The organism is Salinisphaera sp. T31B1 (assembly GCF_040361275.1).
GTDB lineage: Bacteria > Pseudomonadota > Gammaproteobacteria > Nevskiales > Salinisphaeraceae > Salinisphaera.
Genome location: NZ_APNH01000001.1, coordinates 965,001 through 1,022,113, shown reverse-complemented (window position 1 = coordinate 1,022,113; position 57,113 = coordinate 965,001). Strand labels below are relative to the sequence as shown.

Sequence of the window (57,113 nt, the reverse complement as noted above, 5' to 3'; positions counted from 1 at the left end):
CGGTGACGAATGGCAGCTCGATGCGCGGGTTCTGAAATGGCACGGCTGGGCCAACCTGCTGGGCCTCGACGCCCTGTATCGGCTCGACCGAATCGGCGGCCGCTATCGGGATATCGGCCAGGCCAACCGCGAACCCACCCGAGCGATTGCACTGCATGGGCCGGAGGCCGGCCTGGACATACTGGCCTTGGCCCGGCGGCTGCCGCGTTGGGCGACGTTCGTGGATGCCGAGTACGGCAGCGCCACCTATCTGCCTATGGCCGACGGCGCCGAATACGAGATCGCGCTCGGCCAGGCCGGGCTGATCGCGCGACCGGTCAACCCGGCGGCGCAGAAGGCCGTACGCCGCTGGTAGCCGAGCTCATGCGGGCGTACGCGCCGCTGACATGCGCCACCAGCGTGTCGAAATCGCGGGAGAACAGCTCGACCCGACAGGTCACGCTGCGCCGGCCTGCACGCAGGATATGCGCCCGGGCAAGCACGTCGGCCGGACCGGGGCGACACAGGAAATCGATATGAAAATGGCTGGTCACAGCGAATTCGCCGTCGGGCACATGCGCGATGATCGCCGCGTACATCGCCGCGTCGGCCGCGGTCATCAGCACCGGACCGGAAACGGTATCACCCAGCCGGGTCATGCCCTGGCTGTAGGGCAGCCGGATATCGACGCCGTCGGCGTTCACGGCCAGCACCTCGAAATGCGGCTGGGTCGCTACGCCGACATTGCGTCGGACCACCGACTCGATCTGTTCCGGACTCAACAGGGCCATGCCATCTCCTCATCGTTGATCGGCGCAGGCCGGGCAACGCGCCGGACGAACCGCGCTAACCGGCCAGCAGGCCGCTGGCGCCATCCCAGGCCAGCTTGACCGAGAGTATCAACAGAATCAGGCGGAACAACTGCCGGAACCGGGTCTCGGAAAACAGTCCTACCAGCTGGCGACCGATCACCGCGCCGACGATGGCGGCGATCACCATGGGCACGAGCAGATCCAGTCGCGCCAGCACGCTGTAACCGTTAGCCGAAAACGCGGCGATCTTCAACGCATGCCCACACATCTGGGCCGCGGCCATGGTGGCCACCACCTGCTCCTTGCGCCAGTGATCGCGCAGAAAGAAAGGCGCCACGATGATCCCGGTGGCGCCCACCAGCGGGCCGAGCAAGCCGGCGATGGCCCCGGCGACGAGCATGCCGCCGCGCCCGTGCATGCGTAGCCGCACCGCCCAGCTCGGCCAGATGCCCATCCCTACGAATATGCCCAGCGCCAGACGGATCCAATCGGGGTTGGCGTCGACGACAAACGGCGCGACGACAAACGGGCCGGGCACGGCAGTGATCAGGAACAAGCCGAGATCACGCCAACGGATATGCGGCAGATAGACCAGACTGCGCGAGGCGTTCGAGCCAAGCTGCACTCCGGCATGCAGCGGCAGGGCCATGGCCGGCGCCATGCCGCCGGTCAGCATCAGCGCGATCAGGATGGCGCCGCCACCGAGCCCCGCCATACCGGACAGGACCGCGGTGAGCAGAGCGACGACGGTGAGATAAGCCACGGACACCGACCGATTATGACCGATACCCGCCCGCGGCGTCGTCCTAGCGGATGATCAGCACCGGCAGTTTGGCATGCCGGATCATGTCGGTGGTGGTGCTGCCGACCAGCAGCTGACGGATCCGCGAATGGCCATAGGCCCCCATTACCAGCAGGTCGATGTCGTTGCGTTGCTTGTATTCGCGCAGGGTGGCCTCGACCTCCCCGGCCAGAATTTCCCGATGCACCGACTCGCAACAACGCTCGAGCCGGCCGGCGGCGTGTTCGAGTTCGGCGCGCCGCGGCGCGCTCGGCTCGCCGACATACACCAGATGACATTCGGCACCAGCGAAGAGTGTGCTGGCGACTACGCGCTCGATCATGCGCTGGCCGGTGGCACTGCCGTCGAAGGCGATCAGGATCCGTTCGGGCACGCTAAACGCCTGCGGGGTAATCAGAATCGGACAGGCCAGCGTGCGGATCACGCGTTCCAGGTTGGAGCCGAGATGGCCGTGCGCGGTCTCGCCGCTTTCACCGCGCTTGCCGAGTACCAGCAGGCGGGTGCTGTCCTGCATATCGGCAAGGGTTTCGACCAACTCTCCGTTGCGCTGACGGCTGAGCGGCTCCGCAACGCCGGCTTCACGGGCACGCTCGCAGGCCGCCTCCAGCATCAGCCGACCTTGCTCGCGGGCCACCCGAGCGCGTTTGGCATCCAGGTCCGCCAGTTCGGCCAGCAGGTGCTCGCGTGCGCCGAGTCCGATCTGGCCGGTCGCGTCTGCATCCACGGCATGGCTCGTATGGTCGATCGCATGAACGAAGGTCAGTGGCGCGGCCAGGGTACGTGCAGCCCACGCTGCGGCGTCACACACGGACGTGGCAAAATGCGACCCGTCGATACTGGCAATGATATGGCGCTCGGTCATGGTGTCTCCTCTCGCGACCCCGCACAGCAGGGCCTGATGGTCGGACGGTCGGGTCGTCTTGCCGCTTGGCCAGGCCCTGCGTTGTCGCCCGGAATCGGGCCAGACAACACGCGTGCCGCCGGGCCGAACCGCAACACGCCCCTAATGTCCGCCGATAAGTTTTTCTGCATCGGGTTTGTCGTGTACGGCGATCTTGTCGACCAGTGTCGCGCTTGCCTCGTTGAGACCGACCAGGTCCACCTCGGCGCCCTCGCGACGGAACTTGAGCACCACCTTATCGAGTGCGCCGACCGCGGTGATATCCCAGAAGTGGGCCCGCCGTAGATCGATACGCACGGCGTCGATGGATTCCTTGAAGTCGAAGCCGGCCACGAACTGGTCGGCGGACGTGAAAAATACCTGCCCCACCACCTGGTATTCGCGACAGCCCTCGGCGTCCAGCCGGCTGTCGATGACCAGCAGACGCCCGACCTTGTTGGCAAAGAACAGCGCTGAGAGCAGCACACCGACAAGCACGCCGATCGCCAGGTTGTGAGTCGCGACCACCACAACCACCGTCGCCAGCATGACGATATTCGTGCTCGGTGGATGCTTGCGCATGTCGCGCAGAGACTCCCAGTTGAACGTGCCGATCGAGACCATGATCATGACCGCGACCAGGGCCGCCATCGGAATCTGGGCGACCCAGTCGGACAGGAACACCACCATGATCAGCAGCACGATACCCGCGCTGAGGGTGGACAGGCGCGTACGCCCGCCGGATTTCACGTTGATCACCGTCTGGCCGATCATGCCGCAGCCGGCCATGCCGCCGATCAGACCGGTACCGATGTTGGCCAGGCCCTGGCCCTTGCATTCACGGTTCTTGTCGCTGGGCGTATCGGTCAGATCGTCGACGATCGTCGCCGTCATCATCGACTCCATCAGCCCCACCAGGGTCAGCATGACAGCATAGGGCAGCACGATACGCAGCGTCTCCAGGTTCAACGGCACATCCGGCCAGAGCAACACCGGCAGCGAGTCGGGCAGCTCGCCCATGTCCCCGACCGTATGGATGGTCATACCCGTGGCCATGTAGATGGCCGTCATCACCACGATGCAGATCAGCGGCGACGGCAGCATGCGACCGATCACCGGCACATAGGGAAACAGATAGATGATCGCCAGACCGCCGGCGGTCATCGCATAGACCGGCCAGGTGACATCGGTGAGTTCGGGCAGCTGGGCCATGAAGATCAGGATCGCCAACGCATTGACGAAGCCGGTGACCACCGATCGCGAAACAAAACGCATCAGCGAGCCCAGGCGCAGATAGCCGGCCGCGATCTGCAGCACGCCAGTCAGCAGGGTCGCGGCGAACAGATACTGCAGACCGTGCTCGGCGACCAGGGTGGTCAGCAGCAGCGCCATGGCGCCGGTGGCCGCCGATATCATCGCCGGACGTCCGCCGGCGAAGGCAGTGATCACACAGATCGAGAAGGAGGCATAGAGGCCGACTTTCGGGTCGACGCCGGCAATGATCGAAAAGGCGATCGCTTCCGGGATCAGTGCCAGAGCGACCACGGTACCGGCGAGCACGTCGGCGCGGACGTTGCAGAACCAAGTCTGTCTGATGGTATTGAGCATAGCGTAACGCAGGCCGCCAAGGCCTGATTTCGGTGCGGCGCGCGTCTCGCACGCGTCGGCGTTTCGATCGATTGGGGTTGAGCGATGCCCGGGATCACGGCAATGGATCGGGCATGCGTCATGAACGCGTGGCCGCGGCGGACAGCGAGCCATGAGGCCGGGACGGTGTGTGTCGGTTCGTCGAGAGCCACGACGAACGACCGACGCCGGCTTAGCGCAGCGCGGATGCTATCAGACGAACCGCCTATTTGTCCCGGCGTCCAGCGGGGGCTTGCCCGGCCTGTGGTGGCGTGCGCAGGCGAATGCCTTCGAAGCCCGAGGACCCCTGGACGGGCGCCGCACTCCGACGTGTCGCCCGTACCCGTCGCGATCCCGTCCGAGGCAGCTCCGATCGTGGATCCGACGTTTCGCACAAAGATCGATCGACACGATCCAGCAAACGATCGACTCGCGTGAGCGTATCCACACCCAGACGCGCAGTCAGATCCTGTGCGATGCGCGCCCACGCCTGAGTCGCCAGTTGCAGACGTGTCCGCCCCGCGTCGGTGGCAACCGCGCACCGCACGCGCCGATCGGCATGCGGCACAAGCGATACCCAGCCGTGCTCACACATGCGCTTCAGACTGCGCGTGAGCGTCGAGTTGTCCAGGGCGAGCCGCTCGGCCAGTTCGCTGAGCGTAACCGGGCCGGCCTCGTCGATCGCCTGTAGCAACGCATACTGGCGCGCGCTGATGGCGGCCGTGTCCGATCGACGCTCGAACTGGCGATCGAACGCGCGCACGGTACGCCCGATCGCCTGATCCAGACCGGCCACGATTGGCGCTCGACCGCTCAACGGTCGCGCTCGGCGGCAAGCGTGTGCCGCCATACCCAGTGTTCAAGACACAGACAACGCATACCGGCCCTCGATCGGTCGGCGAACGGCGCCGACCGCATCGCCCGTGGGTGAATGGTCGATCAAGCGTTGCGCAATCCATATCGCAGTGCCACCCACGAATTCCAACCAAATGTGATCAAAACTCACTGCGACGACGATTGGCCGGTTTTGATGGTATTAATAAGTGCGTCACGTATCGCGGCGGCATGCACGGCGACAACGCACGATCCGGCACCCGCGCGCCGGACAAGGGGAAAATGCGCACACGATGCTGGATCTGAAGACCATTCTGCTGCTGGAGGCCTTCATGGCCACGCTGCAGGGCATCGCCTGGATCTTCATCTGGCGTGCATGGCGTCATCTCTATGAACTGACCTATATCGCGGTCGGCTTTATCGCGCTGGCCGCGGCACTGCTGATGATTCTCGCGGGCGGGCGTGAGCCTCCAGGCTGGTACATCGTCGTCGACAACACGCTGATAAAGCTCGCGCTGGTGCTGATGGCCTACGGGTTGGCGCGTTTCCTGGGCCAGCCGCGACACGCCTGGCTGGGCATCTCGATGATGAGCCTCCAGATCGTGTTCTGGACCGTCACCGTAGCCGTCATACCCGAGAACGTGGCCTTGCGTGTGCATGCATCGACCGTGTTCACGATCGTGATCATGGGCTTCATGATCCTCACGCTCGCCCGAGACCGCGTCCAGCCGGCGGCGTTGCGATGGGTGATGATCGGCGTGCTGTTCGAATACATCTGTGCCAGCGTGCTGCGCAGTGCCATCGAAGTCCTGTACGTGCCCGATGCGGCCTCCATGGATTCGATCATGGATCAGCGCAACGCCTGGTACTTCTTCCAGGGCACCCTGTTCCTGATCACCTACTTCGGCTGTCTGTTCTTCATGGTCGGGGCGAGACTCTCGGCCGATCTGCGCAGCAAGAACGATGCGCTCAGCGCGGAGTTGGTCGAACGCCGGCGCCTGGAAAACCGGCTCGCCGCCAGTCTGGACTCGGAGAAGAAGTTCCTAGACGAGCAATATCAGTTCATTCGCCTGATCAGCCACGAGTTCCGTACACCGCTGGCCATAATCCAGCGCTCGGCGGAGATGATTCCCATGCTCGTGGCGGCAACCGACCACGGCGTCCAGAGCCGGGTCGACCAGATTCGCGAGGCGATCGGCCGGCTGACCACCCTGCTCGACCGATTTCTGGCCGCTGACCGGAAGGACGGAGCGGTCATTCAGCCGAAACGGCTGCCTCCCGTCCAGCTGCTCGAGGCCTTGCGTCGTCATCTGGACACGACCGGCCAGAGACGACGCGTGGTCATCGAACAGGCGCCGGAGGCGCCGCCGATCGAGGGTGATCTGGACATGCTGCTCACCGTACTCATCAATCTGGTGGACAACGCCCTGAAGTACTCGCCGGCCGACCGCGATGTCACGATTCGCACGCGCTGTTGCCGCCAGGCTCTCCAGATCCAGGTCATCGACCAGGGCATCGGCGTACCGCCCGGCGAACAGGGCCGTATCGGCCGTCGTTTTTTTCGAGCCTCGAACGCGAGCGCGACCGCCGGTACCGGGCTCGGTCTGTACAACACCAAACGCCTGCTGGCCCTCCACGACGGCCATCTCGACTTCGATGCGCCGCTCGGCGGCCCTACCACCGCCACCATCACGCTCCCGCCGGCCACGGCGACCTCGGCTCACACCGGCCAGGTGGAAACGTCATGACTCGAGTGCTCATCGTCGAGGACGAGCCGGCGCTGCGTCGCGACCTGGTCGATTATCTGGCGTTGCGCGGATTCGACGCCCAGGGGGTAGGCAGCGTGGGCGCATTCGAACAGCGCATCCGTCAGCATTATTCACCCGAGATCGTGATACTGGATATCGGGTTGCCCGACGGTGACGGCCTCGCGCTGGCACGATCCATACGCCAGCGCTTCGCGGCCGGCATCATCATGCTCACCGCACGGGGTGATACCGACGACCGGATCCTGGGTTTCGAGAGCGGTGCCGATATCTATCTGGTCAAGCACAGTACGCTGCGCGAAATCGAGGCGGCGATCGAGAGCCTGGTGCGGCGGCTGCGAGGCCACACCGCGCCAGACCCTGGCCAGTACACCGACTGGGTGCTCGACAGCCAGTCATGGGACCTGGTCGCGCCCAATCATTCGACGATCCGGCTCACCGCTGCCGAGCTGGCATTCCTGCGTCGGCTGATGGAACAACCGGGCGAAACCTGTTCGCGCGACGCGCTCGCCGAGTCGCTCACACGACCGCGAGCCCATTTCACCAACCGTCATCTCGACGCGCTGGTGAATCGCCTGCGCCGCAAGATCGAACGCGTGGTCAAGGACGAGGCCCCTATCCGGGCCGTCTACGGGCTGGGGTATGTCTTCAGCCGTCCGGCGCGTATCGATAACTGACCGGCAAAAAATCCGGCCGACCTGACGGTTTCGATCAATGCGCGGATGCGCCTGTCGTTCGCATAGGCCGACGGCGGCATGCCAACCCGTCGGTCGCGGAGTCCGACCTCACGCATGTCGCCCCATCAGAAAAACGGGCGCTGCGGCAAGCTTTTTTGATTGGTACGCCCGGCGGAAGTACGCGCGGACGACGTCCGCGCGCCCTTCGGGCCAGTGCCGGGGCGGCACTGTTCTCACCTGCTACGCAGGTTCGTCGAACCATCATTTTAGGTCTGTCGCAGGTTCGACCCTGAACAGATGATCCAATCAAAAAAACCGGCGCTACGGCCGGCTTTTTTGATTGGTGCGCCCGGCAGGAGTACGCGCGGACGTCGTCCGCGCGCCCTTCGGGCCAGTGCCGGGGCGGCACTGTTCTCACCTGCTACGGAGGTTCGTCGAACCATCATTTTGGGTCTGTCGCAGGTTCGACCCAAACAGATGATCCAATCAAAAAAACCGGCGCTGCGGCCGGCTTTTTTGATTGGTGCGCCCGGCAGGAGTACGCGCGGACAACGTCCGCGCGCCCTTCGGGCCAGTGCCGGGGCGGCACTGTTCTCACCTGCTACGCAGGTTCGTCGAACCATCATTTTGGGTCTGTCGCAGGTTCGACCCTAAACAGATGATCCAATCAAAAAAACCGGCGCTGCGGCCGGCTTTTTTGATTGGTGCGCCCGGCAGGAGTCGAACCTGCGACCTCTGGCTTCGGAGGCCAGCGCTCTATCCAGCTGAGCTACGGGCGCTTGAACCGGGCAAAGGATACGCACCGATTGCGCCCGCGTCCATCGTCTTGGCGCGTACAACGGTCGTGGGCCAAGTAAAATCCGGTATACTGCGCCCTCCGCCGCGCTCTATTCACGCTCACGCAGACGACAGCTTGCTATGACCGCCAACACCGACCAATCGTTCTTTCGTGCGTTCACGATCGTACTGGCCATTCTGTTCGCGATCACGATCATCGCGATCATCGGCGCGAACATCATCTCCTCGGCGGCCTCGAACGACGAGATGCGGCCCGAGCAGTTGACCCGCGTGAAATCGCGCACCGAACCCGTCTATGCCGTCAATACCGACCCCAACGCCACACAGATGGCTGCAGCGTCCGACACCGGCGGCGGCGAGCCGCTGTCGGGAGAGCAGGTCTTCAACAATGTCTGCACGGCGTGTCATACCGCAGGCGTCGCCGGTGCACCGAAGGTCTCCGATACGGCCGCCTGGAAACAGCGGTTGTCCGAGCAGGGCAAGGACACTCTGTATTCGCGTGCCATCAACGGCTACAAGGGTATGCCCGCCAAGGGCGGCAACCCCGATCTCAGCGAAGAGGAAATGCACAAGGCCGTGGACTACATCCTCGGCGAAGCGGGCGCGACCTGATCGCCCCGGTGCATCGCTGATCGAAAGAGCCGCTCACCGAAGCGGCTTTTTCATGTCTATCGGATAGCCGGCGGGCCCCTTGTGCGTCCCGATCATCAGGCCGAGCCGCTCTCCCCCGAGAGCATGGCCTTCAACGCAGCCACTTGATCACGGCCGTGTTCGGCCTCGGCCTTGGCATCGCGGCGACCGCCGGCCTGCGGCCAGTCGATCTCCTCACGAGGCAATTCCTCGAGAAAACGGCTTGGCGTACTGTCGGTCATCTCGCCGCCCCGCCGCCGCTGGCGCGCATAGCTGAGCGCCAACGTCTTGCGTGCCCGGGTGATACCGACATAGAGCAGCCGACGTTCCTCTTCGATCTTGTCGTCATCCATACAGGCATGGTGCGGAAGCAGGCCCTCTTCCAGCCCGGCCAGATAGACATGGTCGAACTCCAGGCCCTTGGCTGCATGCAGCGTCAACAGGTGGACTTGATTGTCGATATCCTTTTCCGACTGGGACGCAAAATCCATCAGGCTCAGACGACGCACCACCTCGTCGAGCGTACGCGGCGTGCCGTCGCTGTTTTCCTCCACGTGGCCGAGCCAGGACAGGAACTCATCCACGTTTTCAAGCCGCTTGCGCGCCGCCCGCGTATTGGCCGCGGTGTCTCGGAGCCAGTCGCGATAGCCGATATCGCGGATTAAGGTGACCACCAGTTCGCGCACCGGCGTGGATTCGCCCATTGCAGCGAGAGTCGTCGCCCAGTCGACGAACTCTTCCAGACGACGCCCGGCACGGTCGTTGATGCCGCCGGTCAGGCCGATACCGCGAGCGGCATCGAACAGGCTGCGGTGCCGCTGTCCAGCGTAGCGTGCCAGGGTTTCCAGCGTGGCCGGCCCCAGCTCACGCCGTGGCAGATTGATCACGCGCAGAAAGGCGGCGTCGTCATCGGTATTGGTCAGCAGGCGCAGATAGGCCGCCAGGTCGCGGATTTCGCTGCGCTCGAAAAACGACCGCCCGCCCGACACGCGATAGGCGATATTGTGTTCGCGCATCGCTTTTTCGAACGCACGCGACTGAAAGTTGCCGCGATAGAGCACGGCATAATTGCCCAGCTGGTTGCCGGTACGCAGCCGGTGCGCGGACAACTCGCTGACCACGCGCTCGGCCTCGCCTGCTTCATCGGGGCAGGCCAGAATCCGGATCCGGTCGCCCGGGCCCATCGCACTCCACAGCGTCTTCTCGTAGGCACGCTGATTGGCCTGAATCAGCTGGTTGGCGGCCGAAAGCACATGGCCGACGGAGCGATAGTTCTGTTCGAGTTTGATGACCTTGAGATGCGGGAAATCGCGCGACAGATCCGCGATATTGCCGGGTCGCGCGCCGCGCCATGCATAGATCGACTGGTCGTCGTCGCCGACGACAGTGAACGCCGCGCGGCCACCGGCCAGCAGACGCATGAGCTCGTACTGAGCAGCATTGGTGTCCTGATATTCGTCGACGAGCAGATAACGGAAACGGTTCTGCCAGCGCTCGCGCGCGGCCGGGTCACCGCGCAGCAGCGTCACCGGCAGGCTCAGCAGATCGTCGAAGTCCACCGCGTTATAGGCCTTCAGGCGCCGCTGATATTCGGCATAGGCCTTGGCGATGGGTATTTCGCTGCCCTGGGCCATGGTCGCGGCGGCCTCGGGATCGATCAGCGCGGACTTCCAGGCGCTGATCGCAAAACGCGCGGTCTTGCGCGCGTCGCCGTCACGGCCGACCAGATCCGCCAGCAGCTTGTCTGCATCCTCGGCGTCGAATATCGAAAAACGCGCCTTGTAGCCGAGCGCGGCGTGCTCGGCGCGGATCATCTGCAGACCCAGACTGTGGAAGGTGCTGACGGTCAGGCCCCGGGCGTCCTCGCTTCGAATGAGCTTGCCCGCACGCTGTTTCATCTCGCGTGCCGCCTTGTTGGTAAAGGTCACCGCCGCGATACGGTCGCCCGCGTAACCGCGCTTGATCAGATACGCGATCTTGCGCGTGATCACGCCCGTCTTGCCCGAGCCGGCACCGGCCAGCACCAGCAGCGGCCCGTCCAGATAACGGACTGCGGCTTCCTGCTGACGATTGAGTTGAGGAAGTGCGGAGCTGCTCATGCACCAAGGCTGATTCGACGGATGGATGCCGGGCGACCCGGGCCGCGGGCGCCCGAGTCTAACAGGTGCACACCGGCATCGACGGGCGGCTGCACAGACAAAAAAAGCCGGCCCGTGGGCCGGCTTGTGCATGGCTTTGTCTTCGTAGCCGCGATCAGAAGGATTTGCTGATCGTACCCACGAAAGTGGAGTCGCAGATATCGGTGCCGCCGCAGGCCGCACTGTCGAGATCGGTATCCACATAGGCGACCGACCAGTCCAGACCGATGATCGAGGTGCCCAGCGAGATCGACCAGTCGGCGTAGTCCTCGAAATACCGCTCTTCCTTGTCGACCGTCTGGTAGCCGGCATGCGCGCCGAGCGTCAGATAATCGTTGAGGGGGAACTCGAAGTTGGTGTTGTAGTAGAACGCATCACCCGACTCGTTGTAGAAATTGTCGCTGTAGGAGATCGACAGCGAGGCGGTCATATTGTCGTCGCTGTAGGTGATGCCCGGGGTGAACTCCCAGAAATCGATCTCGTTGTTGTCGCCGGCGCTGCTCGCCCCCGGGTAGTAGTAGTACAGCGCGTTGATATCCAGTGCCAGGTGGTCGGTCAGCGCATAACCATACCCGGCATAGAAATCGACCTCGGCCTGGGCGCCGTTGTCACCGGTTACCGGGCTCGGGTTGAAGTTGTCGATGCTCGATGCCCAGGTGCCGATATAAAAGCCGCTGTCCAGGGCATAGTCGAAACCGCCCTGGATGGCGAAATCGCGATCACTCTGCGACACGCCGCGGTAGCGGTAATCAGTAGTGTAGGCCACATTCGCGCTGGCTTCGCCCGGCAGGAACGGCAGCAGGCTGTCGGCCATGGCCTGTCCGCTGATCATCGTGATGGCCGAAGCGGCGGATGCGATCAGAAGATGCTTTTTCATCAAGTAGTGCTCCCTTTACAAAATCTCTTGGCGAGAAACCCCGATCCACTTCTAGGCCTTTGGCCGGGACTTGACCACGGATATGCATCAGCCGTGCCAGGTTGGCCGGAGCACGCGAGCGCTCAAGCCGACAGGCGCCACACCGCCGCATGAAAACCTGCCGCCCGTCATAACGCGGACTGCAAGCCGAGCCGTCAGAAAAAAATATGTGGTCGCGCCGGTCGGACGCGGTTTGTCAGCCGGCCTGCCGATCCAGCTGTCGGAAACCGATCGCTTCGGCCACGTGCGCCCGTTCGATCGAGGCAGCACCAGCCAGATCCGCGATCGTGCGCGCCAGTCGCAGAATGCGGTGATAGGCCCGGGCCGACAGCCCGAGGCGCTGGATCGACTGCTCCAGAATGGTGCGCGCACCGTTTTCGAGCACGCAATGTCGATCGATCTCGGCCGGGGTCAGCCCGGCGTTACTCGCATATCCGCGGGCAACCGCATGTTGGCGAGCCGCGATGACCCGGGCGCGAACCGCTTGGCTGCCGGCCGCCGGCTCCGGCGGCGCTGTCGACATGAGCACTTGCCGTGCAACCGGCGCAACATTCAGGTGCATGTCGATACGGTCGAGCAGCGGCCCCGAGATACGGCCGCGATAGCGCGCGATGCGTTCGGGACTGCAATGGCAGCGCCCCGACGGGTCGCCCAGATAGCCGCAGGGACAGGGGTTCATCGCACCGATGAGCTGGAAAGCGGCCGGAAACTCTGCCTGGCGCGCAGCGCGGGAGATCACGATATGGCCGGACTCAAGCGGCTCGCGCAGCACCTCCAGCACGCGTCGATCGAACTCCGGCAGTTCGTCGAGAAACAGCACGCCCCCGTGCGCCAGCGTGATCTCGCCGGGCCGAGGGGTCGAGCCGCCTCCGACCAGAGCGACGCCCGAGGCGGTGTGATGCGGGGCACGAAACGGGCGCTGCCCCCAGCGGGCCGGATCGAACCCGCCCGCGCTGATCGAGGCGACCGCCGCGACTTCCAGTGCCAGCGCCGTATCCATGGGCGGCAGCAGGTCCGGCAGTCGCGAGGCCAGCATGGTCTTGCCCGCGCCGGGCGGGCCGATGAGCAGCAACGAATGGCCGCCCGCCGCCGCGATCTCCAAGGCCCGCTTGGCCTGCGCCTGGCCGCGTATGTCGGCCAGTTCCGCATGCGCGTTGCTCGGCGCGCCTATGGGGGGTTCGTCGGGCGCCCGCCAGCGGATATCGTCGCCGATCAGGCTGGCGGTGACATCGTTCAGATGGAGCGCCGCTCGCACGCTGTCGGCGCCGGCCAGCGCGGCTTCATGACCGTTTTCCTCGGGCAGCACGAGCGCACGTCCGGCCTGTTGCGCGGCCAACGCCGCCGGCAGTGCACCACGCACCTTTCGCAACGTCCCGGATAGCGACAGCTCGCCGAGAAACTCGTAGCGCTCAAGCGCGGCGGCGGGAATCTGCTCCGAGGCGGCAAGAATCCCGAGTGCGATGGCCAGATCAAACCGCCCCCCCTCCTTGGGTAGATCCGCGGGCGCCAGGTTGACGGTGATCCGGCGAGTGGGGAACTGAAAGCCGCTGTTGACGATCGCCGCGCGGACCCGATCCTTGCTTTCCTTGACCTCGGTTTCCGGCAAACCGACGATCGCCAGGGCGGGCAACCCACCGGCCAGGTCCACTTCGACGGCCACCGCCGGCGCATCGAGCCCTGTCTGCGCCCGACTGTGCACGCAGGACAGGGCCATCGCTCAGCGCTCGGCTTGAGCCTCGAGCATGGCCATGCGCTGTTCCATATCGTCCAGCTTGGCCCGTGTATGAGCCAGCATCGCCCGCGCGGCCTCGAACTCCTCACGTGGGACCAGTTCCAGCCGCGCGAGCTGGCTCTGCAGAATCGCCCGGAAATTGGCGTGCAGTTCATCGCGTAGCGGACCCACTTGGGGTGGCAGCGCCTGCGACAGGCGCGTGGCGATATCTTCGATCGACCGCATGAATACTCCGAGACAAAGCAGGCGCAAACACGCAGTTTGCCTTGGCGATCGGCCCCACGCAAAACCTGCTTGCACTTTTTTGGTGCGCGGAGCCTGCACGCTCAAATCCGCCTGCTCGAGCCGTACAGCAGAATTATTACAACTGCTTGTTTTTTCTGGCTTGGCACGGTGAATGCTTAGACAGCTGCGCACTATCTCGTCTGCACGTGACTTTAAGACCGTGAACGGCGGCAGCAGATGCGCGACACCGGTCCGATCCACCAGGGAGAACGCCATGAAACTGATCGCAGCCGTCATCAAGCCGTTCAAGCTGGACGAAGTCCGCGAGGTGCTCTCCGACATCGGTGTCAGGGGCATCACGGTGACCGAGGTCAAGGGCTTCGGCCGACAGAAAGGCCATACCGAGCTCTATCGCGGCGCGGAGTACGTGGTCGATTTTCTGCCCAAGGTGAAGATCGAGGTGGCGGTGGACGACACCGACCTTGACCCCGTTGTGGAGGCCATCTCCAAGGCCGCCCATACCGGAAAGATCGGTGACGGCAAGATCTTCGTCACCTCGCTCGATCAGGCGATTCGTATTCGGACCGGCGAAACCGGCGCTGAGGCACTCTAATCAAGGAGAGTCCTGCCATGTCGAACTCGAAAACAGGATTGTTTTATCGCTGGGCCATGTGGATGGCCGTACTGGCCGCCGCCCTGCCCGGCAGCGCCCTGGCCCAGGACGCTGCCACGCTCGATTCGGGCGATACCGCCTGGATGATCACGGCCACCGCGCTGGTGCTGATGATGACCATCCCGGGGCTGGCGCTGTTTTATGGCGGCATGGTGCGGGCCAAGAATGCGCTGTCGGTGCTCATGCAGTGTTTTGCCATCTGCTGTCTGGCCACCCTCATCTGGGTGTTGTGGGGCTACAGCCTGGCGTTCACCGAAGGCAGCGCATTGATCGGCGGCCTGGGCAAGATGTTTCTGGCCGGGGTGACCGTGGACAGCCTCAGCGGCACGATTCCCGAGACCGTGTTCATGGTCTTCCAGATGACGTTCGCGATCATCACCCCGGCGCTGATCGTGGGTGCATTCGTCGAGCGCATGAAGTTTTCGGCCATGCTGTGGTTCATCGGCGTCTGGCTGACCGTGGTCTATGCGCCGATCGCCCACTGGGTCTGGGGCGGCGGCTGGCTGGGCGGGCTGGGCGTGCTGGATTTCGCCGGCGGCACCGTCGTCCACATCAACGCGGGAATAGCGGGCTTGGTCTGCGCGGTGATGCTCGGCCGGCGCTCGGGCTTTCCCAAGACCCCGATGAAGCCGCATAACCTGACCTACACCCTGGTGGGCGCGTCGATGCTCTGGGTGGGCTGGTTCGGCTTCAACGCCGGCAGCGAACTCGCCGCGGACGGCACGGCCGGCATGGCCATGGCGGTGACCCAGATCGCCACCGCCGCGGCCGCGCTGACCTGGATGTTCGCCGAGTGGGCCCACCACGGAAAACCCAGCGTGCTCGGCATCTGCTCGGGCGCGGTGGCCGGGCTGGTCGCCATCACGCCCGCCTCCGGCTTCGTCGGCCCGATGGGCGCGATCGCCGTAGGCCTGGGCGGCAGCTTGTTCGCTTTCTACGCCGTGACGCTGCTCAAGACCCGAGTCGGCTACGACGACTCGCTGGACGCCTTCGGCGTGCACGGCGTGGCCGGCATCGTGGGCGCCTTGCTGACCGGCGTGTTCTGCGCGCCGGCGCTGGGCGGGGCCGGATTCTCTGATCAGATCGGCGGCATCGGCGGCCAGCTCCTGGCTCAGTGCATCGGCGTGCTGGCCACGGTGGTCTACGACGCGATCGCCACGGTCGTCATTCTCAAGGTCATCGATGCCGCGATCGGCCTGCGCGTGACGCCCGAAGACGAGGACACGGGGCTCGACCTGGCACTACACGACGAAAAGGCCTACGACCTGTGAGTGCCCTTTGTTGTCGTGCCACCGCCGGGCGCGCGCTAGCGATGATCAATCGAATCCCGATCGAGGGTCGACAGGGAGACCCCTGCACCGTGTCCGGACGATACCCGGCGCCGGTGCGGTTACAAGCAGCCATGACTGAGTCAAAGGAGTTTTGAACATGAAACTTATCGCAGCCGTAATCAAGCCTTTCAAGCTCGATGAGGTCCGTGAAGCGCTATCCGAGGTGGGGGTGCAGGGCATCACCGTGACCGAGGTCAAGGGGTTCGGTCGTCAGAAAGGCCATACCGAGCTCTATCGCGGGGCCGAATACGTGGTCGATTTCCTGCCCAAGGTGAAGATCGAGATCGCGATCGAGGAAACCGAGCTGGACGCCGCCGTTGAGGCGATCTCCAAGGCCGCCCATACCGGCAAGATCGGCGACGGCAAGATCTTCGTCACCGAACTGGAACAGGCCATTCGTATCCGTACCGGCGAGACCGGCCGGGACGCGCTCTAAGCACGCGCATTCAACGCCCGATATTTCGAGGGATCTTTAAATCATGGAAAACAATATCTTCGAATTGCAGTACGCAATCGATACCTTCTATTTTCTTGTCTGTGGGGCACTGGTCATGTGGATGGCCGCGGGCTTCAGCATGCTCGAGGGCGGTCTGGTTCGCTCCAAGAACACGACCGAAATCCTGACCAAGAACATCGCGCTGTATTCGATCTCCTGCATCATGTACATGATCTGCGGCTACATGATCATGTACGACGGCAACCTGTTTCTGAACGGCATCGCCGGCGGCGATACGCTGGTCGCCGATGCGCTGGCCTCGTCGGCGGAATCGGGCTTCGGCGGCGACTCGGTCTATGCAGGCGCGGCCGACTTCTTCTTCCAGGTCGTGTTCGTGGCCACCGCCATGTCGGTGGTCTCCGGTGCGGTCGCCGAGCGCATGAAGCTCTGGGCGTTCCTGGCGTTCGCGGTGGTCATGACCGGCTTCATCTATCCGATGGAAGGCTCCTGGACCTGGAACGGCGCGTCGGTATTCGGCCTGTACACCCTCGGCGATCTGGGCTTCTCCGACTTCGCCGGCTCGGGCATCGTGCATATGGCCGGTGCCTCGGCCGCCCTGGCCGGCGTCCTGCTGCTCGGTCCGCGTAAAGGCAAATTCCGCGCAGACGGCACCGTGGCCGCCATTCCGGGCGCGAATCTGCCGCTGGCAGCACTCGGCACGCTGATCCTGTGGATGGGTTGGTTCGGCTTCAACGGCGGCTCCGTGCTCAAGCTGGGTGATATCAACAGTGCCAACTCGGTGGCCATGGTATTTCTCAACACCAATACCGCTGCGGCCGGCGGTCTGGTTGCCGCGCTGCTGCTGGCGCGGATGATGTTCGGCAAGGGCGATCTGACCATGGCGCTCAACGGTGCGCTGGCCGGCCTGGTGGTGATCACCGCCGAACCGTCCACACCGACTCCGCTGGTCGCGACCCTGTTCGGCGCCGCCGGCGGTCTTCTGGTGGTGTTCTCGATCGTGTTCTTCGACAAGATCAAGATCGATGACCCGGTCGGCGCGATCTCGGTCCATGGCGTCTGCGGTCTGCTGGGCCTGATGGTGGTGCCACTGACCAACAGCGAAGTCAGCTTCACCGGCCAGATTCTGGGCGCGCTCACCATCTTTGTCTGGGTGTTCGTGACCAGCCTCATCGTCTGGGGCATCCTCAAGGCGGTCGTCGGCATCCGCGTCTCCGAAGAGGAGGAAGTCGAGGGTGTCGACCTCGGCGAATGCGGCATGGAAGCCTACCCGGAGTTCACCTCCGGCGGAAGCCGTCGCTCCATGTCCTGATCGGCCGCACGCTGCGGCGTCAACAGAGGCCCCGGAAACGGGGCCTCTTTTTTTGTCTCGGGGCGACACGCCTGGCGCTGGATTCGACAGGCCGGCCACCCGGTTCGTGGCCACGCGCGCCGGCGATTCGATTCGCTATACTCGATTCCCCTGTCCTGCTCTGGAAGACTGCGATGCCCCTGCACCGCATGCCGCTGGCCTGTGTCCTGTCTGTGCTGCTGCTCGGCGCGAGCCCGGCATGGGCCGCCGAGACCATCAACGCTGCCGATACCGCCTGGGTGATGACCACCACTGCGCTGGTACTGTTCATGACTCTGCCGGGCCTGGCGCTGTTCTACGGCGGTCTGGTGCGGGTCCGCAATGTGTTGTCGGTACTCATGCAGTGCTTTGCAGTCTGCGCCCTGGCCTCGTTGCTATGGTTTGCGGTGGGCTACAGCCTGGCGTTTTCGCCGGGCAACGGCTTCATCGGCGGCCTCGACAAGGCGTTTTTTGCCGGTATCGGGCTCGAGGCCACCGCCGGCACCATCCCGGAATCGGTATTCGCCCTGTTCCAGATGACCTTCGCCGTGATCACGCCGGCACTGATCGTCGGCGGCTTTGCCGAGCGTTTCCGTTTCTCGACCCTGCTGGTGTTCACCGCCGCCTGGCTGCTGGTCGTGTATGTGCCGGTTACGCACTGGGTCTGGGGTGGCGGCTGGCTGGGCGAACTCGGCCTGCTCGACTTCGCTGGCGGCACCGTCGTGCATATCACCGCCGGCGTGGCGGCGCTGGTCGCCGCGATCGTCGTCGGCCCACGCAACGGTTTCCAGAAAACCGCCATGGCCCCGCATAATCTCACCATGACCGTTTCCGGCGCCGGCATGCTCTGGGTCGGCTGGTTCGGGTTCAACGGCGGCAGCGCCCTGGCCGCCAACGGCCAGGCGGGCATGGCCATGCTGGTGACCCATCTATCGGCCGCGGCCGGCTGTCTGACGTGGATGGCTGCCGAATGGCTGCGGTTCGGCCGGCCCAGCGTGCTGGGCATCGTCACGGGCATGGTGGCGGGCCTGGGCACGATCACCCCGGCCTCCGGCTTCGTCGGGCCGGCCGGTGCGATCGTGATCGGCGTCGCCGCCGGCGCGATCTGCTTCATGGCGACCCTGTTCGTCGAGCGCACGCTGCGAATCGACGATTCACTGGACGTGTTCCCGGTCCACGGCGTCGGGGGCATCGTAGGCACACTGGCCGCGGGCATATTTGCCTCGACGAGTCTCGGTCCGCTTTCCGGGCACGGCTATGCCGAGGGCATTCAGACCATGGGCCACCAGTTCGGTGTACAGCTGCTGGGGGTGGTCGTCGTGTTCGCCTATACGGCGCTCGTGACCTGGGCGATCCTGCGCGTGCTCGACCCGCTCATGGGCTTGCGGATCGATGCCGACGGCGAGCAGGTAGGGCTGGATATTTCCGAGCATGAAGAGCGTGGTTACGACCTGTAACGGCAGGCCGAACACGGCCACGTGACTGGCGGTCGGACCGCGAGCCGATGTTAGACTCGAAGCATCCAAATAAAGGAGCCGATCCAATGAAAATGGTTACCGCCGTCATCAAGCCCTTCCGTCTCGACGACGTACGCGAAGCACTCGCCGAGGTGGGTGTGCACGGCACGACCATGACCGAGGTCAAGGGCTTCGGCCGTCAGAAAGGCCATACCGAGCTGTATCGTGGCGCCGAATATGCGGTCGATTTCTTGCCGAAGGTCAAGCTCGAGGTCGCAGTGGCCGACGACCGGGTCGATGCAGTCGTCGAAGCGATCATCGAAGCAGCGAAGACCGGACAGATCGGCGATGGCAAGATCTTCGTGCACAGTCTCGAACAGGTCGTGCGTATCCGTACCGGCGAGACCGACCGCGACGCCATCTGACCGGCCTCCGGCCCCGTACACCCCGCGCAACGCCGCCTGAACGCGCTGTGATTCGACGAGCCACGGCGCATTCAGGCGTTTGGGTTCAACGACCGCACTCGCAGTCCATGGTCATGGTGATCGCCAGCCCGGCCCGGTAGGCCGGGCTCTGGCTGGCCACTTCGTGACGGCCCGAAGCACGCAGGCGCCGCGTGCTAGGCCTGCGGGCTGAGCAGCCGACCGATCAGCTCCTTGAACCGCTGCCAGACGCCGCGTTCGCGCCAGTCCTTGGGATTCACGGCCTGGCAGCGATCACGATCATCTGCGAAATCCGAGCTCAGGGCTTCAAACGTCGGCGGGTGAATCAGCGACAACGCGATTTCGTCGTCCTTGCCCATCGACCGATGATTGAAGTTCGCCGAGCCGATCACCGCGACGTCGTCGTCCAGCAGCAGAATCTTGGCGTGCAACATGGTCGGCTGGTAGCGAAAAAGCTTTACCCCGGCGGCCAGAAGCTGGTCGAACGTATCCTCACCGGCGATTCGAGCCACGCGCGAGTCGGTATGCGGGCCAGGAAACAGAATCTCGATATCGACACCGCGCCCGGCGGCCGCGCACAGCAGATCGATGGTCGGCTGATCCGGCACGAAATACCCGGTAGTCACTCGCAGGCGCCGACGGGCGATGCTGGTGACCAGCCGAAACAGCGTCGCGATATCGCTGTAGTTGACGGCCGCCGAGGTGCGTAACACCTGAATCAGCGCATCGCCGTTCGGCTGGCCCGTGGGCAGACTCCAGTCATCCTCGAAGCTGCCCGCTCCCGCCTCTACCCAGTTGGAAACGAATGCGCCCCGAAGCCCATCCACGACCGGACCGGTCAGACGAAAATGCGTTTCGCGCCACTCCTGCGGGTTGCGTGCATCGCCGTCCCATTCGGCGGCGATGCCCACGCCCCCGGTAAAGCCGATGGCGTTGTCGACCAGAAGGATCTTGCGGTGCGTCCGATTGTCGACCTGCCAGAAACGCCATCGCGCCGTGGGCCGGAACCACTGGATTTCGGCACCCGCGTCGCGCAGCTGATCGATCACGTCCTGGGGCATGCTGTGGGCGCCAAAGGCATCGAGCAGCACGCGCACCCGTACGCCCTGTCGAGCACGCTCGGCCAGCGCATGGCCGAAGCGTTCGGCGATCTCGCCCTGCCAGTAGATGAACGTCAGAAAATCGATCGAATCGCGCGCGTTCTCGACGGCTTCGATCATCGCCGGAAAGATGCGGCAGCCGTTGACCAGTCGCTCGACGGTATTGCCGGCGGTGAACGGAATGCCCAACGTGGATTCGAGTGCCCGACGGTAGAAGTTGTCGTCGCCCATATGCGACTTGGCCGAAACGTCGGCACCAGCATCGTTTTTCATCGCGCCACCCTAGCGGTTTCGCGCAGCGCACACCATAGCTGCAACGGCCCGAAGATCACGAAGACCAGCCCCGCCATCACCACGGCCTGCCCAAGTGAATGTGTGATCAAGGGGCGGACAAGCCGGTCGTGCAGCCATGTGAACGCGCCGCGGGACCGCCACCCGGCCGGAAGCGCTGTATCGAGCGCGAAAAACGGCTGCCAACTCTGCTCGAGCGCCACACCGGCGATACGCCAGGCTGCGCGCAGGCTGGCCGCCGGCCCGCATGCCCGCATCAGTGCATACAACAGTCGAAAATAGGCCATCAGCGACAACGCGCGTGTATCGGCCTGACGGGCATAGACACCCGGCGCCCGTACGAAGAACGAATCGACCCTTGCCAGGTGCATGGCCATGATCAGGCCCATCAGAAGATAGCGCGCGCGCGGGCCCTCGGCTTCGAAACGGCGGGCGGATGTGGCCAGACGATGCTCGAACAATCGCCAGCGTCCATGACGATCGATCGCCGCGGCCATGCGCTGATCCTCGAGGAAAGGCTGTCGTTCGTCGAAGCCACCCAGACGCTCGAAAAACGACCGGCTGATCATCAACCCTTGATCGCCGTTGATGGTACGCCGCCGACCGCTGGCGCTCTTGGCTTCCATATACCGATATAGCCAGCGGCCGGCTCGGGTGTCGTCAAAACGCAGCGGAAAATGCCCGGCGCAGTCGACGCCGGTCTCGGCCAGCCGAGCGCAGGCGTGGGCGAGCTGATACGGGTGGGTCAAACGCGAATCGGCATGCAGAAAGCACAGCCACGGTGCGGTGGTGGCGGCCATGCCGTGGTTCATCTGGCGGCCGCGGCCCGGTGCGCTCACCACGACCTGGGCGCCGGCGGCGCGTGCAATGTCGGTGGTGGCATCGCGCGAGCCGCCGTCTGCGATCACGATCTGCAGGTCGCACGACCGTTGCGCTGCGAGGTCGGCGAGCAATGCCGGCAGGGCCTCGGCTTCGTCGAGGCTCGGCACGACCACCGCGAGGGCGGGATGGGCGTTCAGCCGGCCTCCTGCGCTGTGCCCCGGTCGCCATCGAGGGCGAACGCAGGCAGATGGCGTTCCAGAAACGCCGGAATTCGCTGTTCGAGCCAGTACACCGGTTCGCCGAAACGCCCGCCCGCGACGAAACCCACATGTCCGCCATGGTCGGACAGCTCGAAGCGAATTGCCGGTGAAAGATCTTCCGGCGCCGGTATGATCTCGGGTGTCATGAACGGATCATCCCGGGCATGAAGAATCAGCGTCGGCGTACGTACGTGCTTGAGAAACGGGCCGCTGCTGGACTGCGCGTAGTAATCCTCAGCATCGCGGAAGCCGTTGAGCGGCGCCGTGATGGCGTTGTCGAATGCCGGGAAGTCGCGTAACTGGCGAAAGTCCGGCCTCGGATACGGCGCCTCCAGAACACGGAACTTGGCTTCGTATGCGTTGCGCAGACCGTTGATCAGATGCGCCTGATAGATCCGCGACCACCCTTGCTGGATCGCTTCGGCACAACGCTTGAGATCGTAGGGCACCGAGACGGCCGTTGCGCAGGTCAGCCGTGAATGTGTCCCCTGCTCGCCCAGATATTTCAGCAGCACGTTGCCGCCCAGCGAATAACCGACACCGGCCAGCGGTGCTTTGGGAAACCGCCGCGCCACGTGTTCGACAACGGTCGCCAGATCGCCGGTCTCGCCTGAATGATAGCTGCGCGGCAGCCGATTGGGTTCGGCCGCTCCCCGAAAATGCAGCAGAACCGCACGTGCGCCCCGGCTATCGGCGGCCCGCATCAAACCGCGCGCATACTTGGATTCGAGCGACCCGTTCAGCCCGTGCAGGACAATCACGACCGGCGCATCGGCAGCCAGTCCACGCTCGGGCAACCACGATAAATCCAGAAAATCGCCGTCGTCGAGTTCCAGACGCTCGCGTTCGACCTCGATGGGAGGTTGCGGTCGCAGCTTGGACGCGAAGACCGTCTGGGCGTGCGCATTGCGCAACCAGAAGGCCGGCTCGAAGTCGCTAGCGATCAGCATGGAATGAGTCCAACAACGCGGTCTGACGTTACGATCACCCAATGCATTGTACACAATCTACCGGGCGAGCGTGTCCGTCAGATAGCCCGAGCCGAGGTGGCGCATCTGGCGTTCGATCCAAGCGATACGCCCTTGCACGAACGACCCCGGAGAAGCGGCATCGTAGCGTTCGGGCGCAGGCAACACGGCGGCCAGAGCGGCGCACTGGCGGGTGCTCAGCTTGGCGGCCGTGGTTCCGAACAGCCGATCGGCGGCGGCCCCCACGCCGAACACGCGGTCGTCGAACTGCGCGATGTTGAGATAGACCTCGAGAATCCGGCGCTTGGGCCACAACACTTCGATCCAGACCGTCAGATAGGCCTCGATCGCCTTGCGCACATAGCTCTTGGCCGGCCACAGGAACAGATTCTTGGCGGTCTGCTGGCTGATCGTGCTGGCGCCGCGCACGGTGGAGCCGGACGCATTGTCGGCCAGGGCGTCACCGATGGCCGACCAGACGAACCCGTGGTGGGTGGGAAACGTCTGATCCTCGGAGGCGACGGCCGCCAGCGGCATGCAGGCGGCCATCGAATCCAGCCCGACCCATTGCTGATACAGGGTCGGCCCGTCGCTATCGCTGGCCTGTTGAACCTGGAAGTGTACTCGCAGCATGTACGCGGTCACCGGCGGGTTGACCCACCGGAACAGGAGAATGAGCGCCGCGGGCGCGAGCGCGACCGCAGCGCACAGGATCAGCAGATAGCGACAGAACCGATTGCGCAGAAAGATCAATAGCCGCTGCTTCCCCCGCTGCCGTAGCTACCGTCGTTGCTGGGCGCGTTGTTGTTGTATCCGCCATTGCCGCTCGGGGCCTGTTCATAGCCGCCGGCGCCGCCGTTGGCCGCAGCACCATCGTTGTCACGGGCATCGTAATTGCCCTGCTGAACGGTCACGCCGCTGCCACTGTCGTAGGGCTGGGACTGGCCGCGGCCGTAGGCATCGCTGGAGCCCCCGGCGTTGCCCGATCCGTTCTGCTGGGTTGCCGCGGACTCCATGCTCGTGCCGCGCGTGGCCGCATCGCGATCGAAATCGTCCGAGGGCGGCATGTAGCGGTCAAGCGTATAGATGAAACGCTGACCGGACTGCGGCATGTTCGAGTGATCCTTGCTACGCAGAATCGTCAGCGCATCGATACCGGCCTTGTCGTAGAACAGCCAGTTGGCGTCCCGATCGATGCCGATCTTGCCGCCTTCCAACGATACGCCGGCAAACAGGCCGCGCGACCGCGAATAGGAATACACCTCGGCATCGAAACCGAGATTGGTGGCCGCACCGGCACTTCGGCCTACCGGGCCGGCTGCGACGGCCGCGTCGGCGCCCAGGCTGATCTGGCCATCGGCAATCTTGTCGATGCTGCGCTGGGTCTTGAACACCAGGATGATATCCGACGATGAAGCACCCGCCTGCCAACCGATGGAACCCCCGGTGAGCGTGATGAACGTCGGGTTCGACCAGCTGCCGTCGGCGGTGCGCACCGACAGCACGCCCTTGCCGCGACGACCGCCGAGCACGAAGCCGACCTTCAGCACGCTCGGGATCACGGCGATGCCATAGGCCTGGCCGAGCAGCGCCGGCGGAATGGCGTTTTCGGGGATATCGACAAACTGGCGCACGACGGTGGTGGCGTCGTCGAGTTTCTGTTCCTGCTCGGAGGCCGCCATGGCAGCCGTGGCGGTAGTGAGCATCAATACGGCGGCCAACAGCCCCGTCATCCATTGTTTCATCTGTGCTTTCCCCTTGATTGGGACATGAGCCGGCCGTGCCGGCAAAGAACCTGCGCCTTCAGACCGCCGGCGCGACGTCAGGTTCAAACACGCCGCCCGGAGTCAGCTCGTTCCCGGCCCCTCCATCAGGCGTTTCTGCGCCGCCAGCCGGGGTTCGTCATCGGCCGGCGTCGCTCGCTGGTAGGCCCCGTCGGCGCCGAGCAGCCATGCTTGGCTGTTGTCGTGCAGATACAGGTCCAGCTCCTGCCTGACACGATCATATAACGCCGCGCGGGTGACGGGAAAGCAGGTTTCCACGCGACGGAAGAAGTTCCGGTCCATCCAGTCGGCGCTGGCCAGATAAAGCACCGGGTCGTCGCCGTTGGCGAAATGAAACACCCGCGTATGCTCCAGGAAACGGCCCACGATCGACCGCACGCGGATGGTCTCCGACACGCCCGGCACCCCTGGGCGCAGACAGCAGACGCCACGCACGATCAGATCGATCTCGACGCCGGCCTGTGCCGCGGCATACAAAGCCCGGATGACCTGCGGCTCGACCAGCGCATTCATCTTGGCCACGATCGCCGCCGGACGTCCGGCGGCGGCGTGCTCTGCTTCGCGCCCGATCATCTGGATGATCGCCGGATGCAGCCGGAACGGCGCATCGAGAATACGGGCCAGACTCGATACCTTGCCCAGACTGGTGAGCTGCAGAAACATCTCGTGGACGTCGTTGCCCAGGTCCGCATCGCAGGAGAACAGTCCGTAGTCGGTGTAAAGGCGCGCGGTCTTGGGGTGGTAGTTTCCGGTTCCCAGATGCACATAGTTGTGCAGCCCGTCGGTTTCACGGCGCACGATCAGCGTCATCTTGGCGTGGGTCTTGTAGCCGACCACGCCGTAGACGACATGCGCGCCGGCGGCCTGCAGACGGTTGGCCAGTTCGATGTTGTCGGCTTCGTCGAACCGTGCGCGCAACTCCACCACCACGGTGACTTCCTTGCCTGCCCGTGCCGCGTCGACCAGCGCATCGACGACCGCCGATTCGGGGCCGGTACGGTAGAGCGTCTGCTTGATCGCGAGCACCTTGGGATCGGCCGCTGCCCGGCGCACGAAGTCGATCACCGGCAGGAACGAATCGAACGGATGATGCAGCAGCACGTCCGCGGCCCGGATCTCGGCGAACAGATCTCCGCTGGGGCCGAGTTCGGCTGCCAGCCGGGGCGTATAGACCGGGTATTTCAGGTCCGGCCGGTCGATCGTGTCCAGCAGCGCCATGAGCCGATTGACGTTGACCGGCCCATTGACCTGATACAGATCCTCGCGCCCGAGAATGAACCGCGCCAGCAGGTAGTCGCTGAGCGCCTGCGGACAGTTGTGGGCCACCTCCAGACGAACACAGTCGCCATAGCGACGCGAGGGCAACTCGCCTTCGACCGCGCGCAGCAGATCGTCGACCTCTTCCTCATCGACGAACAGATCCGAATTGCGCGTCACCCGAAACTGATAGCAGCCCGAGGTACCCATGCTGGGAAACAGGTCGCCGACGTGTTCGTGGATGATCGATGACAGGAACACGAAATCATGCGGCCCGCTGCCTGTGGCCTCGGGCGGAAGCTGGATCACCCGCGGCAGCGCTCGCGGCGCCTGGACCACGGCGTGCTCGATCTTGCGGCCGAATCCGTCGGTACCGTCGAGCGAGACGATGAAGTTCAGCGATTTATTGAGGATACGAGGGAACGGATGGGCCGGATCCAGCCCCAACGGGCTGATTACCGGCAGCAGCTCCTCCTCGAAATACTCGGCCAGCCAGGCGCGCTGTTCGGGCTTCCATTCCGAGCGGCGCAGAAAGCGTATGCCCTCGTCTTCGAGCGCGGGGATGAGCTCGTCGTTGAGCGTCGCATACTGCTTTTCCACCAATGCATGGGCGCGTGTGCCGATAACGCGCAAGGCGTCGCTGGGCGTGCGATTGTCCGCATCGGTCGGCGCATTGACCAGTTCGGCCTTCTGCTTGAGACCGGCAACCCGGACCTCGAAGAACTCGTCCAGGTTGGTCGAGGAAATACACAGGAACTTCAGCCGTTCGAGCAGCGGCACATCCGTATCGCGGGCCTGCTCGAGCACCCGGTCGTTGAACTCCAGCAGCGACAGCTCGCGATTGAAGAACAGCTCCGGGGCATCGAGCGGCAGGTCGGCGGCAGGTTTGGGGCGTGCAGACATAGTTGGCGTATTCTTGCTGGGGTCACACCGCCGGCCGTGGCCGGATACGGTTGAAGAGCACTCTGGATAACAACCTCATATGACCGATTCATGACAGAACTGTTACGCGCCTACGATTATTACCAGATCGATGCCTTCACCGATCGGGTCTTTGCCGGCAACCCGGCGGCCGTGGTCGTGCTCGACGAGTGGCTCGATGAGGCCACCATGGCCGCGATCGCCGCCGAGCACAATCTTTCCGAGACGGCATTCATCGTGCCGGGTGATTCCGCCCACGAATTGCGCTGGTTCACGCCGACCTGCGAGGTCGAACTATGCGGACACGCCACCCTGGCCAGCGCGCACGTGCTGCTCAACTGTCGGGACGGCTTCGACCCGCCATTGCGTTTTATCACCCGACGTGCCGGTGAGCTGGGCGTCGACGTCGCCGACGGCATGTTGTGGCTGGATTTCCCGGCGCGCCCGGCCCGCCCCTGCCCGGCGTCCACCGACACCGCCGCACTCGATGCGGCCCTGGGCGCGCGGGCCAGCCAATGGCTGGAGACCAACAACTATCTGGCGATTTTCGAGCATGCTGCGGATATCGCGGCACTGAGCCCTGACATGCGCGCGCTGGCACGTTGGTCGGAACGGACCGATCTCGGCTTCATCGTCTGCGCACCGGCAGACGCCGGTGCGGACCACGACTTCGTGTCGCGCTATTTCGCACCCGGTCATGGCGTCGACGAGGACCCGGTCACCGGCTCGGCCCATTGCACGCTCGCCCCTTACTGGGCCGAGCGGCTCGGTCGGAACACACTGGTCGGCCGGCAAATCTCGAAGCGCGGCGGACGGGTGGAATGTCGTGTCGACGGTGACCGCGTTCATCTGGGCGGGACCGCGGTCCGCTATGCCCAGGGGCGGTTGTTCCTGAACGACGGCGGCGGCCGGCCATGAGCCAGTTCGCTCTCGTGGGCGCCTGTCTGTACGGCCTGCTCGGCGTGCTGCTGGGCGCATTCGGTGCCCATGCGCTGGCTGACCGGCTGTCGCCGGAGATGCAGTCGATCTGGCACACGGCCGTGCAGTATCAGTTCTTCCATGTCGCCGCGCTGCTCGCGGTCGGCCTGCTCGCTCGCCAAGCCGGCGCAGGCGGTGCGCTGTTGGTGGCAGGGGTCAGCTTCGCGGCGGGGACGCTGGTGTTCTCCGGCAGCCTGTATGTACTCGCGCTTACCGGCATTCGCTGGCTGGGGGCGATCACGCCGCTGGGCGGCGTCCTGCTGATCGTGGGCTGGATCGCGCTGCTGGCGGCGGTAGTACGCCGCTGAGACCCTCGCCTAGCCGGCGTCGAGATCGGCCAGCACGGACGCCGCCTTGTCCACATGGCGACCGGCGGCCAGCTGCGCCTGATAGCGCAGACGGATGATGCCCTGACCGTCGATCACGAACGTCACCCGATTTGACACCACGCCAAGCGCGCGCCCGACGTCAAAGGCCCGACTCAGTTGGCCCGCGGTATCGGCGATCAACGGAAACCCCAGGCCATGCCGATCTGCGAAGTCTCGATGGCTGGCGGCATCGTCGGCGCTCACGCCGACGACCCGCGCATCCAGGCGCTCCAACTCGGATAGGCGATCCTGAAAGCTGCACGCCTGACGGGTACAGACCGGCGTCCCGTCGCGCGGATAGAAATACACCACCCAGGCGTGGCCGTCGGGCGCGGTGTGTACACGCTGGCCGCGATGGTCCAGGTGATCGATCAACGGCGCCCGATCGCCGACGTCAGGATGTGCACTCATGCGCCGAACATTGCGCGCCAGAGCACGACGGTGACGACAAATGCCCCGGCGAGCCCGAGACCGACGCCCATGACGCCGGGCCATTTCGACGATTTTTCCTCGTTACGGGTGACATCCTCCAGCCAGCGTCGCAGCACCTTTTCGTTCCGGCGGTTGGCTTTCCAGGCCATATCGAACACATCGCCGACAATCGGTACAAGACCCACCACGAAATCGATCCCGACATTCGCCCCCATACGCGCCCATACCCGCTTGGGCGCGCCCAGGCGCAACGCCTCGATCACGAGCAGACTCGACAGACCGGCGCCCACCAGATCGCCGGCGAAAGGCACCAGGCCGGCCACGCCATCGATACCCACACGCTTGTTGATGACCGGTACACGAAAAGCATCGTCCAGCCACCACGCAAGTTTGTCGATCCGGGCCAGGCTGGCCAGACGACGACGCGTCAGATCGGAGGAGACGTCAGCGCTCATTTATGGATAATGCCGGCTGCATAGGGTCTTTGAGTATACGGAATTGCCCGCTCGAGGGGCATATCGTTGCCCCAGCCGGCACGCGTTCGAACCGCCGCCGAGGATTGGATGAAGAAACTGCTGTTCATCGTCGTGATCGCGGTCGTGGGTTTTGCCGCCTACGCCGTTTTTGCACCATCGTCTTTTGCGCCGGTGGCCTGGACGCCGCCCAGCGGTGACCCGCCGAGCGCCGCGGACGGTGCCGACACGCGTTCACTTGCCGCCGCGACCCGACTTGCCCAGGGCGTGGCCCGCGGGCCCGAAGACGTGGCGGTCGACGACCGGGGGCGAATCTACGCCGGCTACGAAGACGGCACGATTCGCCGTTTCGACGCTCAGGGCAACGGCGGCGAAGTGTACGCCACGACCAATGGGCGGCCACTGGGCCTGGCCTGGGCCGCGGCCCCCCTGTTCGACGACGCAGACATGCCGAACAGGCCGGCCGACGAAGCCGAGCTCACGCGCGCGTCCGGTGCCTCACCCGCGCCCACGGCTGGCCAAACCCTGCTGGTCGCAGACGCCGACCAAGGACTGCTGGCGGTCGGCGCCGACGGCGATATCACCGTACTGACCCATGCCGCGGGCGATGCGCCGTTTGCGTTCACCGACGATGTCGACGTGGCCAGCGACGGGGCGATCTATTTCACCGACGCCTCCAGCAAGTACGGCAAGAACAACTACCGGGCCGATCTGCTCGAGCACGGCGGACATGGACGGCTGCTCAAGTACGACCCGGAAAGTCGACAGGCCAGCGTTCTGCTCGACGGCCTGCAGTTCGCCAACGGCGTAGCCGTCGGACCCGACGATGCCTACGTACTGGTCACCGAAACCGGCAGCTATCGCGTGCTGCGCTACTGGCTCAAAGGCGACAAGGCCGGGCAGCACGACGTGTTCATCGACAATCTGCCCGGGTTTCCCGACGGAATATCGTTCAACGGCAGCGATACGTTCTGGCTCGCCCTGTTCGCCCCGCGCGATCCGATCCTGGACCGGGTCGCCGGCTATCCCTGGATTCGTGAGATCGTCTATCACCTGCCCGAAATCCTGCAGCCGCAGCCGGCGCATGTCGGCCATCTGATGGGCTTGAACACCGATGGACGCGTGGTACGGGACCTGATCGACCGGCGTGATGCGGCGTTCGCCCCGATTACGAGCGTCGAACAGGCCGGTGATCAACTGTATCTGGGCAGCCTGACGGCCGATTCGCTGGCTCGCCTTCCCGTCCCGGCCGAGCCGGATCACCAACAGCCAGGCTCGCCATGAGCGCCGAACTCGCCGAATCGCTGCAGGCGCTGGGAAAAACGCGGACCGCGATCGCCGATACGGCCACGCCGGCGTTCGACAGCCGGCTGGTAGAACTGCGCGACTGGCAGGCCGCACGAATCGAACGACTGCATCGCCCGACCGCCGAACGCTTTGCCGCCCGGGATCTGCTCGGTTTCCTGACCCGACGTTTCTACCAGCAGGCCGACTGGACCGAGCTGCTGGCACGCCCGGAGCGCATCGCCGCGCGTACCCAGCGAATCATCACCGATGACCGTCCGCTGGTGATCGCCGTGCGCCTGCAGGAATCGGCCGACCGACTGGACGCACGCATGGCCACCACGCTCAACGAACACGCCGGAACGGCGGCAATCACCCCGCTGCGCTATGCACGCGCGTTTGGCACGGTGGGCGAGCCGACGCTGCGTGCGCGCCAGATTCGGTGGGTCGAGGAACTGGTCGACCGTCTGGCCGGTTTTGCCCATAACCGGACGGCCTACTGGGCATTCAAGCTCGCCGGCGGCCCCGCCAGGGCGCTTGGCCTGGCTCGTACTTACGCGTTGCTGGCCGATGGCTTTGCCGCCATGCGTACGGTCGACGACCTGCCAGGCGCGACCTCCGAGGCGCTGGCCGTTCAGCGCGCCGTACTGGCACGGCTGCAACCCGAGGCCGAATGAACGTCGCCGGACCCGCTGCTTGGCCGGCAAGCGCATATCCACCGTCTGTCTGAACCACCCGAGGACCCGATCATGACCCTGACCATTTCCGATGCCACACTGGTACCGCTGGTCTCACTGGGCGCCGGCGTCGCCATCCTGCTCGTCCCGCGTCTGCTCAACTATATCGTCGCCGGATATCTGATCCTGGTCGGCGTGCTGGGGCTCGTGAACTTCTAATCCCGCAGCGGCCCAACGGCGCGGTCGGTACCGTGTTGCGGTAGCGACAGAGCGAGCGCTGCCGCGGCAAGACCGCAGACCGCGACCACCCATAGCGGTGCGGCGGCACCCCAGATTTCGGCCACCGGCCCGAGCGCAATGACAGCCAGCGCCCCGAGTGCGTTGGCCAGCCCCAGTGCCAGGCCCGAGCCGAACGAGCGGTTCTCGGGCAGGATGTCCTGGGCGATGAGAATGGTCAGCGGCAGCGTGGTGAACAGCGCGATGCCCAACCCCGCCAGAACCAGCCAGAGCCAGATGCCGTCGAGCTGTACGAACGCCACCAGCAGTGCGCTCGATACCAGCATCGCGGTCACCAGTATGGGGCGCGTCGGCCGGGAATCGGCCATGCGCCCGCCGGCCAGATTGCCGATCACACCCACGACCATAAGCACGGTGATGAAACTCGCGCCCGCGGTGAGCGTGCCGCCGGACTGCGACCAGAGCACCGGCACGAACGTGATCACGGTGAAGATCATGAGCGCGCGCAGGGCGCAGAAGAGCACCAGCCGGCTCAACGGCGCGGCATGCGCACGCCAGGCGATGGGCGTGGTATCGGCCTGGCGTGCCGGCAGGCTCGGTGCCCAGTGCCAGAGCCACGGCAGGGTGACGAGCGCCGGTATCGACAACAGCCACAGATAGTGCATGCCGGCATGTACGACCACCAAGCTCGCCAGCGCCGGCCATACGCCGCGCCCGATCTCTCCGCCGACCAGGAACAGCGACATCGCCGACCCCTGGCGCGCGTGGGCCAGCAGCCGCACGCCGGCCAGCGCCTGCGGGTGAAACATCGAGTTGGAGACGCCGATCAGCACAAGTACGCCGATCAGAACGCCGGGCGTGTCCACGAACCCGATCATCGCTCCGCCGGCCGAGGATCCAAGCAGCCCCATGACCACGAACGTCCGGCCACCGAAGCGATCGCCCAGGAGGCCAACCACCGGCTGCAGCCCCTGCCCGACCAGCAGCGCCGCCATCACCGTGCCGGCCAGGCTCACCGACAGCTGCATCTGAATCAGCAGTGCGGGCAGGATGCCCGGCAGGAAAGTCGCTGCCCCATCGTTGAGAAAATGCGACCAGCTCAGCCCGGCCAGACGACGATTGGCGCCGCTCGTGCTCGCCTCACCCACACCCATCCCTGTTAATGCAGAATACAGCGAATTCTAGATTCACCGGCGCATGCAGGCAATTGCGGGCGGGCGGATAGACCCGGCTGTCAGAGCATGCCGACCTGGAGCTTGGCGGCGTCGCTCATCATCTCCATAGTCCAGGGCGGGTCGAACACCAGTTCGACGCGCACCTGATCGATGGTGGGCACCATCCGGACCTTGCTGCGGACGTCGTCGACCAGAATGTCCCCCATGCCACAGCCCGGGGCGGTCAGCGTCATGTCGATATCGACCACCCGCGCCTCGGGATTGCCATGATCGAAATCGCATTGATAGATCAGACCGAGGTCCACCAGGTTGATCGGGATCTCGGGGTCGAAGACGGTACGCATCTGCTCCCAGACCATCGCCTCCACGTCAGCGTCGCCCGCGCCTTCGGGCAACCGCAGCGGCTCCGGCGGCTCCTGACCGATGGCATCGGCGTTCTCGCCGGCGATCCGGATCAGATTGCCGGCGATATAAACCGTGAACGACCCACCCAGCGCCTGGGTGATGTTGCCGTGCGTGCCGACCGGGATCTCGACCGTATCTCCGGCAGGGATCAGCACCGCTTCACAGTCGCGCTGGAAGGTCACTGGCTCGTTGGAGGGCATCTGCATGGCGTATCCACCTGCGCATTCGATAATGCGTCTTATTCTATCAAGAGGGTGGACCACTGTCTGATACGATTGTCGGCATGAAGAAATCCCTGCTTGTCGTGGCGCATGGCAGCCGTCGAGAGGCCTCTAACGCCGAAGTCCGCGCCCTGACCGAGCGTGTACGTGCAGCCGCGGCGGACAGCTCGTTCACGGATATCGAATGCGCCTTTCTCGAACTGGCCCCGCCCAGCATCCCCGAGGGGCTGGAACTGCTGATATCGCGCGGTGCGAACCAGGTCACGGTGCTGCCGTATTTCCTGGCCGCCGGCCGGCATGTTGCCGAGGACATTCCGGAGGCGGTCGCCGAGACGCGCAGCCGTTATCCCGAGGTTCGTATCGATATCGCCCCGTATCTGGGTACATCCGAAGCCATGCCTCGGCTTTTGTTGAGCATGCTCGCCGACAGCGCGGTGGCGGCCAGCTGATGGATGCGATTGCCGACAACCGGCGCTTCTGGCTGGCCTGCAACGCCATACTCATCGTGCTGCATATCTTCGGGCTGTATTTCTATGTGCGCTACGGATTCGATCATGCGGTAGCCGAACTCTGGGCGGTGGTCATGATGATCCATATGCTGGAATTCCCGCTGGCCTTCATCGCCGTACGCGATCGCGGCGTGCGTTGGGGCACCACCATCATGGCCACCCTGATCTTCGGGTTTACCTGGTGGGTACCCACCCGGCGCGGTGTCTTCCATGCGTGATCATTTCGATCCGATCCGGGCGGCACTGGTCTGCGGTATCGCGGTGGCGCTGGTATCACTCACCGGCGCGATCTTTCCGCCGGGCGCCTGGTATGCCCAGCTCACCCAGCCGCCGGGCACGCCACCGGATATCGCGTTCCCGATCGCCTGGACACTGTTGTATATCGGCATGGCGATCGCGGCCTGGCGCGTCTGGCGTGCGGTGGGCGTCGGCCCGGCGCTCGGGCTGTTCGTCGTGCAACTGCTGCTCAATGCCCTGTGGATGCCGGTCGCATTCGGTGCCCAGGCACTGGGCTGGGCGCTGCTGGTCATCGTGACGCTCTGGCTGGTGCTTGCCGCCACGGTGGCGATGTTCTGGCGGGCCGACCGGCTGGCTGGCCTTTTGCTCGTGCCGTATCTCGCCTGGGTCAGCTATGCGGTGTATCTCAACGTCGGCCTGGTCTGGCTCAACTAGTCCGCCCGGCCAAACCGGGCCGCTCGTCAACCCGAGGACTCACTCATGGCTTTCGAAGACCGCTACGGGCCCTGGGCTCTCATTACCGGCGCGTCGGCCGGCATCGGCGCCGAATTCGCCCGCCAGATCGCGGCCCGGGGGATTCATGTCGCCCTGGTCGCACGCCGCCGCGAGCGGCTGGAGGCGCTGGCCGACGACTTGGCCCAGCAACATGGGGTTCGAACGCTGGCCATTGCCGCCGACCTGACCGCCGACCATTTCCTCGACGATATCCTCGCGGCGCTGGGCACTCGGCATGTGGGCCTGCTGGTGAACAATGCCGGGACTGGTTTCACCGGCGAGTTTCTCGATCACGAACTCGACGACGAGTTGAAGCTGCTGGCGCTCAACTGTCGGGCGCCCCTGATACTCGCCCACCATTTCGGCAATCGGATGCGCAACGATCGCCGTGGCGGCATCATCATGCTGGCATCGATCGCCGGCCTCGTGCCGACACCTATGTTCGCCCATTACAGCGCCACCAAGGCCTGGAACCGGTTTCTCGGTGAAGGCCTGCACGAAGAACTCGCCCGCGACGGCGTCGACGTGGTGTCGCTGTGCCCAGGCCTGACCGAAAGCGAGTTCTTCGAGCACGCCAACGTCGACCCGTCGGGCTGGCCGGCGCCGATGCGCGCAACGATCATGAGCGCAGAGGACGTGGTCAGGGCCGGGCTCAAGGGCCTCGGCAAGCATTCCCAGGTCGTGCCCGGCCTGTCCTATCGCTGGCTCATGCGGGCATCGCGGCTGTCACCGGGCAGCCTGTCTCCGTGGCTGATAGACCGCGCGATGCGCTTCGCGCTGCCCAAGAAGCCAGCGTCCAACTAGCTCGCCCCGGCACGCGTCCGTTGCAAACGGGTTCGTGCAATGCGTGCTGCGCCGCCCGGCGGGTCGTCAAAGCACGCCACGATACGATATTCGATGAGCCGGCTGGCCGGATTGTAGCCTTCGAAAATTGAATGCATAATTCAAAATCCGGAGGAGCCATCACGGAAATAGCTGCCATGGGATACGAAACGCTCGCCAAACAAGACGATGCAGACGTCTCGCGTGTTTATACCGCGGCGCCGGCCACGGCCTCGGACAGCGCGTTGGCTCGTCGACTGCGCGCTGAAACCCAGGGCGATGTGCTGTTCGACGATTTCTCGCGTGGGCGTTACAGCACCGATGCCTCGATCTACCAGATTCGCCCGCTCGGCGTGGCCGTGCCGCGTACGCAGGACGACGTCCATGCTGCGATCGCGATCGCCCGCGAGGCTGGGGTGCCGGTACTGCCGCGCGGCGGTGGCACCTCGCAGAACGGCCAGACCGTCAACGAGGCACTGGTCATCGACACCAGCAAGTATCTCAACAACGTGGTCTCGCTGGATCGCGAACGGCGGATCGCAGTGGTCGAGCCCGGGCTGGTGCTCGATCACCTGAATGCACACCTCAAGCCCCATGGATTGATGTACCCGGTGGATGTGTCGACCAGCGCCCAGGCCACGCTGGGCGGTATGGCCGGCAACAACAGCTGCGGCACTCGCAGCCTGCGCTACGGCAACATGGTGCACAACGTGCGCGCACTCGATGCGGTACTGGCCGACGGCAGCGCCCACCATTTTGGCCGGCTCGACGACAAGGCGGCCTTGGCCGCTCAGACGCCTGCCTATCGGGCGCTCGCCGAGCGCATGACCGGCCTGTACGCACGCGAGGCCGACGAACTGGCACGCTACTTCCCCGACGTCAATCGCCGGGTTGGCGGCTACAACCTCAACGAACTGGCACCGAACCTGCCCGGCCGGCACCCGAATCTGGCCAAGCTGCTGATCGGTTCGGAAGGCACGCTCGCCTTCTTCCAAAGCATCGAGATCGACCTGCAGCCGACGGTAACCCACAAGGTGCTGGGCATCTGTCATTTCCCGACCTTCCGCAAGGCCATGGAAGCGGCCAAACCGATCGTGGCGCTCCAACCGGCGGCGGTGGAACTGGTCGACGCCACGCTGATCGAACTCGGCCGCGAGATCGAACTGTTCCGACCGGTCATGGAGCGCTATATTCGCGGGCGGCCGCAGGCCGTGTTGCTGGTCGAGTTCGCCGGCGACAACTACGACGAGCAGGTCGGCCATCTCGGACGCCTCGGCGAGCTGATGGCGGATCTGGGCTATCCGGACGGTGTGGTCGAGGCGCTCACCCCGGCCCAGCAGACCGAGATGTGGGGCGTGCGCAAGGCCGGGCTCAACATCATGATGTCGATGAAGGGCGACGGTAAACCGGTGTCGTTCATCGAGGACTGCGCGGTGCCGCTGGACGACCTGCCGGACTACACCGAACGCCTGACCGAGGTCTTCCACAAGCACGGCACCGAGGGCACCTGGTATGCCCACGCCTCGGAGGGGTGTCTGCACGTGCGCCCGATCATCAACCTGAAGGATCCGGCCGGCGCCCCGAAGATGCGTGCAATCGCCGAGGAAGCCTTTGCCATGGTGCGCGAGTACAAGGGCTCGCATTCGGGCGAACACGGCGACGGCATCTCGCGCTCGGAGTTTCACGAGGCGATGTTCGGCAAGCGCCTGGTCGAGGCGTTCGGCGAGATCAAGCACAGCTTCGATCCGAACGGGTTGTTCAATCCGCACAAGATCACCGATCCGCTGCGCATGGACGACACCCGGCTGATGCGCTTCAAGCCGGACTACAAGATCATTCCGCTGAAAACGGAACTCGACTGGTCCGCGCACGGCGGCTTTGCCGGCGCGGTGGAGATGTGCAACAACAACGGCGCCTGCCGCAAGTTCGACGCCGCAGTCATGTGTCCGTCCTACCGGGCCACAAAGGACGAACAACACGTCACCCGCGGCCGCGCCAATTCGCTGCGCCTGGCACTGTCCGGCCAGCTCGGCGAGGATGCGTTCACCTCGCATGCCATGTACGACACGCTTTCTAAGTGCGTCAGCTGCAAGGGTTGCAAGCGCGAATGCCCGACCGGTGTCGATATGGCCAAGATGAAGGTGGAGTTTCTGCACCACTACCACGAGCGGCACGGCCGCGGCCTGCGCGACCGGCTCATCGCCGAACTGCCGCGCTACGCGCCGAAGATCGCCTGGCTGGGCTGGCTGCTCAACCTGCGCGACCGCATTCCGGGGCTGGCCAGACTCAGCGAGAAGATCACCGGCTTTTCCGCGCGACGGCCGCTGCCGGTCTGGCATGCGAAACCGTTTCGTCGGACCGGTGCGCTCGGCGAGGCGGTAGCCGGCGAGGTCGTGCTGTTCGCCGACACTTTCAACCGCTGGCAGGAGGCCGACAACCTGCGCGCCGCCGTGGACGTACTGGTTGCCGCCGGCTACCAAGTGCATATCGCCGCGCCCGCCGACAGCAATCGTCCGCTGTGCTGCGGGCGGACCTATCTCGCCGTGGGCGACGTCGACAAGGCGCGCGAAGAGGCCGGACGCACGCTCGCGGCCGTCATGCCGTATGTACGGCGCGGCGTGCCGGTGGTGGGCCTCGAGCCCTCCTGTTTGCTAACCATGCGCGACGAGTTCCGCTCGCTGCTGCCCGGCGACGAGGCCGAAACCCTGGCCGAGCACGCCTTGTTGTTCGAGGAATTTCTGGAACGCGAATGCGCGGCCGGGCGCGCCCGGCTCAAGCTCAAGCCCATGCCGGGCGGACGCGTGCTGCTGCACGGCCACTGTCATCAGAAGGCGTTCGGTGTACTGTCGGCGACCGAAAAGCTGCTCAAGCGTATTCCCGAGGCGGAGATCGAAACCATCAGTTCGACCTGCTGCGGCATGGCAGGCGCCTTCGGCTACCAGGCCGAGCACTACGACACCTCAATGGCGATCGGCGAACTCGGCGTGCTGCCGGCCGTACGCGCCGCGGACGACGACGTGTATCTGGTGGCCGACGGCACCAGCTGCCGTCATCAGATTCACGACGGTGCCCAGCGCCGGGCCGTGCACGCCGCGGTCCTGCTGGCCGGCCAGCTAGACCGCCGCGACTCGGCCTGATCGGGGCGCTACGACAGCGCGGTGGCTGGTTCGACCAGCCGATCTTACGGTCGGCAGCCGGCGTCGGGCGATAATGAGCGGGAACGCGGCGCGGCCGGCACAGCGCTTGCATTCCCGATATTCAATCACAGCGACTTGGGCGACATGGACAAGATCAGACAGGGCTCTCTCTACGGCGAAGCCGCACAGCGCATCCGTGCGATGATCAACGAAGGCCGGCTCGAGCCCGGCATCCGTGTACCCGAGAAACAGCTTTGCGAGCAGTTCGGCATTTCCCGCACGCCGCTGCGCGAGGCGCTCAAGGTGCTGGCCTCGGAAGGCTTTGTCGAACTGCTGCCCAACCGCGGCGCGCGCGTGGTCAAGCTCACCCGGCGCATGCTCGAGGACACGCTCGACGTGATGAGTTCGCTGGAAGGCTTGTCGGGCGAACTCGCCTGTCGTCACGTCAGCTCCGAGGAGATCGACACCATTCGCGCGCTTCACCAGAAAATGCTGGAGCACTATGCGCAGGGCGACCTATCGGCCTACTTCAACCTCAATCGACGTATTCACGAAACGCTGGTCGCGGCCGCACGCAACCAGGTCCTGTTCGACATGTACCAGAATCTCAACGAGCGGGTGCGTCGTTTTCGCTTCTCGGCCGAAATGACGCCGCAACGCTGGGCGCTGGTGGTCGATGAACACGAACAGATGATCGACGCCCTGCAGGAGCGCGACGGCGAGCGCCTGGGTGCCATTCTGCGTGGCCATCTGAGCCACAAACTGGATTTCTTCGCCGAGGGCGACGACAACGCGGAACTCGCCGGCTAGGCAGGCCCGCTGAACGTACGTCCGACACCCATGCATCGATGGCAATGCACATGCCCGCCGGAGTCGGCATGGCACTCGAGGACGTGGATACGCACACCCGGCTAGGCCCGGCAGGGGATAGACGCTGATCCGCGTGAATGCGATCCGCCCGTGACTTGCCACGCTTGCGGGTGGGCATGCGCGGCAAACGCGTGAAAACGCTGTGGCCGGTCACCGCCCGCGGTACGAGGCTCTAGCGGTGTATCGGTATGCGGTGAGCGCTCAGCCCCCCAGGGCAGCCAGGCCGGCCCATGCGACCTGTTCGTCCTGATCGGGCGTGGCGCCTGATACGCCGATCGCACGGGCAATCTCGCCGGAGACCCGTACCGGGAATCCGCCGGTCATCGTCGCCGACAGCGCCGGTACCGACAGATAGGCATGCCGGCCGTCGTTGATCATGTCTTCGAACACACGGGTGTCCTTGCGCCCTAGCGCCGCACTGCGCGCCTTGTGGTAGGCGACCTGGCTGCCCATCGGCGCCGCGGCGTCCAGACGCTGCAAGGCCAGCAGGTGGCCGCCGTCGTCGACCACGGCAATAGTCACGACCGTGGCTTCGCTCCGGGCGGCCTTGAGCATCCGCTCGGCCTGTGCGAGCAACAGAACCGGTTTGTTGCGCATTGATACTCCCGCCGCAGGCTGGTGCGATCTAAGCCACCGCCCCACGGGCCCGCAGTGACGCCAGCCGTTCGGCGTCGATACCCATGCTGTCCAGGACTTCCTCGGTGTGCTCGCCCAGCAGCGGGCTCGGTCGGCGGATCTGCTGCGGCGTGGCCGAGAACTTGCTGGCGAAACCGAGCGTCTTCACCGTGCCGGCCTTCGGGTGATCGAACTCCTGCACCATGCCGCGCTCGACGTAGTGAGGGTCGGACAGCGCCTGTGAAAAGGTATTGATCGGGCCCGCCGGCACGCCGGCCGCATCGCAACGCTGGCGCCAGTAGTCGGTATCCTCGGAAGCGAAAATCTCCTCTATGAGGCGTTCCAGTACCTCGACGTTGCGACCGCGATCACTGTTGGTAGCGAACCGCGTATCCTCGATCCATGCCGGGCGGTCGATGACGTCGTTGCAGAAACGCTCCCAGGTGCGCTGATTGGCACAACCGAGCATCAGATAGCCGTCGCGCGTGGCCAGTGCTTGATACGGCGCCGACACGCGATGGCGCCAGCCGGTGCGCTGTGGCTCACGACCCTCGCCGAAATAGGCGGCGGCTTCCCAGGTGCACCAGGGCAGGCCGCATTCGGCGATCGCGATATCCAGATGTTGGCCCTCGCCGGTCTTTTCGCGGTGGATATAGGCCGCGAGAATCGTATAGACCGCGGTGATGCCGGCACCGATGTCGTAGACGGCCACGCCGGTCTTGAGCGGCCGGCGCCCGGCCTCGCCGGTCATCGACATCAGCCCGGTGCTGCCCTGCGCCACCAGATCGAAACCGCCCTTGTTCCGATACGGCCCGGTCTGGCCGTAGCCGGAGATCGAGCAGTAGATCAGGCCGGGGTTGATCTGCTTGAGCGTTTCATAATCGACCTTGAGCGACTGGGTGACGCCGGGTCGGTAGTTCTCGACTACAATATCGGCCTCGCGCGCCAGATCGTAGAACAGCTCGCGCGCCTCTTCGTCCTTGAGATTCAGGGCGATACTCCGCTTGTTGCGGTTGATCTGCATGAAACAGGTCGACTCGTCCTCGACGTAGGGCCCCATCTGGCGCGAGTCGTCGCCGCCGTTGATCTTTTCGACCTTGGTCACCTCGGCGCCCATGTCGGCCAGCACCATCGAGCAATAGGGCCCGGCCATGATCTGGGACATATCAAGGACACGCAGTCCTTCCAGCGGTAAGCTCATCTTGGTCTTCTCCCGTGTTTGTTCAGCGGCCTTGCCAGCTGTAGGCGCTCTTGTCCAGAAACGCCGTCACCGCGCCGTGAAAGTCCTCGCTGGTGTAGCAGGCACGGATAAGATCCTCGCCGTCCTCCGGAGCGATACGCCGGGCTTCATGGATACGCCGGATCGCGGTCTTGGTCGCGGTCACCGTCAACGGCGCCATCGTCGTCAGTCGTTCGGCGATCGCGTCCACCTCCCCTTCCAACGCGTCGGCATCGAAAACGTCGTTGACCACGCCTGCGGCGAGGCACTCGTCGGCCTTGAGCAGCCGCGCGAGCATCAGCACTTCCTTGGCCTTGGGCGTGCCCAGCAGGTCGATCACGCGAGCATAGTTCGTCGTTGACAGGCAGTTGCCGAGGGTCTTGGCGATCGGTATGCCCAACCGGAGTTTGTCGTCGGCATAGCGAAAATCGCAGGCCAGCGCCAGCGCGGCTCCGCCGCCGACGCATACGCCCTGGAGCATGGCGACGGTCGGCCGCGCCAGGCTTTCGAGGCGGCCGACCACGCGGTCGATGCGCTGTTCGTAGGCCACGGCGTCGTCACCGGAGGCGAAGTCGCGGAACTGGGCGATATCGGTGCCGGCGACGAACGCCTTGCCGCCGGCGCCGCGCAGTACCACCACGCGAATCTCGTCGTCGGCCTCGATCGCGTCGCACGCCGCTTCGAGCCGTTCGTACATCGTCCAGGTCATGGCGTTATGCACGGCCGGGCGATTGAAGGTGATCGTCGCGCGCGCGCCGGATTTCTCGAACAGTAGTTGCTCGTCGTCCATCGGAATCTCCTGTCGGACCGTGCTATCAGTAGCCATAGACCAGATGCACCAGCGCAAGCGCGATGCTCGGGACGTACGTGTTGATCATCAGCAGCGCGAACAGCACACCGATGAACCACAGGTTGACGCGGCTGGTGCGCCAGACGTCCGCCTTTGCGATCGAACAGGAGGTAATCAGCACGCTGGCCACCGGCGGCGTCTGCTGGCCGATGGCGAGATTGAGCGTGACGATCAGGCCGAAGTGCACCGGATCGATACCCACCGCATGGATCAGCGGCATCACGATCGGCACCACCAGGATGATCGCCGCCGCCGAGTGCAGGAACATGCCCAGGATCAGGAAGAACACGTTGAGCAGCGCCAGCACTGCATAGGTGTTGGTGGTGATGCTTTCGATGCTGGCCGCGAGCTGTTGCGGCAGCTGGGCTTCGGTGAAGTAGTCGCCCACCAGGGCGGACGCCGCGACCAGCAGCATGACCACTGCCGTCTGAATGCCGCCTTCGAGACAGGCCCGGTAGAGTTTGCCCAGATTCAGTTCGCGATAGATCAGACCGCTGATCAGCAGCGCGGCGACCACCGCGAGCGCGGCGCCTTCCGTGGCGGTGACGAAACCGCCGAAGATGCCGCCGAGCACGATCACCGGGATCGTCAGCGCCCAGAACGCGTTCTTGAATGCGCTCGCCAGACGCGACAGCTGGAACTTGTCCTCCACGGGATAGTTGTTCCTGCGCGCCAGGTAATACGCCATGAAGGCCAGACCGAGCGCGCCGAGCAGCCCCGGGAATACGCCGGCGATGAACATCTTCACCACCGACTCCTGGGCCATCACGGCATAGAGGATCATCGGAATCGAGGGCGGCAGAATGATCGCCAGGCTCGCCGCCGACGACGAGATGGCCGCCGAGAACTCGCGCGAATAACCCCGCTTGCGCATGGCCGGAATCAGCACGCTGCCGAGCGCCGCTACGCCGGCCACCGCCGAGCCGGAAATTTCGGCAAAGAAGATTGATGAACCGATGGTGACCAGCGACAGTCCGCCGCGGATGAACCCGACCATGGCCGAGGCCAGATCGATCAGCCGGCGTGCGATGCTGGACGCGTTCATGATCGCGCCGGCGAACACGAACAACGGAATCGCCAGCAGCGGGAACGAAGCCGCGCCGTCGTACATGGTCAACGCCACGTTGGGCAGCGCCGTTGCGCCGTAGCTCAGGTACATGCCCACGGCACCGACCACAGCGAGCGCTACGCCGATCGGCACGTTGATGAGAATCAGGGCCATCAGGCCCAGCAGCATGAAGGTGATCGCCATGTCAGCGCTCTCCCGTCGCGTCGCGGCGTGCGGACGCACTGTTGTCTTCGATCACCTCGGCGGACTCCGGCATTTCCTCTTCGAAATCGGGCTCGTGCACGAAGCCGTCACCACGGGCACAGGCGAGCGTTTCCGGGAAACGCAGCAGTTCGGCCACGATGAAAAGCACGGACGCGATCGGGATCACCGACTGCGTCAACTGCTGCGACACCGACGGCAGGCTGACCAACGAACTGCCTTCGAGGATTACCATCACCTGATAGCCGGTCCAGGCCAGCAGCACGAAGAACGCGACCGTGAAAACTTCGGCGACCACGATCACCGGCACCCGCAGGGCTGGCGGCATCATGTTCACGATGTTGGGACAGGTGATATGCGCGCCCTTGCTCGCGGCGAGCGCGCCGCCGTAGTACGTCAACCACACCAGACCGGTGGCAGCGACCTCACCCGTCCACGACAGGGGCATATTCAACAACCGGGATGCAAAACCGACGGTGACCACGAGCGACAGCGCTATCATGAGCACCACCACAATCGCTTCCAGCACCCGGTCGAGGCTCGCCCGAATGACCGCTAGTGTTTTCACGAGAAATACTCCAGGCAGATGATCGATGCTGCACGGGCCGACGCCACGGCACCGCCGACGAGCGATGCCGTGGCTGGCCTATTGCGGCCTATTCGTCCTTCAGGCTGCGGGCCTCCTCGATCATCGCCTTGCCGTCTTCGACCTCGCTCTGGAACTGTTCGTAGATCGGCTTGGACGCATCGACAAAGGCCTGGCGGTCGATATCGTTGACCTTCATCCCCTCGTCCTTGAGCTTGGTCAGCAGTTCCTTGTCGAGCTGCTTGCCCATCTCGAGGGCCACTGGCTGCATTTCCTCGGCGGTCTCCTCGAGAACGCTGCGCACGTCCTCAGGCATGCGCTGCCAGCTCGCGCCCGCCAGCACATACGCCGGCGTGTAGACGTGGCGCGACAGCGACAGATACTTCTGCACCTCGTAGAAACGCGCCGGATAGATCTGGGCCAGCGGGTTCTCCTGGCCGTCGACCGCGCCGGTCTGGAGGGCCACGAAGGTCTCGGAGTACGGCATCGGCGTGGGATTGGCGCCGTAGGACTTGAACATGCGCACGCGCCACTGGCCGTTGGGCGTTCGCAGCTTGATGCCCTGCAGATCGGCCGGCGTCTTGATCGGCCGCTCGTTGTTGGTGATGTTGCGGAAGCCGTTCTCCCAGATGCCCAGGATCTTGTAGTTCTGAGACGCGGCGGCGTCGTCGAGCTTGCCGCGGATGAGCTCGCTTTCACGGATACGCGTCATGTGCTCGCGATCGGCTACCAGAAACGGCATCTCGAACAGCGCGAACGCCGGCGCCACCGAACTCATCACCGTGGACGGCAGGGACAGGTCAATGGTGCCCAGCTTGAGCTTGCGCAGCATCTGGGTATCGCTGCCCAACTGGCTGGAGCCGTAGACGCGGACCTCGGCCTTGTCACCAAGCTTTTCGTTGGCGCGCTTGGCGAATTCCTTGGCGGTCTTATCCATCAGCGAGCCGGGCTGACCCACGTGGCCGAACTTGATCGTTTCGGCCGCCTGGCCGATGCCGATCGATGCGGTGAAAATCCCGAGCGCGGCAACCGCACACAGCAGGATCGATTTCTTTGTGTTCATGCTCTCCTCCGTTCGTCGTTTTATTGTGTCGACTTGTCACGGCCTCTTGCGGGCCGCGTTGTCCGTCGGCGCGGGCCACGCGTAGCGCGCTGTCCGTCACCTGCCCTGTCCGCCCGCGTTCGGCGGGCAGACGCGGATTTACTCTGTTGTCAGGCCACCTTGGCCGCGCTGCCCGCGGTTTCGGCCAGATAATCGAGGGCTGCCTGTACGCCGCCGGCCTGGTGATCGATCCCGGCCCGCTTGAGCCCCATCTCCACGCCGCTGAGCGTGCCGGCCAGCGTCAGATCGTTGAAGTCGCCGAGATGGCCGATCCGAAACGCCCGGCCCTTGAGCTTGGACAGACCTGCGCCCAGCGACATATCGAAGTCGTCGAGGATCAGCCGGCGCAGGGCGTCCGGGTCAACGTCATCCGGCACCAGCACGGCGGTCAATGCGCTGGAATACTCTGCCGGGTTCGTGCAGACAATCTCGAAACCCCACGCCGCAACCGCGCGACGCGTCGCCTCGGCGTGGCGATCGTGGCGGGCGAAGACGTTGTCCATGCCCTCCTCGGCGAGCATGTCCAGGGCCGCACGCAGCCCGTAGAGCAGGTTGGTGGCCGGCGTATAGGGGAAGAAACCGGATTCGTTCGGCCCGAGCATGTCCTGCCAGTCCCAATACGAACGGGGCTGGCTCGATGTCTTGGATGCGGCCAGCGCCTTGTCTGAAACGGCATTGAAGCTCAGGCCGGGCGGCAGCATCAGCCCTTTCTGGGAGCCAGAGACCGTGACATCCACGCCCCATCCGTCGTGCTCGTAGCGGATCGATCCGAGCGACGAGATCGTATCGACCAGCAGCAACGCGGGGTGCTTCGCGTTGTCGATCGCCTTGCGGATCTCGGCGATGCGGCTGGTCACGCCGGTCGAGGTTTCGTTGTGCACGACCGCGACGGCCTTGATCTCGTGACCGGTATCCTCGGCGAGTCGTTTTTCGATGGCCTGCGGATCGGCGCCGCGCCGCCAGTCGCTTTCGATCAACTCGGGCTCGAAGCCCAGCCGTTGCGCCATGTTGAACCAGAGCGTGGCGAAATGGCCGGTCTCGTACATCAGCACGCGATCGCCCGGCGAGAGCGTATTCACGAGCGCCGCTTCCCAGGCGCCGGTACCCGAAGCAGGGAAGATGATGACGGGATTGGTGGTCCCGAACACCGGCTTGATCCGCTCCAGCACATCGGCACCCAGGGCCTGGAAATCCGGCCCGCGGTGATCGATGGTCGGATAGGACATCGCGTGCAGGACGCGATCCGGCACGTTGGTCGGCCCGGGAATCTGCAGAAAATGTCGGCCGCTCTTGTAGCTCACGTAACGCTCCTCAACACCACGGTTATTGCGGGCTCGCAACCGTCGCTTGGCATTCGCCCGGTTGAAAGACTCTTCGGGCTGGTCTGCCGACATCGTTCATCCGGTGTCCGCCACCGGCCTCAACGCATGCGCTTGTTCCGAGATCAGTCGGCCGATGGCCGGCTTAGCCAGCTGGTTTACCCGAGCGTAGGCCAACTAAATAATGAATGCAATTTTTTTCGCGTCACCGTGACGCTGCGGTAAAAATTCTCAAACTATTGATATTTATTGAATTAAACAATTTTATAATGAATTCAATTTGTGTCCCGGTCTTGCTTGGGCCTACGACTTTGGGCGAATGTCCGCCGTGCAACTCGCGCGGCCCCTGACGGTATTGCGCGGTTGGGCTAAGGTCGGAGTCCGGTACGACAGACACGAGTTGAGGTCACGAACTTGGCAACACTGCAGAACAAGACCCTTTTCATCACCGGCGCGTCCCGCGGAATCGGCCTGGCCATCGCGCTACGCGCGGCGGCCGACGGCGCCAATGTCGCGATTGCCGCCAAGACCGATACCCCGCATCCCAAGCTGCCGGGCACGATTCATACCGCCGCCGAACAAATCGAGGCGGCCGGCGGCAAGGCGTTGCCGATCGTCTGCGACATCCGTGACGAGGGCCAGGTCGAAGCCGCGGTCAAGCAAACCGCCGTGCATTTCGGCGGTATCGATATCTGTGTCAACAACGCCAGCGCGATCTCGCTGACCGGCACCCTGGAAACGCCGATGAAACGCTACGATCTGATGAACCAGGTCAACGCCCGCGGCAGCTATCTCGTCAGCCAGAAATGTATTCCCTTTCTAAAGGAGGCCCAGAGACGAGGGAATAATCCGCACGTGCTCATGCTCTCGCCACCGCTGGATATGCAACCCAAATGGTTCGGCCCACACGTGGCCTACACGATCGCCAAATACGGTATGAGCCTGTGCGTACTCGGCATGGCCGAGGAATTCGCCGAAGACGGCATCGCCTTCAACGCGCTATGGCCACGTACCGGTATTGCCACCGCCGCCATCGACCTGATCGGCGGCGAACAAATGCGCAGCCACTGTCGCAAGCCGGAGATCATGGCCGATGCCGCCCATATCGTGCTCACCCGGCCGGCCCGTCAATTCACCGGCCGATTTCTGATTGACGACGTGCTCCTGCACGAGCACGGCGTGGACGATTTCGATCAGTATGCGGTCGATCCGAGTCAGGAACTCTGGCCCGATTTCTTCGTACCGGATGACGTTCCGCCGCCGCCCGGCTCGATGGGCAGCCGGCTGGATTAGCGCGCTACGAGCGCTAAGCGCGCCAGGCCGGCTCCCGGGTCAGCACCTCGGTTGCGGCCTGCTCGTAGGCTGCGGCCAGACGCAGGACGGCGATATCTGCCTGATGCGGGCCGATAAGCTGCAGACCCATGGCGCGGCCCCGGGCATCGAAGCCGGCCGGTACGTTGATCGCGGGCACGCCCGCCAACGACGCACCGATGACGACTTCCATCCAGCGGTGGTACGTATCCATCGGCCGGCCGGCGATCTCGGCGGGCCAGTGCGTATCGACATCGAACGCGAACACCTGCGCACTGGGAATGGCGAGCACGTCGAAGCGCTCGAAGCACTGTCGAAGGACTTGATACCATACGCTGCGCTCGACGTTGGCGGCATGGATATCCAAGGCACTCAGAGCCAGGCCGTGTTCGATCTCCCAACAGGCTTCGGGCTTGAGCCGACCGCGTGTATTCGAATCGGCGTGGAGCGGTGCCAGCTTGCCGGCCACCGCCCAGTGGCGCAGCGTGTTCCAACAGCGCCACAGCCGGCCCGGGTCGATATCGGGCGTCATCGGCTCGACCACGCAACCGATCGTCTCCAACCGGTTCAACGCCTGCTTGCAGACGTTGAGCACGCCATCTTCCATGGGTAGATAACCCTGCCAGTCGCCAATCCAGCCGATACGCAATCCCCGCGTATCGCCCCCCAGATCGGTGGCAAGCCGGGCCGGATCGTCGGCAATCGACAGCGGCGCTCGCGTATCCGGGCCGGCCTGGGTGGACAACAGCCGAGCAAGATCGGCCACGCTGCGCCCCATCGGGCCTTCGGTGCCCAACTGCTGGCCGAACACATCGGGCGACGGCGCCTGCGGTACCCGACCGAACGACGGCCGGAACCCGAACACGTTGTTGAACGCTGCCGGATTGCGCAGTGAACCCATCATGTCGCTGCCGTCGGCGACCGGCAGCATACGCATGGCCAGCGCCACTGCCGCACCACCGCTGGACCCGCCGGATGTCAGGCCATGATCGTAGGCGTTTCGGGTTGCCCCGAAGACCGGGTTGTAAGTCTGCGAGCCCAGGCCGAACTCCGGCGTATTGGTTTTGCCGACGACGATCGCGCCCGCGGCTTTCATACGCGCAACCATCAGTCCGTCGGCGGCAGGTATCTGGCCGACGCACAGCGGCGAGCCGAAGGTGGTGGGAATACCGGCGGTGGGCGACAGATCCTTGATTGCCTGCGGTATGCCGTGCAACCAGCCCCGATATATGCCCCTGGCCAGCTCTTGATCGCAGGCATCGGCCGCGTCGAGCAACACATCGGCGGGCTGGCGCGAAACGATGGCGTTGACACGCGGATTGACCGCATCAATATGCGCCAGATAGGCCGCCATTACCTCGCGACAGGTCAGCGCTCGCGCAGCGATCCGATCCGACAGCGCCACCGCGCCGAGCGCGACGATTTCCTCCACTCCCGAGTGGGGGCATGTTGTCGATTGAATGGCCAACTCGTCGTCCTGCGCGTGCCGAGCCACGATTATGCCCCGCGGGCGCTGACCACCCAAACCGATAGGCGCTGCTCGGCCGCTTTATACATGTCAGACAGGTCCGTCGGCTTGGAAGACCCGAATTACGGCAACCGCCGGGTCGCCGATGCGACACGCAGCGCCGCCAAGAACGCATACGCATACATCGAGTTCGCTCTCCGTTACGAGTTACGCGTCTCCAGCCGGTTTTTTGCCGGCGGCTCGATATCCCGCGGCATGGCCCGGCGCATTGATTGCGACGCGATCCGCCCCTGGGCGGATCCTAATTGTTTATCCTGAGCGAGATTCGACTGTTAAACGGGTACCGCTTGGCACCGCGCGACTACATCACCCGGGCCGGCTGGCAGAAGCTGGCCGATGAACTCGATCATTTGTGGCGAGACAAGCGACCTTTCGTGGTGCGCAAGCTGGCCGACGCCGCCGCCGAGGGGGATCGCTCGGAGAACGCCGAATATATCTATCGGAAGAAGGAGCTGCGTGAGATCGATCGCCGGGTGCGCTATCTCGGACGCCGTATCGACGAACTGAGCGTCGTTGACCCTGCGCCGGACGATTCGGAACGGGTCTTCTTCGGTGCGTGGGTCACGCTGGTCGATGAACACGATACGACGCATCGATACCGCATCGTGGGCTCTGACGAAACCGATGCCGCCAGCGGTGCCATCAGCCTGCACTCGCCGGTCGCCCGCGCGCTGCTCGGCCGGCGTGTGGCCGACGCCGTGACCGTGAACTTGCCGGGCGGTGCACGTGAATTCGAGATCATGGAAATCGACTACGAGCCCGCCGACCACTGACCGCACGCCGCGCTCGCGCGTGTAAGATACAGCCGATCATGCGACTGCTCTCCCGTCTCGACCCCGACAGCGTGCTGCGCGAAGCCGCGTTCGTACAGCTGCTCAGCGGTCGCATCACAGCGACGCTGGCCACGCAGATTCAGTCGGTCGTGGTGGGTTGGCAGCTGTATGCGATGACGCGCGATCCGCTCACGCTCGGCTGGGTGGGACTGGCCCAGTTCCTGCCGATGGCGCTGCTGGTGCTGCCGGCAGGCGACGCCGCCGACCGCCTGCCTCGACGGCTCATTCTGACCGCGAGCTGGCTAACACAAGCTGTCGCAGGCGTTCTGTTCCTGTGTCTTACGCTGTCGGGCACGTCCTCACCCACAGGCTACTATGGCGCGCTGGTCCTGTTCGGCATGGCGCGTGCGTTTGCCGGCCCGGGCATGCAGTCCCTGTTGCCTCAGATCGTGGGCGAGGCCCGCTTGCCCAAGGCCATCGCATGGAATTCGTCGGCGTTTCAGGTGGCCGTGATCGGCGGGCCGGCCCTCGGCGGTGCAGTCTATCTGCTCGGTCCGTCGGTTGCCTATGCGCTGTGCTCGCTTTTGTTCGCCGCAGCGGCCGTTTCGGTGGCGCTGATTCGCAAGCCGCTGCCGGCGCGCGCCGACACGTCGCGCCAGAGCGCGTTTGCGCGCTTTACCGCGGGTATCGTCTACGTGCGGACACGGCCCATCATTCTCGGTGCGATCTCGCTGGACCTGTTCGCGGTTCTATTGGGCGGCGCAACCGCGCTCCTGCCGGTCTATGCGCACGAGATTCTGCATACCGGCCCGGCCGGGCTCGGCCTGCTTCGCAGCGCGGTGGCCGTCGGGGCCTTCACGATGGGCATCTATCTGGGCCGCAATTCGCTGCAGCGTCGGGCGGGGACCACGATGTTCACGGCAGTGGCGATTTTCGGCGTGGCGACCATCGTGTTCGGGGTCTCCACGAACTTTGCGCTGTCGTTCGTCGCACTGATGATCATGGGCGCAGCAGACATGATCAGCGTGTTCGTTCGCTCGACGCTCATCCAACTGGCCACGCCAGATGCGATGCGCGGACGGGTCAACGCGGTGAATATGCTGTTCATCGGTGCATCGAATGAACTCGGCGAGTTCGAATCCGGCGTCACCGCCGCCTTGTTCGGGACCGTGGGGGCGGTCGTGCTCGGCGGCGCCGGAACGCTTGCGGTCGTCGGCGTATGGATGTGGCTGTTCCCGGCCCTGCGCCAGGTCGATCGGCTCGACGAGGTGCGTACGACGCCGCCGGGCGGTTAGTCGCCGGGATCGAGCCGTGCTGCCGGGGCTTGCTGCAAGTCGACGGGCGGCGTGACGAGCCCGTCCTTGGGTGTAATCCGTGTGCTGTCCTGACTCGACGGCTCATCGGTCGTATCACCGCCGTCATCCGTGCGCACATGCACGGTCGCGCTCAGACCGACACTCAGCGGCAGTTCCGTGGGCGGGCGATCGAAGTCGATGGTCACCGGTACGCGCTGGGCCAGCCGAACCCACTGGAAAACAGGGTCAACGTTGGGCAGGTTGCGCTCTCCAGGAGCATTGTTGGCCACGGCAATGCCGCGGCCGATGCTGGTCACACGCCCGGCCAAGGTACGATCGCTGGACATCAGATCGATACGAACCCGGTCGCCGAGCTGGATATGCGGCAGCTTGGTCTCTTCGAAGTAGGCCGTGACACGGAAGGTTTCGGCATCCACCAGGGTCATGACCGACTGGCCTTGGGTAGCGTAATCGCCCTCGTCCAGCAGCAGATGGGTCACATAGCCGTTGACCGGCGAGCGTACGCTCGCCCATTCGAGATTCTGTTTTGCCTGCGCCAGCTGTGCCTGAGCCTGGTTCACCGAGGCCTCGGCCATGAGCGCGTTCGACTCAGCCTGCTGCAGATCCTGCGTGGAGACCCCGCCCGGCGGCAAGCGTTCAAGGCGACGCGCGTTGCGACGTGCGAAAGCACGCTGGGCCTGAGCGGATTCCAGTGCCGCACGTGCTTCGGTCACCGCGTGTTCGAAACGCACCGGCTGAATTCGGAACAACAGGTCGCCTTTGTGGATATAGCTGTCGTCGGCGACCGCCACTTCGGTCACCGTGCCCGAGACTTCGGGGGCAATATTGATGACATCGGCCTGTACACGGGCATCGCGTGTCCACGGGGCATACACATAGTGCTGCCAGGCGAACCAGGCAAGGATACCGGCTACCGCCACAACCAGCAGCGTGGCTAGTACACGCAGCGAAATCAGCAGCATTCGTTTCGATTGAGCCATTCAGTTACAAAGCCACAACAACGGTCTCGCGCGTACGCTGTCTGCTCAAGGTCCGAACAGCAGCAGAATTGTCGACAGCACGATAATGAACAAACCGGCACCGGCCAGCGCCGGATGCCAGAACAAACGGTAGGCCTGCACGCGCAACAGGGCCGCCCGCAGAACCAGATAGATCAGTCCGGTCGCTGCCAGAAAGATCAAAAAGATCGGCAGGTAGATGCCCCCGATGGCGATTTGTTCAAACGGCACGCTCGACCCCGCCTAGCCGAATCGATCCACCATCGGCATTCTCCCGCGCCAGCCCGTAATCGGCCAGCGCGGCCGAGACGAGCTCCGCGGCAACCGCGGCGCGTATGCCGTGACGCATGCGTCGACGGGGCTTGAAGGTAAGCGCTTCGTCGAGCATGCGTTGGGCCAGTTCATTGGTACGCCGCTGCATGGCAAACACACGCTCGACCGGCGGATACCCTTTTTCGAACAATTCGGCCAGTCGGTCGAGTTCGCTGTCCACCTCTTCGCAGACGCCACTGCAGAAGCGCGCGCGGTCAGTCAACAGGCGCAGCGAGCGCGCTTCCAGACCCATATTGACCGCAGAAAACGCCGCTTGGCGCGCACTGACGTGCGTCTCACCCTGATCCGCGGCCACGGGCAATCGCAGCAACCGATCGTAGACCCGTGTTTCGAACCGCTCGCGCGAGCCCGTGAATCCGCGTGCCAATTCACCGAACATGCCAGCCAGGCGCTCTCGCAGCAGGCCGCGGGGCGAGACCGGCAGAATGATCGCGAACGCGACGAGCGACAGAATAACCGCCAGCTCCGCCCCCATGAGCGCTTCGGCGAAACTGACGAAATCCTGGCGACTGTCGTTGGCCGGATGAACCAGTAGCCCGAACACCACAAGCGAGATTCGGCCGATCAACGCCAGGCTGGGTGTCGCCATGGCCAGGGCCGCGACGAAAACCACGGGCATGATGACCACCATGAGCATCGCATAGCTGTTGACTGCCGGCAGAATCGCGAAATTCACCACGAAGGCGGCCGCGCCTGCACAGAGGCTGCCGATACCGAATCCGCGCGCCCCTCCCGATGGATCGTCGCCCAACGAGAAAAGTGTGGTCAGTACGGCCAGCAGTACCATCATGCCGTTGAGCGCCGGGTCACCGTGGGTCGCCCAGATGGCTGCGCCGAAGGTCATGGCGGTTGCCGCGCGAGCGGTGGTGCGCAGCGATTCGCGCAACGACACCGGCACCTGAAATTCGTTGCGTCGACTCGTCCGGCGACGACGGCTGGTGCCGCGTTCGGCCAAAAGCATGCCGTGCTTGATCACCGCCGCACGCACGCGATTGGCCATGTCCAGTGAACGGCTGATCACGACCCAGTCGACGAGCGAACGAGCCCGATCGGTCCGGGGGCCTGCCCGCGCGTCATCGAGGATCGCATGGTATGCGTGACCGAAGGCTCGCTTGATCTCCCGGGTATTGTTCGGATCCCGCGCGAGCAACGCCGCGGCTTCGTCCAGCCGTTTGAGCGGCGCACGATTCACGTCGTCGCCGAATTTCGCCAGATAGACCTGCAACGAGGCCATCGCGCTCACCAGCGCCAGCAATTCGTAGTCCAGCCGCCGAGCGAGCCGGTTGTACTGTGCAAAGGCAGGCGCGTCGAACTGGGCGTATTGCCTTGTCTCTTCAAGCGTGAGGGTCTTTTGCACGAGCGAATGCAATTCCGGATGCGGCGTACGCGGGTCGCCGTCATAGGCTTCGATCTCCGCCGGGTTTCGGTCCAGCCGCTGAAACTGCCGACCGATCGCCTGGAATGCCTGAATACGCGCAGTCAAATATTTGCGTGCCGTGGTTCCAGGCGCCAGCAGAACGCTTACGAACGCCGCCACCACCGCCGCCAGCGCGGTTTCCGATGTCCGTGCCACCGCGACCGAAAATACCATCGACGGATCACTCATTGCCCGTACGCCCACGATCATCGTGACGTAACCGGCCAGCACGAAACCGTAGGAGAGATTGTTCCGGAACAGGCTCGCACAGAAGACCATCAGACTGACCCAGCACACCAGGGCCGCACTGAACATCGTATAGCTCTGTGCGAAAAGCGCGATCAACACGATCGACATCACACCCGCTATGAACGTGCCGGCCAGCCGCGCAAACGCCCTGACCACAAGAAAGCCTGGCAGAGGCTGAATCAGGATGGCCACGTTGATGAACACCCAATAGGCGTTTTCCAGCTGTAGCCAGAACGCCAGATAAAGCGCGATAGCAATCGACAGGCAGCATCGGATCGCGAACGAGAGGTTCTCGAGACTGGGCGCGAATAGCCAGGCGAGGCGCGACATCCGTGCATTATACAGTGCACAACCGATCTCGGACCACGGCCGGTCCCTTAGATTCTACTCGTTGAAAAGCGGGTCGTAAGACATAAAAAAAGCCCCGCTGCGATGCAGCGGGGCTTTCTATCAAGAGCCTGGCGGTGACCTACTCTCGCACGGGGAGACCCCGCACTACCATCGGCGCTGAGCGGTTTCACTTCCGAGTTCGGAATGGAGTCGGGTGGTTCCCACTCGCTATGGCCGCCAGGCAAACTGGACAATCTATATGCAATCGAACACTGCGCGGATCCTGATAACGCGCTCAAAAGCGCTTGAGCGTTATATGACCAAGCCTCACGGGCAATTAGTACCAGTAAGCTGAATACATTGCTGTACTTACACATCTGGCCTATCAACGTCCTCGTCTTGGACGACCCTTAAGAGCCCTCAAGGGGCTAGCGAGATCTCATCTTGAGGTGGGCTTCGCGCTTAGATGCTTTCAGCGCTTATCCCTTCCGTATGTAGCTACCCGGCAATGCCACTGGCGTGACAACCGGAACACCAGAGATACGTCCATCCCGGTCCTCTCGTACTAAGGACAGATCCTCTCAAATCTCGAACGCCTACGGCAGATAGGGACCGAACTGTCTCACGACGTTCTAAACCCAGCTCGCGTACCACTTTAAATGGCGAACAGCCATACCCTTGGGACCTGCTTCAGCCCCAGGATGTGATGAGCCGACATCGAGGTGCCAAACTCCTCCGTCGATGTGGACTCTTGGGAGGAATCAGCCTGTTATCCCCGGCGTACCTTTTATCCGTTGAGCGATGGCCCTTCCATACAGAACCACCGGATCACTAAGACCTACTTTCGTACCTGCTCGACCCGTCGGTCTTACAGTCAAGCACCCTTTTGCCTTTGCACTCGTTGCGCGATTTCCGACCGCGCTGAGGGTACCTTTGCACTCCTCCGTTACTCTTTGGGAGGAGACCGCCCCAGTCAAACTACCCACCATACACTGTCCCTGATCCCGATAAGGGACCTAGGTTAGAACCTCGAACATTTCAGGGCGGTATTTCAAGGGTGGCTCCACGCCGGCTAGCGCCAACGCTTCAAAGCCTCCCGCCTATCCTACACAAAAATGTTCGAAATCCAGTGTAAAGCTATAGTAAAGGTGCACGGGGTCTTTCCGTCTTGCCGCAGGAACACTGCATCTTCACAGCAATTTCGATTTCACTGAGTCTCGGGTGGAGACAGTGTGGCCATCGTTACGCCATTCGTGCAGGTCGGAACTTACCCGACAAGGAATTTCGCTACCTTAGGACCGTTATAGTTACGGCCGCCGTTTACCGGGGCTTCGATCAAGAGCTTCGCCACAAGGGCTAACCCCATCAATTAACCTTCCGGCACCGGGCAGGCGTCACACCCTATACATCCTCTTACGAGTTAGCAGAGTGCTGTGTTTTTAGTAAACAGTCGCAGCCACCTGGTCTCTGCGGCCCCGTCCAGCTCGGCTCGCGAAGAGCTTCACCTACTGGGGGCGCACCTTCTCCCGAAGTTACGGTGCCATTTTGCCGAGTTCCTTCACCCGAGTTGTCTCATACGCCTTAGGATTCTCACCTCGTCCACCTGTGTTGGTTTGGGGTACGGTCTGCATAACCTGAAGCTTAGAGGTTTTTCCTGGAAGCTGAGTATCAGTTACTTCATCTCCTTGGAGACTCGTCATCGCGTCTCGGCATTGGGCCTCCGGATTTACCTAGAGACCCTGCCTACATGCTTAAACCGGGATAACCATCACCCGGCTAACCTAACTTTCTTCGTCACCCCATCGCAGTTATGCGAGGTACGGGAATATTAACCCGTTTTCCATCGACTACGCCTTTCGGCCTCGCCTTAGGAGCCGACTCACCCTGCGCCGAATAGCGTTGCGCAGGAAACCTTGGACTTTCGGCGGGCAGGTTTTTCACCTGCCTTATCGTTACTCACGTCAGCATTCGCACTTCCGATACCTCCAGCATGCCTCACGGCACACCTTCACGGCCTACGGAACGCTCCTCTACCACTTGCAATAAATTGCAAGTCCGCAGCTTCGGTGCATGGCTTTAGCCCCGTTATATCTTCCGCGCGGGCCGACTAGATCAGTGAGCTATTACGCTTTCTTTAAAGGATGGCTGCTTCTAAGCCAACCTCCTGACTGTCTTTGCCTTCCCACATCGTTTGCCACTTAGCCATGACTTGGGGACCTTAGCTGGCGGTCTGGGTTGTTTCCCTCTCCACTACGGAAGTTAGCTCTCGCAGTGTGTCTCCCGTGCTTGAACTTGTCGGTATTCGGAGTTTGCCTCGGTTTGGTAAATCCTTATGGACCCCCTAGCCGAAACAGTGCTCTACCCCCGACAGTTATACACGAGGCGCTACCTAAATAGCTTTCGAGGAGAACCAGCTATCTCCGGGCTTGATTAGCCTTTCACTCCTATCCACAGCTCATCCCCTAATTTTTCAACATTAGTGGGTTCGGGCCTCCAGTCGGTGTTACCCGACCTTCACCCTGGCCATGGATAGATCGCCCGGTTTCGGGTCTACTCCCAGCAACTGATCGCCCTATTAAGACTCGGTTTCCCTACGCTTCCCCTACACGGTTAAGCTTGCTACTGAGAAGTAAGTCGCTGACCCATTATACAAAAGGTACGCCATCACCCT

54 protein-coding genes, 1 tRNA gene and 2 rRNA genes (2 of these 57 cut by a window edge) are annotated in these 57,113 nt (G+C 63.9%); 24 read left to right on the top strand and 33 right to left on the bottom strand.

Features of this window, described 5'->3' with window-relative positions; genetic code table 11:
• Positions 1 to 355: the 3' portion of a hypothetical protein gene (locus tag T31B1_RS04750; RefSeq protein WP_353248300.1), read on the top strand. Its footprint begins 299 nt before the window's first position; only the last 355 of its 654 coding nucleotides appear in the window; its start codon lies off the left edge, out of view; it ends in the stop codon at positions 353 to 355.
• On the opposite strand, the gene T31B1_RS04745 is transcribed toward T31B1_RS04750, so the two are convergent.
• The 5 genes from T31B1_RS04745 to T31B1_RS04725 all read right to left on the bottom strand — a co-directional run bounded on the left by T31B1_RS04745 (position 318) and on the right by T31B1_RS04725 (position 4,895).
• A complete protein-coding gene (locus tag T31B1_RS04745) occupies positions 318 to 770 on the bottom strand; it encodes a PaaI family thioesterase (protein ID WP_353248299.1) in 453 nt (150 codons plus the stop codon). The two genes, T31B1_RS04750 and T31B1_RS04745, sit on opposite strands and share 38 nt — an antisense overlap.
• A gap of 55 nt (positions 771 to 825) precedes the next feature.
• A complete protein-coding gene (locus T31B1_RS04740) occupies positions 826 to 1,554 on the bottom strand; it encodes a sulfite exporter TauE/SafE family protein (protein ID WP_353248298.1) in 729 nt (242 codons plus the stop codon).
• Positions 1,555 to 1,597: 43 nt separating this feature from the next.
• Complete coding sequence (locus tag T31B1_RS04735) at positions 1,598 to 2,455, bottom strand: universal stress protein (RefSeq protein WP_353248297.1); 858 nt, start codon at positions 2,453 to 2,455, stop codon at positions 1,598 to 1,600.
• 141 nt (positions 2,456 to 2,596) lie between these two features.
• Complete coding sequence (locus tag T31B1_RS04730) at positions 2,597 to 4,081, bottom strand: SulP family inorganic anion transporter (RefSeq protein WP_353248296.1); 1,485 nt, start codon at positions 4,079 to 4,081, stop codon at positions 2,597 to 2,599.
• 244 nt (positions 4,082 to 4,325) lie between these two features.
• Positions 4,326 to 4,895, bottom strand: coding sequence for a MarR family winged helix-turn-helix transcriptional regulator (locus tag T31B1_RS04725; protein ID WP_353248295.1), 570 nt, complete (start codon positions 4,893 to 4,895; stop codon positions 4,326 to 4,328).
• Positions 4,896 to 5,226: 331 nt separating this feature from the next.
• Here T31B1_RS04725 and T31B1_RS04720 point away from each other — a divergent pair, with 331 nt between their 5' ends.
• The gene (locus T31B1_RS04720) at positions 5,227 to 6,681 is read left to right on the top strand and encodes a HAMP domain-containing sensor histidine kinase (RefSeq protein ID WP_353248294.1); all 1,455 of its coding nucleotides are present in this window, start codon (positions 5,227 to 5,229) and stop codon (positions 6,679 to 6,681) included.
• On the top strand, positions 6,678 to 7,376 hold the full coding sequence (locus T31B1_RS04715; protein WP_353248293.1) for a response regulator transcription factor: 699 nt from the start codon (positions 6,678 to 6,680) through the stop codon (positions 7,374 to 7,376). The genes T31B1_RS04720 and T31B1_RS04715 overlap by 4 nt, the downstream gene beginning before the upstream one ends.
• 702 nt (positions 7,377 to 8,078) lie before the next feature.
• Here the strand turns inward: T31B1_RS04715 and T31B1_RS04710 are convergent.
• Positions 8,079 to 8,155 (bottom strand) — tRNA-Arg (locus tag T31B1_RS04710).
• A 139-nt stretch (positions 8,156 to 8,294) separates the two neighbouring features.
• Between T31B1_RS04710 and T31B1_RS04705 the strand changes: the two genes are divergently transcribed.
• Entirely contained in the window at positions 8,295 to 8,786 is a 492-nt protein-coding gene (locus tag T31B1_RS04705; protein WP_353248292.1) for a c-type cytochrome, read from the top strand.
• 95 nt (positions 8,787 to 8,881) lie between these two features.
• Here the strand turns inward: T31B1_RS04705 and T31B1_RS04700 are convergent, their stop codons facing one another.
• The 4 genes from T31B1_RS04700 to T31B1_RS04685 all read right to left on the bottom strand — a co-directional run bounded on the left by T31B1_RS04700 (position 8,882) and on the right by T31B1_RS04685 (position 13,815).
• A complete protein-coding gene (locus T31B1_RS04700) occupies positions 8,882 to 10,903 on the bottom strand; it encodes a UvrD-helicase domain-containing protein (RefSeq protein ID WP_353248291.1) in 2,022 nt (673 codons plus the stop codon).
• 154 nt (positions 10,904 to 11,057) lie between these two features.
• On the bottom strand, positions 11,058 to 11,819 hold the full coding sequence (locus tag T31B1_RS04695) for a TorF family putative porin (protein WP_353248290.1): 762 nt from the start codon (positions 11,817 to 11,819) through the stop codon (positions 11,058 to 11,060).
• A 235-nt stretch (positions 11,820 to 12,054) separates the two neighbouring features.
• On the bottom strand, positions 12,055 to 13,572 hold the full coding sequence (locus tag T31B1_RS04690) for a YifB family Mg chelatase-like AAA ATPase (RefSeq protein WP_353248289.1): 1,518 nt from the start codon (positions 13,570 to 13,572) through the stop codon (positions 12,055 to 12,057).
• Positions 13,573 to 13,575: 3 nt separating this feature from the next.
• The gene (locus T31B1_RS04685) at positions 13,576 to 13,815 is read right to left on the bottom strand and encodes an accessory factor UbiK family protein (RefSeq protein WP_353248288.1); all 240 of its coding nucleotides are present in this window, start codon (positions 13,813 to 13,815) and stop codon (positions 13,576 to 13,578) included.
• Positions 13,816 to 14,089: 274 nt separating this feature from the next.
• On the opposite strand from T31B1_RS04685, the gene glnK (T31B1_RS04680) reads away from it, so the two are divergent.
• From glnK (T31B1_RS04680) to T31B1_RS04655, 6 genes are all read left to right on the top strand, one after another.
• Positions 14,090 to 14,428, top strand: a complete 339-nt coding sequence (gene glnK / locus T31B1_RS04680; protein ID WP_353248287.1) for a P-II family nitrogen regulator — start codon at positions 14,090 to 14,092, stop codon at positions 14,426 to 14,428.
• A 56-nt stretch (positions 14,429 to 14,484) separates the two neighbouring features.
• On the top strand, positions 14,485 to 15,759 hold the full coding sequence (locus T31B1_RS04675) for an ammonium transporter (RefSeq protein ID WP_353248748.1): 1,275 nt from the start codon (positions 14,485 to 14,487) through the stop codon (positions 15,757 to 15,759).
• 157 nt (positions 15,760 to 15,916) lie between these two features.
• Positions 15,917 to 16,255 (top strand): P-II family nitrogen regulator, encoded by a 339-nt coding sequence (gene glnK / locus T31B1_RS04670; protein WP_353248286.1) that lies wholly within the window; start codon positions 15,917 to 15,919, stop codon positions 16,253 to 16,255.
• A gap of 43 nt (positions 16,256 to 16,298) precedes the next feature.
• Positions 16,299 to 17,585, top strand: coding sequence for an ammonium transporter AmtB (locus tag T31B1_RS04665; protein ID WP_353248285.1), 1,287 nt, complete (start codon positions 16,299 to 16,301; stop codon positions 17,583 to 17,585).
• A gap of 173 nt (positions 17,586 to 17,758) precedes the next feature.
• Complete coding sequence (locus T31B1_RS04660; RefSeq protein WP_353248284.1) at positions 17,759 to 19,060, top strand: ammonium transporter; 1,302 nt, start codon at positions 17,759 to 17,761, stop codon at positions 19,058 to 19,060.
• Between the two features lie 86 nt (positions 19,061 to 19,146).
• A complete protein-coding gene (locus T31B1_RS04655; RefSeq protein ID WP_353248283.1) occupies positions 19,147 to 19,485 on the top strand; it encodes a P-II family nitrogen regulator in 339 nt (112 codons plus the stop codon).
• A 194-nt stretch (positions 19,486 to 19,679) separates the two neighbouring features.
• Here T31B1_RS04655 and T31B1_RS04650 read toward each other — a convergent pair whose 3' ends face one another.
• The 6 genes from T31B1_RS04650 to ppk1 form a co-directional block, all read right to left on the bottom strand.
• Positions 19,680 to 20,876: a phospholipase D-like domain-containing protein gene (locus T31B1_RS04650; RefSeq protein ID WP_353248282.1), complete on the bottom strand. Its 1,197-nt coding sequence runs from the start codon at positions 20,874 to 20,876 to the stop codon at positions 19,680 to 19,682.
• A complete protein-coding gene (locus T31B1_RS04645; RefSeq protein ID WP_353248281.1) occupies positions 20,873 to 21,889 on the bottom strand; it encodes a TIGR04283 family arsenosugar biosynthesis glycosyltransferase in 1,017 nt (338 codons plus the stop codon). Before T31B1_RS04645 ends, T31B1_RS04650 begins: the two co-directional genes overlap by 4 nt.
• 20 nt (positions 21,890 to 21,909) lie before the next feature.
• On the bottom strand, positions 21,910 to 22,926 hold the full coding sequence (locus T31B1_RS04640) for a hydrolase (RefSeq protein ID WP_353248280.1): 1,017 nt from the start codon (positions 22,924 to 22,926) through the stop codon (positions 21,910 to 21,912).
• Between the two features lie 57 nt (positions 22,927 to 22,983).
• Positions 22,984 to 23,697, bottom strand: coding sequence for a monofunctional biosynthetic peptidoglycan transglycosylase (gene mtgA / locus T31B1_RS04635; RefSeq protein WP_353248279.1), 714 nt, complete (start codon positions 23,695 to 23,697; stop codon positions 22,984 to 22,986).
• The gene (locus T31B1_RS04630; protein ID WP_353248278.1) at positions 23,694 to 24,689 is read right to left on the bottom strand and encodes a lipid-binding SYLF domain-containing protein; all 996 of its coding nucleotides are present in this window, start codon (positions 24,687 to 24,689) and stop codon (positions 23,694 to 23,696) included. Before T31B1_RS04630 ends, mtgA begins: the two co-directional genes overlap by 4 nt.
• Before the next feature lie 102 nt (positions 24,690 to 24,791).
• Positions 24,792 to 26,888 (bottom strand): polyphosphate kinase 1, encoded by a 2,097-nt coding sequence (gene ppk1 / locus T31B1_RS04625; protein WP_353248277.1) that lies wholly within the window; start codon positions 26,886 to 26,888, stop codon positions 24,792 to 24,794.
• Positions 26,889 to 26,978: 90 nt separating this feature from the next.
• On the opposite strand from ppk1, the gene T31B1_RS04620 reads away from it, so the two are divergent.
• Both T31B1_RS04620 and T31B1_RS04615 read left to right on the top strand, forming a co-directional pair.
• Positions 26,979 to 27,824 (top strand): PhzF family phenazine biosynthesis protein, encoded by an 846-nt coding sequence (locus T31B1_RS04620; RefSeq protein ID WP_353248276.1) that lies wholly within the window; start codon positions 26,979 to 26,981, stop codon positions 27,822 to 27,824.
• Positions 27,821 to 28,192 (top strand): DUF423 domain-containing protein, encoded by a 372-nt coding sequence (locus T31B1_RS04615; RefSeq protein ID WP_353248275.1) that lies wholly within the window; start codon positions 27,821 to 27,823, stop codon positions 28,190 to 28,192. The genes T31B1_RS04620 and T31B1_RS04615 overlap by 4 nt, the downstream gene beginning before the upstream one ends.
• A gap of 9 nt (positions 28,193 to 28,201) precedes the next feature.
• Here T31B1_RS04615 and T31B1_RS04610 read toward each other — a convergent pair whose 3' ends face one another.
• Together T31B1_RS04610 and T31B1_RS04605 are read right to left on the bottom strand one after the other, a co-directional pair.
• Positions 28,202 to 28,663 carry a peroxiredoxin gene (locus T31B1_RS04610; protein WP_353248274.1) on the bottom strand — a complete coding sequence of 154 codons (462 nt, stop codon included), beginning with the start codon at positions 28,661 to 28,663 and terminating at the stop codon, positions 28,202 to 28,204.
• Complete coding sequence (locus tag T31B1_RS04605) at positions 28,660 to 29,139, bottom strand: DUF4112 domain-containing protein (RefSeq protein ID WP_353248273.1); 480 nt, start codon at positions 29,137 to 29,139, stop codon at positions 28,660 to 28,662. The genes T31B1_RS04610 and T31B1_RS04605 overlap by 4 nt, the downstream gene beginning before the upstream one ends.
• 108 nt (positions 29,140 to 29,247) lie before the next feature.
• Here T31B1_RS04605 and T31B1_RS04600 point away from each other — a divergent pair, with 108 nt between their 5' ends.
• The 3 genes from T31B1_RS04600 (at position 29,248) to T31B1_RS04590 (ending at position 31,337) form a co-directional block, all read left to right on the top strand.
• Entirely contained in the window at positions 29,248 to 30,441 is a 1,194-nt protein-coding gene (locus tag T31B1_RS04600) for an SMP-30/gluconolactonase/LRE family protein (protein WP_353248272.1), read from the top strand.
• Positions 30,438 to 31,118, top strand: a complete 681-nt coding sequence (locus tag T31B1_RS04595; RefSeq protein ID WP_353248271.1) for an FFLEELY motif protein — start codon at positions 30,438 to 30,440, stop codon at positions 31,116 to 31,118. The genes T31B1_RS04600 and T31B1_RS04595 overlap by 4 nt, the downstream gene beginning before the upstream one ends.
• Positions 31,119 to 31,190: 72 nt before the next feature.
• The gene (locus T31B1_RS04590; RefSeq protein ID WP_353248270.1) at positions 31,191 to 31,337 is read left to right on the top strand and encodes a DUF3096 domain-containing protein; all 147 of its coding nucleotides are present in this window, start codon (positions 31,191 to 31,193) and stop codon (positions 31,335 to 31,337) included.
• Here the strand turns inward: T31B1_RS04590 and T31B1_RS04585 are convergent.
• Positions 31,334 to 32,503 (bottom strand): MFS transporter, encoded by a 1,170-nt coding sequence (locus T31B1_RS04585; protein WP_353248269.1) that lies wholly within the window; start codon positions 32,501 to 32,503, stop codon positions 31,334 to 31,336. The genes T31B1_RS04590 and T31B1_RS04585 overlap by 4 nt on opposite strands.
• Before the next feature lie 86 nt (positions 32,504 to 32,589).
• Positions 32,590 to 33,141, bottom strand: a complete 552-nt coding sequence (gene sufT, locus T31B1_RS04580) for a putative Fe-S cluster assembly protein SufT (RefSeq protein WP_353248268.1) — start codon at positions 33,139 to 33,141, stop codon at positions 32,590 to 32,592.
• Between the two features lie 77 nt (positions 33,142 to 33,218).
• Between sufT and T31B1_RS04575 the strand changes: the two genes are divergently transcribed.
• The 6 genes from T31B1_RS04575 (at position 33,219) to T31B1_RS04550 (ending at position 39,166) form a co-directional block, all read left to right on the top strand.
• On the top strand, positions 33,219 to 33,605 hold the full coding sequence (locus T31B1_RS04575) for a sirohydrochlorin chelatase (protein ID WP_353248267.1): 387 nt from the start codon (positions 33,219 to 33,221) through the stop codon (positions 33,603 to 33,605).
• A complete protein-coding gene (locus T31B1_RS04570; protein ID WP_353248266.1) occupies positions 33,605 to 33,883 on the top strand; it encodes a hypothetical protein in 279 nt (92 codons plus the stop codon). The genes T31B1_RS04575 and T31B1_RS04570 overlap by 1 nt, the downstream gene beginning before the upstream one ends.
• Entirely contained in the window at positions 33,876 to 34,337 is a 462-nt protein-coding gene (locus T31B1_RS04565) for a TspO/MBR family protein (RefSeq protein WP_353248265.1), read from the top strand. Before T31B1_RS04570 ends, T31B1_RS04565 begins: the two co-directional genes overlap by 8 nt.
• 45 nt (positions 34,338 to 34,382) lie before the next feature.
• On the top strand, positions 34,383 to 35,201 hold the full coding sequence (locus tag T31B1_RS04560; RefSeq protein ID WP_353248264.1) for an SDR family NAD(P)-dependent oxidoreductase: 819 nt from the start codon (positions 34,383 to 34,385) through the stop codon (positions 35,199 to 35,201).
• Positions 35,202 to 35,377: 176 nt separating this feature from the next.
• Complete coding sequence (locus tag T31B1_RS04555) at positions 35,378 to 38,356, top strand: FAD-binding and (Fe-S)-binding domain-containing protein (RefSeq protein ID WP_353248263.1); 2,979 nt, start codon at positions 35,378 to 35,380, stop codon at positions 38,354 to 38,356.
• 144 nt (positions 38,357 to 38,500) lie between these two features.
• A complete protein-coding gene (locus T31B1_RS04550; protein WP_353248262.1) occupies positions 38,501 to 39,166 on the top strand; it encodes a GntR family transcriptional regulator in 666 nt (221 codons plus the stop codon).
• Positions 39,167 to 39,427: 261 nt separating this feature from the next.
• On the opposite strand, the gene T31B1_RS04545 is transcribed toward T31B1_RS04550, so the two are convergent.
• The 7 genes from T31B1_RS04545 to T31B1_RS04515 form a co-directional block, all read right to left on the bottom strand.
• Positions 39,428 to 39,823: a GlcG/HbpS family heme-binding protein gene (locus T31B1_RS04545; RefSeq protein WP_353248261.1), complete on the bottom strand. Its 396-nt coding sequence runs from the start codon at positions 39,821 to 39,823 to the stop codon at positions 39,428 to 39,430.
• 28 nt (positions 39,824 to 39,851) lie between these two features.
• Positions 39,852 to 41,042, bottom strand: a complete 1,191-nt coding sequence (locus T31B1_RS04540; protein WP_353248260.1) for a CaiB/BaiF CoA transferase family protein — start codon at positions 41,040 to 41,042, stop codon at positions 39,852 to 39,854.
• 22 nt (positions 41,043 to 41,064) lie between these two features.
• On the bottom strand, positions 41,065 to 41,850 hold the full coding sequence (locus T31B1_RS04535; RefSeq protein WP_353248259.1) for an enoyl-CoA hydratase/isomerase family protein: 786 nt from the start codon (positions 41,848 to 41,850) through the stop codon (positions 41,065 to 41,067).
• 25 nt (positions 41,851 to 41,875) lie between these two features.
• Entirely contained in the window at positions 41,876 to 43,162 is a 1,287-nt protein-coding gene (locus T31B1_RS04530) for a TRAP transporter large permease (protein ID WP_353248258.1), read from the bottom strand.
• Between the two features lies 1 nt (position 43,163).
• Positions 43,164 to 43,748 (bottom strand): TRAP transporter small permease, encoded by a 585-nt coding sequence (locus tag T31B1_RS04525; protein ID WP_353248257.1) that lies wholly within the window; start codon positions 43,746 to 43,748, stop codon positions 43,164 to 43,166.
• Positions 43,749 to 43,836: 88 nt separating this feature from the next.
• Entirely contained in the window at positions 43,837 to 44,829 is a 993-nt protein-coding gene (locus T31B1_RS04520) for a TRAP transporter substrate-binding protein (protein WP_353248256.1), read from the bottom strand.
• 149 nt (positions 44,830 to 44,978) lie between these two features.
• Positions 44,979 to 46,169: a pyridoxal-phosphate-dependent aminotransferase family protein gene (locus T31B1_RS04515; protein WP_353248255.1), complete on the bottom strand. Its 1,191-nt coding sequence runs from the start codon at positions 46,167 to 46,169 to the stop codon at positions 44,979 to 44,981.
• A 432-nt stretch (positions 46,170 to 46,601) separates the two neighbouring features.
• Between T31B1_RS04515 and T31B1_RS04510 the strand changes: the two genes are divergently transcribed.
• On the top strand, positions 46,602 to 47,480 hold the full coding sequence (locus tag T31B1_RS04510; RefSeq protein ID WP_353248254.1) for an SDR family oxidoreductase: 879 nt from the start codon (positions 46,602 to 46,604) through the stop codon (positions 47,478 to 47,480).
• 13 nt (positions 47,481 to 47,493) lie between these two features.
• Here T31B1_RS04510 and T31B1_RS04505 read toward each other — a convergent pair whose 3' ends face one another.
• The gene (locus T31B1_RS04505; RefSeq protein WP_502950930.1) at positions 47,494 to 48,960 is read right to left on the bottom strand and encodes an amidase; all 1,467 of its coding nucleotides are present in this window, start codon (positions 48,958 to 48,960) and stop codon (positions 47,494 to 47,496) included.
• A gap of 353 nt (positions 48,961 to 49,313) precedes the next feature.
• On the opposite strand from T31B1_RS04505, the gene greB reads away from it, so the two are divergent.
• Both greB and T31B1_RS04495 read left to right on the top strand, forming a co-directional pair.
• Positions 49,314 to 49,799: a transcription elongation factor GreB gene (gene greB / locus T31B1_RS04500; protein WP_353248252.1), complete on the top strand. Its 486-nt coding sequence runs from the start codon at positions 49,314 to 49,316 to the stop codon at positions 49,797 to 49,799.
• Positions 49,800 to 49,837: 38 nt separating this feature from the next.
• Positions 49,838 to 51,094, top strand: a complete 1,257-nt coding sequence (locus tag T31B1_RS04495; RefSeq protein WP_353248251.1) for an MFS transporter — start codon at positions 49,838 to 49,840, stop codon at positions 51,092 to 51,094.
• On the opposite strand, the gene T31B1_RS04490 is transcribed toward T31B1_RS04495, so the two are convergent.
• The 5 genes from T31B1_RS04490 to T31B1_RS04470 form a co-directional block, all read right to left on the bottom strand.
• Positions 51,091 to 52,077 (bottom strand): efflux RND transporter periplasmic adaptor subunit, encoded by a 987-nt coding sequence (locus T31B1_RS04490; RefSeq protein WP_353248250.1) that lies wholly within the window; start codon positions 52,075 to 52,077, stop codon positions 51,091 to 51,093. The genes T31B1_RS04495 and T31B1_RS04490 overlap by 4 nt on opposite strands.
• Positions 52,078 to 52,140: 63 nt before the next feature.
• On the bottom strand, positions 52,141 to 52,344 hold the full coding sequence (locus tag T31B1_RS04485; RefSeq protein ID WP_353248249.1) for a DUF1656 domain-containing protein: 204 nt from the start codon (positions 52,342 to 52,344) through the stop codon (positions 52,141 to 52,143).
• On the bottom strand, positions 52,334 to 54,442 hold the full coding sequence (locus T31B1_RS04480) for an FUSC family protein (RefSeq protein WP_353248248.1): 2,109 nt from the start codon (positions 54,440 to 54,442) through the stop codon (positions 52,334 to 52,336). Before T31B1_RS04480 ends, T31B1_RS04485 begins: the two co-directional genes overlap by 11 nt.
• A gap of 126 nt (positions 54,443 to 54,568) precedes the next feature.
• Positions 54,569 to 54,684: ribosomal RNA gene (gene rrf, locus T31B1_RS04475) — 5S ribosomal RNA — on the bottom strand.
• A gap of 74 nt (positions 54,685 to 54,758) precedes the next feature.
• A 23S ribosomal RNA gene (locus tag T31B1_RS04470) occupies positions 54,759 to 57,113 on the bottom strand; it runs 542 nt beyond the window's last position.

Coding starts and splice junctions, on each gene's coding strand:
- T31B1_RS04690 (WP_353248289.1), bottom strand. CDS start 13,572: ATGGCCCTGTCCTGCGTGCACAGTCGGGCGCAGACAGGGCTCGATGCG.
- T31B1_RS04495 (WP_353248251.1), top strand. CDS start 49,838: ATGCGACTGCTCTCCCGTCTCGACCCCGACAGCGTGCTGCGCGAAGCC.
- T31B1_RS04565 (WP_353248265.1), top strand. CDS start 33,876: ATGCGTGATCATTTCGATCCGATCCGGGCGGCACTGGTCTGCGGTATC.
- T31B1_RS04570 (WP_353248266.1), top strand. CDS start 33,605: ATGGATGCGATTGCCGACAACCGGCGCTTCTGGCTGGCCTGCAACGCC.
- T31B1_RS04745 (WP_353248299.1), bottom strand. CDS start 770: ATGGCCCTGTTGAGTCCGGAACAGATCGAGTCGGTGGTCCGACGCAAT.
- T31B1_RS04630 (WP_353248278.1), bottom strand. CDS start 24,689: ATGAAACAATGGATGACGGGGCTGTTGGCCGCCGTATTGATGCTCACT.
- T31B1_RS04730 (WP_353248296.1), bottom strand. CDS start 4,081: ATGCTCAATACCATCAGACAGACTTGGTTCTGCAACGTCCGCGCCGAC.
- T31B1_RS04620 (WP_353248276.1), top strand. CDS start 26,979: ATGACAGAACTGTTACGCGCCTACGATTATTACCAGATCGATGCCTTC.
- T31B1_RS04480 (WP_353248248.1), bottom strand. CDS start 54,442: ATGTCGCGCCTCGCCTGGCTATTCGCGCCCAGTCTCGAGAACCTCTCG.
- T31B1_RS04695 (WP_353248290.1), bottom strand. CDS start 11,819: ATGAAAAAGCATCTTCTGATCGCATCCGCCGCTTCGGCCATCACGATG.
- T31B1_RS04575 (WP_353248267.1), top strand. CDS start 33,219: ATGAAGAAATCCCTGCTTGTCGTGGCGCATGGCAGCCGTCGAGAGGCC.
- T31B1_RS04655 (WP_353248283.1), top strand. CDS start 19,147: ATGAAAATGGTTACCGCCGTCATCAAGCCCTTCCGTCTCGACGACGTA.
- ppk1 (WP_353248277.1), bottom strand. CDS start 26,888: ATGTCTGCACGCCCCAAACCTGCCGCCGACCTGCCGCTCGATGCCCCG.
- T31B1_RS04610 (WP_353248274.1), bottom strand. CDS start 28,663: ATGAGTGCACATCCTGACGTCGGCGATCGGGCGCCGTTGATCGATCAC.
- T31B1_RS04605 (WP_353248273.1), bottom strand. CDS start 29,139: ATGAGCGCTGACGTCTCCTCCGATCTGACGCGTCGTCGTCTGGCCAGC.
- T31B1_RS04595 (WP_353248271.1), top strand. CDS start 30,438: ATGAGCGCCGAACTCGCCGAATCGCTGCAGGCGCTGGGAAAAACGCGG.
- T31B1_RS04600 (WP_353248272.1), top strand. CDS start 29,248: ATGAAGAAACTGCTGTTCATCGTCGTGATCGCGGTCGTGGGTTTTGCC.
- T31B1_RS04530 (WP_353248258.1), bottom strand. CDS start 43,162: ATGGCGATCACCTTCATGCTGCTGGGCCTGATGGCCCTGATTCTCATC.
- T31B1_RS04715 (WP_353248293.1), top strand. CDS start 6,678: ATGACTCGAGTGCTCATCGTCGAGGACGAGCCGGCGCTGCGTCGCGAC.
- sufT (WP_353248268.1), bottom strand. CDS start 33,141: ATGCAGATGCCCTCCAACGAGCCAGTGACCTTCCAGCGCGACTGTGAA.
- T31B1_RS04705 (WP_353248292.1), top strand. CDS start 8,295: ATGACCGCCAACACCGACCAATCGTTCTTTCGTGCGTTCACGATCGTA.
- T31B1_RS04640 (WP_353248280.1), bottom strand. CDS start 22,926: ATGCTGATCGCTAGCGACTTCGAGCCGGCCTTCTGGTTGCGCAATGCG.
- T31B1_RS04490 (WP_353248250.1), bottom strand. CDS start 52,077: ATGCTGCTGATTTCGCTGCGTGTACTAGCCACGCTGCTGGTTGTGGCG.
- T31B1_RS04615 (WP_353248275.1), top strand. CDS start 27,821: ATGAGCCAGTTCGCTCTCGTGGGCGCCTGTCTGTACGGCCTGCTCGGC.
- T31B1_RS04650 (WP_353248282.1), bottom strand. CDS start 20,876: ATGAAAAACGATGCTGGTGCCGACGTTTCGGCCAAGTCGCATATGGGC.
- T31B1_RS04550 (WP_353248262.1), top strand. CDS start 38,501: ATGGACAAGATCAGACAGGGCTCTCTCTACGGCGAAGCCGCACAGCGC.
- T31B1_RS04540 (WP_353248260.1), bottom strand. CDS start 41,042: ATGAGCTTACCGCTGGAAGGACTGCGTGTCCTTGATATGTCCCAGATC.
- T31B1_RS04685 (WP_353248288.1), bottom strand. CDS start 13,815: ATGCGGTCGATCGAAGATATCGCCACGCGCCTGTCGCAGGCGCTGCCA.
- glnK (WP_353248287.1), top strand. CDS start 14,090: ATGAAACTGATCGCAGCCGTCATCAAGCCGTTCAAGCTGGACGAAGTC.
- T31B1_RS04535 (WP_353248259.1), bottom strand. CDS start 41,850: ATGGACGACGAGCAACTACTGTTCGAGAAATCCGGCGCGCGCGCGACG.
- glnK (WP_353248286.1), top strand. CDS start 15,917: ATGAAACTTATCGCAGCCGTAATCAAGCCTTTCAAGCTCGATGAGGTC.
- T31B1_RS04700 (WP_353248291.1), bottom strand. CDS start 10,903: ATGAGCAGCTCCGCACTTCCTCAACTCAATCGTCAGCAGGAAGCCGCA.
- T31B1_RS04560 (WP_353248264.1), top strand. CDS start 34,383: ATGGCTTTCGAAGACCGCTACGGGCCCTGGGCTCTCATTACCGGCGCG.
- T31B1_RS04735 (WP_353248297.1), bottom strand. CDS start 2,455: ATGACCGAGCGCCATATCATTGCCAGTATCGACGGGTCGCATTTTGCC.
- T31B1_RS04590 (WP_353248270.1), top strand. CDS start 31,191: ATGACCCTGACCATTTCCGATGCCACACTGGTACCGCTGGTCTCACTG.
- T31B1_RS04520 (WP_353248256.1), bottom strand. CDS start 44,829: ATGAACACAAAGAAATCGATCCTGCTGTGTGCGGTTGCCGCGCTCGGG.
- T31B1_RS04675 (WP_353248748.1), top strand. CDS start 14,485: ATGTGGATGGCCGTACTGGCCGCCGCCCTGCCCGGCAGCGCCCTGGCC.
- T31B1_RS04665 (WP_353248285.1), top strand. CDS start 16,299: ATGGAAAACAATATCTTCGAATTGCAGTACGCAATCGATACCTTCTAT.
- T31B1_RS04720 (WP_353248294.1), top strand. CDS start 5,227: ATGCTGGATCTGAAGACCATTCTGCTGCTGGAGGCCTTCATGGCCACG.
- T31B1_RS04555 (WP_353248263.1), top strand. CDS start 35,378: ATGGGATACGAAACGCTCGCCAAACAAGACGATGCAGACGTCTCGCGT.
- T31B1_RS04660 (WP_353248284.1), top strand. CDS start 17,759: ATGCCCCTGCACCGCATGCCGCTGGCCTGTGTCCTGTCTGTGCTGCTG.
- T31B1_RS04545 (WP_353248261.1), bottom strand. CDS start 39,823: ATGCGCAACAAACCGGTTCTGTTGCTCGCACAGGCCGAGCGGATGCTC.